The 57671-nt window shown below is 64.7% G+C and carries 51 protein-coding genes (2 of these 51 only partly in view); 41 read left to right on the top strand and 10 right to left on the bottom strand.

Features of this window, described 5'->3' with window-relative positions; genetic code table 11:
• From LSQ66_RS24055 to LSQ66_RS24065, 3 genes are all read left to right on the top strand, one after another.
• On the top strand, positions 1-840 hold the 3' portion of the coding sequence (locus LSQ66_RS24055; protein ID WP_231767675.1) for an MOSC domain-containing protein. Its footprint begins 12 nt before the window's first position; only the last 840 of its 852 coding nucleotides appear in the window; its start codon lies beyond the left edge, outside the window; it ends in the stop codon at positions 838-840.
• A 15-nt stretch (positions 841-855) separates the two neighbouring features.
• Positions 856-1989 (top strand): GGDEF domain-containing protein, encoded by a 1134-nt coding sequence (locus tag LSQ66_RS24060; RefSeq protein ID WP_231767676.1) that lies wholly within the window; start codon positions 856-858, stop codon positions 1987-1989.
• A 78-nt stretch (positions 1990-2067) separates the two neighbouring features.
• Positions 2068-2499, top strand: coding sequence for a hypothetical protein (locus tag LSQ66_RS24065; RefSeq protein WP_231767677.1), 432 nt, complete (start codon positions 2068-2070; stop codon positions 2497-2499).
• 1 nt (position 2500) lies between these two features.
• On the opposite strand, the gene LSQ66_RS24070 is transcribed toward LSQ66_RS24065, so the two are convergent.
• A complete protein-coding gene (locus LSQ66_RS24070; protein ID WP_231767678.1) occupies positions 2501-4480 on the bottom strand; it encodes a monovalent cation:proton antiporter family protein in 1980 nt (659 codons plus the stop codon).
• 96 nt (positions 4481-4576) lie between these two features.
• Between LSQ66_RS24070 and LSQ66_RS24075 the strand changes: the two genes are divergently transcribed.
• Genes LSQ66_RS24075 through hpf form a run of 7 tightly spaced genes read left to right on the top strand, consistent with a single transcriptional unit; the run spans position 4577 to position 9976 of the window.
• Entirely contained in the window at positions 4577-5599 is a 1023-nt protein-coding gene (locus tag LSQ66_RS24075) for a KpsF/GutQ family sugar-phosphate isomerase (RefSeq protein WP_269449118.1), read from the top strand.
• Complete coding sequence (locus tag LSQ66_RS24080) at positions 5599-6138, top strand: KdsC family phosphatase (RefSeq protein WP_231767680.1); 540 nt, start codon at positions 5599-5601, stop codon at positions 6136-6138. Before LSQ66_RS24075 ends, LSQ66_RS24080 begins: the two co-directional genes overlap by 1 nt.
• An 8-nt stretch (positions 6139-6146) precedes the next feature.
• Positions 6147-6740, top strand: coding sequence for an LPS export ABC transporter periplasmic protein LptC (lptC, locus tag LSQ66_RS24085; RefSeq protein ID WP_231767681.1), 594 nt, complete (start codon positions 6147-6149; stop codon positions 6738-6740).
• 18 nt (positions 6741-6758) lie between these two features.
• Positions 6759-7331: a lipopolysaccharide transport periplasmic protein LptA gene (gene lptA, locus LSQ66_RS24090; RefSeq protein WP_231767682.1), complete on the top strand. Its 573-nt coding sequence runs from the start codon at positions 6759-6761 to the stop codon at positions 7329-7331.
• Between the two features lie 2 nt (positions 7332-7333).
• Complete coding sequence (gene lptB, locus LSQ66_RS24095) at positions 7334-8089, top strand: LPS export ABC transporter ATP-binding protein (protein ID WP_231767683.1); 756 nt, start codon at positions 7334-7336, stop codon at positions 8087-8089.
• 4 nt (positions 8090-8093) lie between these two features.
• Positions 8094-9563, top strand: a complete 1470-nt coding sequence (locus tag LSQ66_RS24100) for an RNA polymerase factor sigma-54 (protein WP_231767684.1) — start codon at positions 8094-8096, stop codon at positions 9561-9563.
• Between the two features lie 53 nt (positions 9564-9616).
• Positions 9617-9976, top strand: coding sequence for a ribosome hibernation-promoting factor, HPF/YfiA family (gene hpf, locus LSQ66_RS24105; protein WP_231767685.1), 360 nt, complete (start codon positions 9617-9619; stop codon positions 9974-9976).
• Positions 9977-10027: 51 nt separating this feature from the next.
• Here hpf and LSQ66_RS24110 read toward each other — a convergent pair whose 3' ends face one another.
• Positions 10028-10927, bottom strand: coding sequence for a LysR family transcriptional regulator (locus LSQ66_RS24110; protein WP_231767686.1), 900 nt, complete (start codon positions 10925-10927; stop codon positions 10028-10030).
• An 85-nt stretch (positions 10928-11012) separates the two neighbouring features.
• Between LSQ66_RS24110 and LSQ66_RS24115 the strand changes: the two genes are divergently transcribed.
• The 4 genes from LSQ66_RS24115 (at position 11013) to LSQ66_RS24130 (ending at position 13842) form a co-directional block, all read left to right on the top strand.
• Positions 11013-11789, top strand: coding sequence for an NAD(P)H-dependent oxidoreductase (locus LSQ66_RS24115; protein ID WP_231767687.1), 777 nt, complete (start codon positions 11013-11015; stop codon positions 11787-11789).
• 50 nt (positions 11790-11839) lie between these two features.
• Positions 11840-12925: an enoyl-CoA hydratase/isomerase family protein gene (locus LSQ66_RS24120; RefSeq protein WP_231767688.1), complete on the top strand. Its 1086-nt coding sequence runs from the start codon at positions 11840-11842 to the stop codon at positions 12923-12925.
• A complete protein-coding gene (locus LSQ66_RS24125) occupies positions 12922-13383 on the top strand; it encodes an Lrp/AsnC family transcriptional regulator (protein WP_231767689.1) in 462 nt (153 codons plus the stop codon). Before LSQ66_RS24120 ends, LSQ66_RS24125 begins: the two co-directional genes overlap by 4 nt.
• An 84-nt stretch (positions 13384-13467) precedes the next feature.
• A complete protein-coding gene (locus tag LSQ66_RS24130; RefSeq protein ID WP_231767690.1) occupies positions 13468-13842 on the top strand; it encodes a VOC family protein in 375 nt (124 codons plus the stop codon).
• Here LSQ66_RS24130 and rapZ read toward each other — a convergent pair.
• From rapZ to ilvA, 5 genes are all read right to left on the bottom strand, one after another.
• On the bottom strand, positions 13839-14702 hold the full coding sequence (gene rapZ, locus LSQ66_RS24135) for an RNase adapter RapZ (protein ID WP_231767691.1): 864 nt from the start codon (positions 14700-14702) through the stop codon (positions 13839-13841). The genes LSQ66_RS24130 and rapZ overlap by 4 nt on opposite strands.
• A gap of 347 nt (positions 14703-15049) precedes the next feature.
• Positions 15050-15985 carry an HPr(Ser) kinase/phosphatase gene (gene hprK / locus LSQ66_RS24140; protein WP_231767692.1) on the bottom strand — a complete coding sequence of 312 codons (936 nt, stop codon included), beginning with the start codon at positions 15983-15985 and terminating at the stop codon, positions 15050-15052.
• Between the two features lie 32 nt (positions 15986-16017).
• Complete coding sequence (locus LSQ66_RS24145; RefSeq protein WP_231767693.1) at positions 16018-16500, bottom strand: PTS sugar transporter subunit IIA; 483 nt, start codon at positions 16498-16500, stop codon at positions 16018-16020.
• Between the two features lie 258 nt (positions 16501-16758).
• Positions 16759-17589, bottom strand: coding sequence for an NADPH-dependent 7-cyano-7-deazaguanine reductase QueF (gene queF, locus LSQ66_RS24150; RefSeq protein WP_231767694.1), 831 nt, complete (start codon positions 17587-17589; stop codon positions 16759-16761).
• A gap of 162 nt (positions 17590-17751) precedes the next feature.
• Positions 17752-19377, bottom strand: a complete 1626-nt coding sequence (ilvA, locus tag LSQ66_RS24155) for a threonine ammonia-lyase, biosynthetic (RefSeq protein WP_407659548.1) — start codon at positions 19375-19377, stop codon at positions 17752-17754.
• A gap of 66 nt (positions 19378-19443) precedes the next feature.
• Here ilvA and LSQ66_RS24160 point away from each other — a divergent pair, with 66 nt between their 5' ends.
• From LSQ66_RS24160 to LSQ66_RS24180, 5 genes are all read left to right on the top strand, one after another.
• Positions 19444-19938, top strand: coding sequence for a YqaA family protein (locus tag LSQ66_RS24160; RefSeq protein ID WP_231767696.1), 495 nt, complete (start codon positions 19444-19446; stop codon positions 19936-19938).
• 122 nt (positions 19939-20060) lie between these two features.
• A complete protein-coding gene (locus tag LSQ66_RS24165) occupies positions 20061-24074 on the top strand; it encodes a DUF3683 domain-containing protein (protein WP_231767697.1) in 4014 nt (1337 codons plus the stop codon).
• A complete protein-coding gene (locus LSQ66_RS24170) occupies positions 24071-24499 on the top strand; it encodes an HIT family protein (protein ID WP_231767698.1) in 429 nt (142 codons plus the stop codon). Before LSQ66_RS24165 ends, LSQ66_RS24170 begins: the two co-directional genes overlap by 4 nt.
• On the top strand, positions 24500-24919 hold the full coding sequence (locus tag LSQ66_RS24175) for a gamma-butyrobetaine hydroxylase-like domain-containing protein (protein ID WP_231767699.1): 420 nt from the start codon (positions 24500-24502) through the stop codon (positions 24917-24919).
• Between the two features lie 69 nt (positions 24920-24988).
• On the top strand, positions 24989-25891 hold the full coding sequence (locus LSQ66_RS24180) for a hypothetical protein (protein WP_231767700.1): 903 nt from the start codon (positions 24989-24991) through the stop codon (positions 25889-25891).
• Between the two features lie 80 nt (positions 25892-25971).
• Here the strand turns inward: LSQ66_RS24180 and LSQ66_RS24185 are convergent, their stop codons facing one another.
• Positions 25972-26220 carry a hypothetical protein gene (locus LSQ66_RS24185; RefSeq protein WP_231767701.1) on the bottom strand — a complete coding sequence of 83 codons (249 nt, stop codon included), beginning with the start codon at positions 26218-26220 and terminating at the stop codon, positions 25972-25974.
• A 120-nt stretch (positions 26221-26340) separates the two neighbouring features.
• On the opposite strand from LSQ66_RS24185, the gene ubiE reads away from it, so the two are divergent.
• The 20 genes from ubiE (at position 26341) to LSQ66_RS24285 (ending at position 45132) form a co-directional block, all read left to right on the top strand.
• A complete protein-coding gene (gene ubiE / locus LSQ66_RS24190) occupies positions 26341-27075 on the top strand; it encodes a bifunctional demethylmenaquinone methyltransferase/2-methoxy-6-polyprenyl-1,4-benzoquinol methylase UbiE (protein ID WP_231767702.1) in 735 nt (244 codons plus the stop codon).
• Between the two features lie 8 nt (positions 27076-27083).
• Complete coding sequence (locus LSQ66_RS24195; RefSeq protein ID WP_231767703.1) at positions 27084-28037, top strand: Tim44 domain-containing protein; 954 nt, start codon at positions 27084-27086, stop codon at positions 28035-28037.
• Positions 28038-28137: 100 nt separating this feature from the next.
• Positions 28138-28770: a ubiquinone biosynthesis accessory factor UbiJ gene (locus LSQ66_RS24200; protein WP_231767704.1), complete on the top strand. Its 633-nt coding sequence runs from the start codon at positions 28138-28140 to the stop codon at positions 28768-28770.
• Entirely contained in the window at positions 28767-30335 is a 1569-nt protein-coding gene (ubiB, locus tag LSQ66_RS24205) for a ubiquinone biosynthesis regulatory protein kinase UbiB (RefSeq protein ID WP_231767705.1), read from the top strand. Before LSQ66_RS24200 ends, ubiB begins: the two co-directional genes overlap by 4 nt.
• Positions 30335-30934, top strand: a complete 600-nt coding sequence (locus LSQ66_RS24210) for a methyltransferase (RefSeq protein ID WP_231767706.1) — start codon at positions 30335-30337, stop codon at positions 30932-30934. The genes ubiB and LSQ66_RS24210 overlap by 1 nt, the downstream gene beginning before the upstream one ends.
• A 229-nt stretch (positions 30935-31163) precedes the next feature.
• Complete coding sequence (locus LSQ66_RS24215) at positions 31164-31445, top strand: FmdB family zinc ribbon protein (protein ID WP_231767707.1); 282 nt, start codon at positions 31164-31166, stop codon at positions 31443-31445.
• A 20-nt stretch (positions 31446-31465) separates the two neighbouring features.
• Entirely contained in the window at positions 31466-32053 is a 588-nt protein-coding gene (locus LSQ66_RS24220; RefSeq protein ID WP_231770193.1) for a DUF502 domain-containing protein, read from the top strand.
• Positions 32054-32082: 29 nt separating this feature from the next.
• The gene (aspS, locus tag LSQ66_RS24225; protein ID WP_231767708.1) at positions 32083-33888 is read left to right on the top strand and encodes an aspartate--tRNA ligase; all 1806 of its coding nucleotides are present in this window, start codon (positions 32083-32085) and stop codon (positions 33886-33888) included.
• Between the two features lie 123 nt (positions 33889-34011).
• The gene (nudB, locus tag LSQ66_RS24230; RefSeq protein WP_231767709.1) at positions 34012-34464 is read left to right on the top strand and encodes a dihydroneopterin triphosphate diphosphatase; all 453 of its coding nucleotides are present in this window, start codon (positions 34012-34014) and stop codon (positions 34462-34464) included.
• A 67-nt stretch (positions 34465-34531) separates the two neighbouring features.
• The gene (locus LSQ66_RS24235) at positions 34532-34777 is read left to right on the top strand and encodes a DUF4160 domain-containing protein (RefSeq protein WP_231767710.1); all 246 of its coding nucleotides are present in this window, start codon (positions 34532-34534) and stop codon (positions 34775-34777) included.
• The gene (locus LSQ66_RS24240) at positions 34770-35027 is read left to right on the top strand and encodes a DUF2442 domain-containing protein (RefSeq protein ID WP_231767711.1); all 258 of its coding nucleotides are present in this window, start codon (positions 34770-34772) and stop codon (positions 35025-35027) included. Before LSQ66_RS24235 ends, LSQ66_RS24240 begins: the two co-directional genes overlap by 8 nt.
• Positions 35028-35097: 70 nt before the next feature.
• A complete protein-coding gene (locus tag LSQ66_RS24245) occupies positions 35098-35904 on the top strand; it encodes an endonuclease/exonuclease/phosphatase family protein (protein WP_231767712.1) in 807 nt (268 codons plus the stop codon).
• A gap of 6 nt (positions 35905-35910) precedes the next feature.
• A complete protein-coding gene (gene clsB, locus LSQ66_RS24250; protein ID WP_231767713.1) occupies positions 35911-37074 on the top strand; it encodes a cardiolipin synthase ClsB in 1164 nt (387 codons plus the stop codon).
• A complete protein-coding gene (locus LSQ66_RS24255; protein ID WP_231767714.1) occupies positions 37071-37454 on the top strand; it encodes an RNA-binding S4 domain-containing protein in 384 nt (127 codons plus the stop codon). Before clsB ends, LSQ66_RS24255 begins: the two co-directional genes overlap by 4 nt.
• A 225-nt stretch (positions 37455-37679) precedes the next feature.
• Positions 37680-38267, top strand: coding sequence for a TetR/AcrR family transcriptional regulator (locus tag LSQ66_RS24260; RefSeq protein ID WP_231767715.1), 588 nt, complete (start codon positions 37680-37682; stop codon positions 38265-38267).
• Positions 38268-38316: 49 nt separating this feature from the next.
• Positions 38317-40119, top strand: a complete 1803-nt coding sequence (locus LSQ66_RS24265; protein ID WP_231767716.1) for an acyl-CoA dehydrogenase C-terminal domain-containing protein — start codon at positions 38317-38319, stop codon at positions 40117-40119.
• A 15-nt stretch (positions 40120-40134) separates the two neighbouring features.
• Positions 40135-42534 carry a 3-hydroxyacyl-CoA dehydrogenase/enoyl-CoA hydratase family protein gene (locus LSQ66_RS24270; RefSeq protein WP_231767717.1) on the top strand — a complete coding sequence of 800 codons (2400 nt, stop codon included), beginning with the start codon at positions 40135-40137 and terminating at the stop codon, positions 42532-42534.
• 59 nt (positions 42535-42593) lie between these two features.
• A complete protein-coding gene (locus tag LSQ66_RS24275; RefSeq protein ID WP_231767718.1) occupies positions 42594-43040 on the top strand; it encodes a PaaI family thioesterase in 447 nt (148 codons plus the stop codon).
• A gap of 48 nt (positions 43041-43088) precedes the next feature.
• Entirely contained in the window at positions 43089-44285 is a 1197-nt protein-coding gene (locus tag LSQ66_RS24280; RefSeq protein ID WP_231767719.1) for an acetyl-CoA C-acyltransferase, read from the top strand.
• Positions 44286-44361: 76 nt separating this feature from the next.
• Positions 44362-45132: an enoyl-CoA hydratase gene (locus LSQ66_RS24285; protein ID WP_231767720.1), complete on the top strand. Its 771-nt coding sequence runs from the start codon at positions 44362-44364 to the stop codon at positions 45130-45132.
• A gap of 19 nt (positions 45133-45151) precedes the next feature.
• On the opposite strand, the gene LSQ66_RS24290 is transcribed toward LSQ66_RS24285, so the two are convergent.
• Positions 45152-45772: a DUF3238 domain-containing protein gene (locus tag LSQ66_RS24290; protein ID WP_231767721.1), complete on the bottom strand. Its 621-nt coding sequence runs from the start codon at positions 45770-45772 to the stop codon at positions 45152-45154.
• Positions 45773-46029: 257 nt separating this feature from the next.
• On the opposite strand from LSQ66_RS24290, the gene LSQ66_RS24295 reads away from it, so the two are divergent.
• Together LSQ66_RS24295 and LSQ66_RS24300 are read left to right on the top strand one after the other, a co-directional pair.
• The gene (locus tag LSQ66_RS24295; protein WP_231767722.1) at positions 46030-52875 is read left to right on the top strand and encodes a coiled-coil domain-containing protein; all 6846 of its coding nucleotides are present in this window, start codon (positions 46030-46032) and stop codon (positions 52873-52875) included.
• A 17-nt stretch (positions 52876-52892) separates the two neighbouring features.
• A complete protein-coding gene (locus tag LSQ66_RS24300; protein ID WP_231767723.1) occupies positions 52893-57437 on the top strand; it encodes a hypothetical protein in 4545 nt (1514 codons plus the stop codon).
• On the opposite strand, the gene LSQ66_RS24305 is transcribed toward LSQ66_RS24300, so the two are convergent.
• Positions 57404-57671 carry the end of a Crp/Fnr family transcriptional regulator gene (locus LSQ66_RS24305; protein ID WP_231767724.1) on the bottom strand. Its footprint extends 344 nt past the window's final position, so 268 of the gene's 612 nt are visible here — the last part of the coding sequence; the start codon falls outside the window, past its right edge — the gene reads right to left on this strand; it ends in the stop codon at positions 57404-57406. The genes LSQ66_RS24300 and LSQ66_RS24305 overlap by 34 nt on opposite strands.

The raw sequence follows: 57671 nt of genomic DNA on the forward strand, positions 1-57671 counted from the left end.
TCCGAAATCGTCCTGTATCCGATCAAGTCCTGCGCGGGCATCTCCCTGCGCAAGGCCATGGTCACGCGCGCCGGGCTGATGTCCGAGCACATCTACGACCGCGAATGGATGGTGGTGGACCTGAGCGGCGTCTGCCTGACCCAGCGCGAACATCCGCGCATGGCCCTGATCACCCCGCGCATCAAACTGGACACGCTGGAGCTGCGCGCTCCCGGCATGCTGCAGCTCGAAATTCCTCTCGGCCTGCCCCATCCGGAAGACGCCTCCCTGATCGGCGTCGAGCTGTGGGAGGAGGAGCTCAAGGCCTACGACTGCGACGCCACCACGGCCGCCTGGTTCAGCAGCTTCCTTGGCGTACCGTGCCGCCTGGCCCGCTTCCATCCGGACGTGGTGCGCCTGGCCAATCCCAAATGGACCAAGGGCGTGGATGCGCCCACCCTGTTCTCGGACGGCTACCCCATCCTGGTCACGGGCACGGCCTCCCTGGAGGACCTGAACGACAAGCTGGGCGCGAAGGGCCGCGAGCGCATTCCCATGAACCGCTTCCGCCCGAACCTCGTCATCGACGGCATCGGCGCCTTCGAAGAGGACTATGCCGAGAGCCTGCGCGCGGGCGAGCTGCTGCTCAAACCCGTCAAGCCCTGTCCTCGCTGCCCCATGCCCTCCATCGACCAGGCCACCGGCGAGTTCGGCCCGGACCCGATGGATATCCTGCAGGCCTACCGCGCCAAGGCGGAAGTGGAAGGGGCCATCTGCTTCGGCATGAACAGCATCGTGCTCGAAGGCGACGGCCAGCAGGTGGAAGTGGGGCAGGAGATTGAAGTCGAACTGGCGTTTTGATCTGGGCAGGTGGCTATGACGCAGAAGGAATCCACGCACACCGAGCTGGTGGCGGAAAACCAGGCGCTCCGCGCGCGCATGGCCTATATGCTCGAACAGGCGGAGCGCAACCACGCCATCATGATGAAGCACCAGGCCTTCGACCTGGATATCGTGGGCGCTTCCAGCTTCCCTGAACTGATCGGCACCATCTTCCGCGTACTGCCCGTGATTTCGGAGCTGGACAGCGTCACGCTGTCGCTGATCGACGAGGACTCCGACATCCACTTCGTCATGCAGAAGCTGGGCGTGGATTTCAGCGAATTCCCCGGCCTGATCTTCGTGAACGACGTCGAGCAGCTCGGGTTCGATCTTGGCAGCCGCAACGCGGGCGCCGCCCCGCCCAAGCCCCTGCTGGGCATGTTCAGCCCCTCGCTGCACGCGGGCCAGTTCCCCGATCCCTCCCAGCGCCTGCAAAGCGTGGCCCTCGTGCCCCTGCTGCGCAACAAGCGCATTATCGGAAGCCTGAACCTGGGCAGCCGCGATCCTTCGCGCTTCTCGCCCAGCCTGGGCACGGACTTCATCGAGCACATGGCGTCGATCATCGCCATCTGCCTGGAGAACGTGATCAGCAACGAGATGCTGAAGTACATCGGCCTGACGGATTCGCTCACCGGCGTCTACAACCGCCGCTACATCGACCGCCGCCTGCTGGAAGAGATTGCGCGCGCACGCCGCCAGAACTACCCCATCTCCTTCATGTACATCGACATCGACCACTTCAAGCGGGTCAACGATACGGTGGGCCACCAGGGCGGGGATGAGGTGCTGCGCGAAGTGGCCAACCGCATCAAGGCCGAGCTGCGGTTATCCGACGCGCTGGCCCGTTTCGGCGGCGAGGAGTTCGTGGTGCTGCTGATCGATGCGGATCTGGACAGCGCCATGTTCGTGGCCGAGCGTATCCGCGCGGGCATCGAGGCCAGCCTGATCGAACTCTCGCATGGCCTGAAGGTCTCCATCACCGCCTCGCTGGGCGTAGCCAGCCTGGCCTGCACCGAGGACGGCCCGCCCGAGCAGACGGCCCTGGAGCTGATCGCCCACGCCGACGAGGCGCTCTACCAGGCGAAAGAGGGCGGCCGCAACCGCGTTGTCCGTTACATTCCCGACTAAGCGCGTTACAAATCTACTGAAGTTTTTTGCAGCCGCCTTTCGGATAATCGCCTGCACCGATTATTCGAAGGACGACCCATGAAACTGCACCATATCCTCGCCGCATCCCTGCTCGCCATGAGCCTTGCCGCGGCTCCCGCCCGCGCAGCGGACGACGCCTCCCACTTCCTCCTGACACGCACGCTGGTGAACAAGCTGGTGGCGATGGAAGCCGAGTCGAAGCGGATGAAGGCGGAAAAGGACGACGAGGATTCGGCCGACCCCGAAACGGTGGAAGACCTGGTGCGCGTCCTGGAAAAGGACAAGCGGGCCAAGGCCATGCTGGCCAAGCACGGCATCAGCACCCGCGAATTCGCTTCGGCCACTTTCGCGATGATGCACGCGGGCTTCTTCGTGGCCTTCGAGCCGTCCATGGACAAGAAAAAGGCCGCCCAGACCCTGGCGGGCTACACCAAGGAGCAGCAGGCCAACATCGCGCTGGTACGCTCCATGAACCTGGCGAAAAACTAAGTCAGGCCAGCAGCGCGTTCTCGGCACGCGCGACAGCCGCCGCGCTGCCGCGCAGCACCACCACGTCGCCCGACTCCAGCACCGTGGACGGCTCGACGGGCAGGCGCATCTTGCCGCGCCGGATGGTGGTGACCTCCGCTCCCGCTCCTTCGATATCCACTTCGCTCAGGGCGCGGCCCACGCACCAGGCGCCGCCGCCCAAGGTCACCGAGTGCAGGCGGATCAGCTCCGCCTCGTCGCCAGTGTCGCTGGCCCCGTGGAAGAAGCCGCGCAGCGATGCGTAGCGCTCTTCGCGCGCCGCCTGCACGCGGTGCACCACGCGCCGCAGCGGCACGCCCAGCATCACCAGCGCGTGGGAAGCCAGCATCAGGCTGCCCTCCATCAGTTCCGGCACCACTTCGGCGGCTCCCGCTTCCTTCAGGCGGTCCAGGTCCGAATCGTCGTGGCTGCGCACGATCACCGGCAGCGTGGGCGCCAGCTCATGCACCAGGTGCAGCACCTTGAGCGCCGACGGCGTGCTGGCATAGGTGATCACGACCGCGCTGGCGCGGTAGATGCCCGCTGCGATCAGGCTCTCGCGCCGCGCCGCATCGCCATACGACACATTCGCGCCGGCGGCCTGCGCTTCCTGCACGCGTGTGGGGTCGAGGTCCAGCGCGTGGTATTCGATATGCTCTTCCTGCAGCAGGCGCGCCAGGTTCTGGCCGCTGCGCCCGAAGCCCGCCACGATCACGTGCTTCTGGGTGGACATGGTGCGCGCCGCGATCTTCGTGAGCGTCAGCGACTGCATCATCCACTCGTTGCTGGAGAACTTGAGCACCAGTTTGTCCGACTGTTCGATGAGGAAGGGCGCCAGAAGCATGGACAGCACCATGGAGGCCAGCACCACCTGGATCACAAAGGGATCCACCAGCTCCATGCCGCCCACCACGTTCAGCAGCACGAAGCCGAATTCGCCCGCCTGCGCCAGCGCCAGGCCGGTGCGCATGGCCGTGCCGTCCGATGAGCCGAACAGCTTCGCCAGCCCTGCGATGAGGGCGAACTTCATGAGCACCGGGCCCGCCAGCAGCACCAGCACCAGCCACCAGTTCTGGATCACCACCTGCACATTGAGCAGCATGCCCACGGTGATGAAGAAGAGCCCCAGCAGCACGTCGCGGAAGGGCTTGATGTCCTCTTCCACCTGGTGCTTGTATTCCGTTTCCGAGATCAGCATGCCCGCGACGAAGGCGCCCAGGGCCAGCGAGAGGCCTGCGCGCTCCGTAATCCAGGCCGCGCCCAGGGTCACAAGCAGCAGGTTGAGCATGAAGAGTTCCTGCGAGCGGCGCTTGACGACGATGGTGAACCAGCTGCGCATCAGCTTCTGGCCGATGAAGAGCAGCAGCACCAGCACGATCACGGCCTTGGCGGCGGCCCAGCCCAGGGTTTCCACCAGGTTGTCCGGATTGCGGGCCAGGGCGGGGATCAGGATCAGCAGGGGCACCACCGCCAGATCCTGGAACAGCAGGATGCCGATGATCTTGCGCCCATGCTCGCTTTCCAGCTCCAGCCGCTCGGTGAGCATCTTCACCACAATGGCCGTGGACGACATGGCGAGCGCGCCGCCCAGGGCAAAGGAAGCCTGCCAGCTCAAATGGATGGAGGGCGGCAGCGACCTGGCGATGAACCAGCCGAAGACCATGGTGGCGGCGATGGTGAGTCCCACCTGGGCCATGCCCAGCCCGAACACGATGCTGCGCATGGCCATGAGCTTGGGCAGGGAGAATTCCAGGCCGATCGAGAACATCAGGAAGACGACGCCGAATTCGGCCAGGATATGGGTGGCATGGCTCTCTTCGGCCAGGCCCAGGGCGTGCGGGCCGATCAGGATGCCGACGGCCAGGTAGCCCAGCATGGGAGGCAAATGGAGCATGCGGAAGGCCACCACGCCCAGAACCGCACTGCCCAGCAAAAGAAGGGTCAGTTCAAGAGGGGAGAACATTGATCTGGATCTATCCCGGTCGTCAGTCGATTGGTTTTACGTTGTTTATGACATCTGGCAAGTTTTTTGCTTTACCAATTCGGCTATACTTTCGGCATGAGTGTAACCCATGAAAAAACAATGCTGAAAGATTTTGATGCCAGTACCGCAACACGCGCCCTGGCGCTCGCCCGCGAGGCCCTGCAGATCGAGGCCGACGCCCTGAATGAGCTGCATGCGCGGCTGGCGACGGACGAAAGCGTCGGCAAGGCGGTGTCGTTGTTGCTGAATTGCAAAGGACGTGTCGTCGTCTCCGGCATTGGCAAGTCCGGCCACATCGGCCGCAAGATCGCCGCCACGCTGGCTTCCACCGGCACGCCGGCCCTCTTCGTGCATCCCGCCGAAGCCGCGCATGGCGACCTGGGCATGGTGACCCCGGAAGACGCCTTCATCGCCATCTCCTATTCGGGCGAGAGCTCGGAGCTCATGGCCATCCTGCCCGTGGTCAAACGCATGGGCGGCCTCGTGATCTCCATGACCGGCAAGGACGATTCCAGCCTCGCCCGCCTGGCGGACGTGCACCTGAACGTGGCCGTGGCCAAGGAGGCCTGCCCCATGAACCTGGCGCCCACGGCCAGCACCACTGTCACGCTGGCGCTGGGCGACGCCATCGCCGTCGCGCTGCTGGACCTGCGCGGCTTCAAGGAAGAAGACTTTGCGCGCTCCCATCCGGGCGGCGCCTTGGGCCGCCGCCTGCTGACGCACGTGCGCGACGTGATGCGCAGCGGCGACGCCGTGCCTGCCGTGAGCCCCGAGACCACGCTGCCGGACGCGCTCATGGAAATCACCCAGAAGGGCATGGGCATGACGGCCATCGTGGACGCCGAACGCCGCCCCCTGGGCGTGTTCACGGACGGCGACCTGCGCCGCATGATCGACAAGGTGCAGGACTTCAGCAAAGTGGTGATGCGCGACGTCATGCACGCCAACCCGCGCAGCATCGGGCCGGACAAGCTGGCCGTGGACGCGGTGGCTGTCATGGAGCAGCACCGCATCAACCAGATGCTGGTGGTGGATGCCGAAGGCAAGCTGGTAGGCGCCCTGCATATCCATGACCTGACGCGCGCCAAGGTGATCTGATGAGCGCTGCCTTCAATCTGGACAATGTGGCCCGCGCCGCCAAGGTGCGGCTGATGATCTTCGACGTGGACGGCGTGCTCACCGACGGCAGCCTGCACTACGGCGCCGAAGGCGAGTCGATGAAGACCTTCAACGTGCAGGACGGCCTGGGCATCAAGCTGCTGCAGGAATCGGGCGTGCAGACGGCCATCATCAGCGCGCGCCGCTCGCCGCAGGTGACGGCGCGTGCGCGCGACCTCGGCATCGAACTCGTGCATCAGGGCGGCCACGACAAGCTCACCCCCTTCAAGGCCATGCTGCAGCAGCTGGGCCTCGAGCCGGAGCAGGTGGGCTTCATCGGCGACGACGTGGTGGACCTGCCCATCCTGAGCCGCGTGGGCTTTGCCGTGTCCGTGCCCAACGGCCGCCCGGAAGTGCACAGCCGCGTGCACCACATCACGGAAGCCTTCGGCGGCCGCGGCGCGGTGCGCGAGGTCTGCGAGTTCGTGATGCGTGCGCAGAACAGCTATGACAGAATCCTGAACCAGTTCATGGTCTGAGGAACACAATGCGCAACCAGAGGACTGCCCACCGTTTCAAGGTTTCCATCGGCATGATGCTGGCGCTGTTCTGCGCCATCGGCAGCTTCTGGCTGCTGGAGCTGATGAACCGCAGCGGCGCGGAACTGCAGGCGGACCGCCGCCTCAATGAGCCGGACCATATCATCGAGCGCTTCAGCCTTGTGCGCATGACGAAGGACGGCAAGCCGAGCTACATCATCTCGGGCGACAAGCTCACGCACCGCCCGGTGGACGATTCTTCGGAGATCGACAAGCCCGTCGTGCGCAGCCTGTCCGGCGAGAACGCGCCGATGGATATTCACGCGGCGCGCGCCCGCATCGACGACGACAACAGCCGCGTGGTGCTGTCGGGCGACGTACGGATCGACCGCGCGGCCTCCGCCACGGCCCAGGAATTCCGCCTGCGCACGCCGGAGCTCACCATTTATCCTGACGAGGACCGCATGCAGACCGACAAGCCGGTCAGCATCACTTCGGGCGCCGCCACCATGAGCGGCATTGGCATGGCGGTCAACAACGCCACCAGCCAGGTCGAAGTCAAGCAGCGCTTGCGGATCACCTATCCGCCGCACCCGCGCTAAAAGCCTATTGGAGCAAAGATGAAATACCTGATCAAACCAATCCTCGCCGCGGCAGCCCTGCTGGCTGCGGCCTTGCCTGCGTCGGCCGAGAAAGCCGACTCCAGCAAGCCCACGCAGATCGAAGCGAACCAGGGCACTTCGGACGAAGTGAAGCAGACCCGCACCCTGATCGGCGACGTGGTGCTCACCCGCGGCACCCTGATCATGAAGGCAGGCCGCGCCCTGGTGACCACCGATCCGCAAGGCTACCAGTACGTGACCTTCTGGGGCGCGCCCGGCGCGCTGGCCACCTTCCGCCAGAAGCGCGATGGCGGCGACCTGTGGATCGAAGGCGAGGCCGAACGCATCGAGTACGACAACAAGGCGGAAATCGTGCGCCTCATCTCCAAGGCCAAGGTGCGCCGCCTGGAAGGCGTGAAGCCCACCGAGGACGTGGAAGGCCCCTTCATCTCCTACGACAGCCGCAAGGAATTCTTCACCGTGGAGAACAGCTCCTCCGGCCAGAGCAAGCCTGGCAGCGGCCGCGTGAGGATGGTGATCCAGCCGAACTCCAGGGCGGCTACCGCTCCTGCACCGGCGCCGGGGAAATAAGCATGCAAGGACAAAGCTGCGGCAGTACCCTCATCGTTCGCGGATTGCAGAAGAGCTACGGCAAGCGCCAGGTGGTGCATGACGTGTCGCTGCAGGTGGAATGCGGGGAAGTGGTAGGCCTGCTGGGACCGAACGGCGCGGGCAAGACCACCTCCTTCTACATGATCGTGGGCCTCGTGCCTTCGGACGCGGGCACCATCGACATCAGCGGCACGGACATCTCCAACCTGGCCATCCACCAGCGCGCCACCATGGGGCTTTCCTATCTCCCGCAGGAAGCTTCCGTGTTCCGCAAGCTCACGGTGGAAGAGAATATCCGCGCCGTGCTGGAGATCCAGAAGGTGGACGGCAAGGCCCTGACCAAGGCGCAGATCGACGAGCGCCTGGACACGCTGCTGGCGGACCTGCAGATCGAGAAGCTGCGCGAGAATCCGGCCCTGTCGCTGTCAGGCGGCGAGCGCCGCCGCGTGGAAATTGCGCGCGCCCTCGCCACCAATCCGCGTTTCGTGCTGCTGGACGAGCCTTTCGCTGGCGTGGACCCGATTGCGGTCATAGAGATTCAACGGATTGTGCGCTTCCTCAAGGAGCGCGGCATTGGCGTACTGATTACCGACCACAATGTGCGCGAAACGCTTGGCATCTGCGATCGCGCCTATATCATTAACCAGGGCAGCGTGCTGGCTTCCGGCCGCCCCGATGACATCATCGCCGACGAATCCGTACGCCGAGTCTATCTCGGCGAGCATTTCCGCATGTAAGGCCATGAAACAATCCCTGCAACTGCGAACGTCGCAGCATCTTGCGTTGACGCCGCAATTGCAGCAGTCCATCCGGCTGCTGCAATTGTCCACGCTTGAGCTGCATCAGGAGCTGGAGCAGCTGCTAACCGAAAACCCCCTGCTCGAACGTCTGGACGACCCGCTGGACCGCAGCGTGCGCCTTCTCGCCGACGGCGCCATCGGCCAGAGCGCGCCGGCGGCCACGCCAGCCGAAGGACCGCCCGGCGAGAACGGGCCGCAGGCCGAGGCCGCGCCTGCGGAAGCCGAACCCTACGAAGGCGACAGCGTGGCCGAGGGCGACAGCGACTGGTCGGGTTCGGGCAGCGGCAAGGCCCCGGACGACGAGGACGCGCGCCCGCAGCTGGAAGCGAGCCACCACAGCCTGCGCGACCATCTGCTGGAGCAGATGCGCGTCACCGTGCAGGAGCCGCGCGACCGGGCGCTGATGGAACTCATCATCGATGCGCTGGACGACAACGGCTATCTTGAAGAAAGCCTCGAGGAAATCCACGCGCGCATTCCGGAAGAGGCGGATGTGGAGCTGGAGGAGCTGCAGACGGCGCTCACGCTGCTGCAAAGCTTCGACCCCGTGGGCGTGGGCGCGCGCAACGCGTCCGAATGCCTCGCCATCCAGATCAGGCGCATGCCGCACATTCCACTGGTCACGCGCCGCATGGCCTTGTGCATCGTGGAAAAACACCTCACCTGGTTCGCCCAGCGCGACTTCAACAAGCTGAAGAAAGCGCTCGATTGCGACGAGGAAGATCTGCGCGAAGCCCAGGCCGTGATCCGCCGCTGCAACCCGCATCCGGGCGCCGCCTTCGCGCAGGATGCGTCAGACTATGTCGTGCCGGACGTGATCGTGAAGAAGGGCCGCAACGGCTGGGTCGTCACGCTGAACAACGACGTGATGCCGCGCCTGCGCGTCAATGCGCTGTATGCCAGTTTGCTCAAGCAGGGCAAGGGCGAAACGCAGATGAATGCGCAGCTGCAGGAGGCCAAGTGGCTCATCAAGAACATGCGCCAGCGGTTTGACACAATTTTGCGCGTTGCACAAGCAATCGTGGAGCGGCAGAAGAACTTTTTCTCGCACGGCGCCGTCGCCATGAGACCCCTTGTGTTGCGCGAAATTGCTGATACACTGGGTTTACACGAGAGTACTATTTCTCGCGTAACAACTCAGAAATACATGCTCACCCCACATGGGATGTTTGAGTTGAAATATTTCTTTGGTAGCCACGTCGCGACTGAAGCTGGGGGTGAAGCTTCCTCGACCGCGATCCGTGCGCTGATTGTGCAATTCACAGGAGCAGAAGACCCGAAAAATCCCTTATCCGACAGTAAGATTGCGGACATGCTAGGAGAACAGGGCATGGTGATTGCGCGACGTACTGTTGCCAAGTATCGCGAAGCCTTGAAGATCCCTCCCGTCAGCCTCCGCAAGTCCTTGTAGTGCATGGGCTCCCCGTGAGCCTTGTAGAGCGACATCATCTTTTAGGAGTGTGTATGAATCTCACCATCAGTGGACATCATCTCGAAGTGACCCCCGCGATTCGCGAATACGTCCAAAACAAGCTGGAGCGCGTGAGACGCCATTTCGATCAAGTGATCGACATTGCTGTCATCCTGAGTGTAGATAACCTCACCGAGAAAGAAAAACGCCAGAAAGCCGAAATCAACCTGCGCATGTCGGGCAAGACCGTGTATGTGGAGAGTTTGGCGCAAGACCTGTATGCCGCGATCGACACCCTGATCGACAAACTGGACCGGCAGGTCATGAAATACAAAGACAAAGTCCAGAACCACAACCATGATGCGATAAAGCATCGCGCCGAGACCTTGGAATCTCCGGCCAGCGCCGCATAAAACAGCGGCATCACCAAACAAGGGCGCACAGGCGCCCTTTTTTGTGCCCCTTCATTCCGCCACTGCCGCAGCAATCGTTTCGCGCAGCCACTTGTGCGCCGGGTCGCGGTGCACGCGCTCGTGCCACAGCATGGCCATTTCGTAGCCGCGAATCGGCACTGGCGCCTCCAGCTGCTGCAGTTCCGGCGCGTCGCGCAGCAGGCGCGAGGGCAGCATCGCCACCAGGTCGGTGGAGGCAAGCACCGAACGCAGGAAGAGAAAATGCGGCACCGACAGCACCACGCGGCGCGTGGCGCCAGCCGCCGCCAGCGCCTCGTCGCTCACGCCCGAGAAACTGCCGCCGCCGGGGGACACGATGGCGTGTTCCAGCGCGCAGAACTGCGCCAGCGTCGGCGCCTTCTTCAGTTTCGGATGCCCCTTGCGCGCCACCAGCACATAGCGCTCCGTGAACAGGGCCCTCCTGCGCAGTCCGGGCGGCGCCTCCTCGCTCGTGTGCAGGGCCAGGTCGATGTCGCCCTGTTCCGCCTGCCTGGCGATGCGGCTGGTCACCACGGGAAGGACCGCCAGCCGCGTGCCGGGCGCCTGCTGCCTCAGGCGGGGCAGGGCGGGCAGCAGAACCGCCGATTCGCCATAGTCCGCCGCCGCCACGCGCCAGGTATTGGCCGCTTCGGCGGGGGCGAAGTCTCCGGCCGGGCCCAGGGCCTGCTCCAGCCCCTGCAGGGCCAGGCGCAGCGGCTCGCGCAGCTCCTCCGCGCGCGCCGTGGGCTGCATGCCGCGCGGACCGGGCAGGAGCAGCGGGTCGCCGAAAATGTCGCGCAGCTTGGCGAGGTGCACGCTCACGGAGGGCTGGGACAGGTGCAGGCGCTGCGCCGCCCTCGTCACGTTGTGCTCGCTCAGCAGCACGTCCAGTGTCACAAGCAGGTTCAGATCGATGCCGCGCAGATTAATCACAGTAATACCTGGAATTCTATTAATTCATTTCCACTATACCTGAGAAATTCGTAAGCTGCCTTCTCCTTATTGTGAAAGCTCAGCCATGAATATCCTGCTCATCTACGCTCATCCCGAACCAACTTCGCTCAACGCCGCGCTTCGCGACTTCACCGTCGGCCGCCTTCAGGCCGCGGGCCATACCGTGGTGGTGTCCGACCTGTATGCCATGGAATGGAAAGCCCGGCTGGACGCGGCCGACACGCTGGCCCACGAGCCCGGCCAGCCGTTCAAGCCCACCACCGCCTCGAAGCATGCCTTCGAAAACGGCCTGCAAAGCGCAGACATCGCCGCCGAACAGGCGAAGCTGCTCGCGGCGGACGTGGTGCTCTTCCAGTTTCCGCTGTGGTGGTTCTCCATGCCCGCCATCATGAAAGGCTGGTTCGAGCGCGTGTACGCCTATGGACTGGCCTACGGCGTGGGGGAGCATTCCGACCGCCACTGGGGCGACCGCTACGGCGAGGGCAGCTTTGCGGGCAAGCGCGCCATGCTGATCGTGACCACCGGCGGCTGGGAATCCCATTACGGACCGCGCGGCATCAATGGCCCCATCGAAGACATCCTCTTCCCCATCCACCATGGCATGCTCCACTACCCGGGCTTCGACGTGCTGCCGCCCTTCGTGCAATACCGCGTGGAACGCATGGGCGAGGAACGCTTTGCCGCCATCTGCGAACAGCTGGGCCAACGGCTCGATACGCTCGCAGATACGCCGCCCATTCCCTTCCGCAAGCAGAACTTCGGCGACTACCTCATCCCCTCCCTGGAGCTGCACCCCGACCTCGCGCCAGGCGCCGCAGGCTTCGCCGTCCACGTCGCATAGTCGCCGCAGCAACGTTACAATGGGCGATCTTAACTATTCGGCATTAGGCGATGAGCGAATTCGTCCAGACTCATGTAACGAACGGCGCGGGCATCATTACGCTGGACCGCCCCAAGGCCCTGAATTCCCTGTCGCTGGACATGGTCAGGGCCATCACTGCTGCGTTGCAGCAGTGGCGCGATGACACAAATATCGCTGCCGTCATCATCCGCTCCACGAGCGAAAAGGCGCTGTGCGCGGGCGGCGATATCCGCTTCTTCTACGAAGTGGGCCAGGCCACGCCGCGCGGCGGCAGCGCCTTGCTGGAAGACTTCTTCACCGAGGAGTACGCCCTCAACCACCTGATCCATTTCTACCCCAAGCCTTACATCGCGCTGATGGACGGCGTGGTGATGGGCGGCGGCATGGGTATCGCCCAGGGAGGACCGGACTGCGGCGTGCGCATCGTGACCAGCCGCACGAAGATGGCCATGCCCGAAGTGAATATCGGTCTCTTCCCGGATGTGGGCGGCAGCCACTTCCTGTCGCACGCGCCGGGCAAACTCGGCATGTATCTCGGCCTGACCGGCGCCACGGTCGGCGCCGCGGACGCGCTCTACCTCGATCTTGCCGACCACTTCGTGCCGGAGCGTGAACTGGACGCCCTGTCCTCGCTGCTGGCCGCCACGCCGGGCCGCGAGCTGCGCACCGCCATCGCATCCTTCTGCCAGCCCTTGCGCGAAGGCGCGGGCGCCAGCGAGCTGGAAGCCCAGCGCGCACTGATCGACCGCCATTTCGCGCATTCCACTGTGGCCGCCATCATGGACTCCCTGCGCAGCGACGCCGCACCCTTCGCGCAGAAGGCGCTGAAGATGATGGAACTGCGTTCGCCGCTCATGATGTGCGTGACCCAGGAGCTGCTCAGGCGCGGCGCATCCATGAGCGTGGCGGACTGCCTGCGCATGGAGCGCAACCTCGTGCGCCGCAATTTCGAGCACGGCGAAGTGATCGAAGGCGTGCGCGCGCTGGTGATCGACAAGGACAACCAGCCGAAGTGGAACCCGCCCTCGCTGGCCGAAGTCAGCGACGCCATGGTGTCGCGCTTCTTCGAGCCCGTGTGGCCGGCTGCCGCCCATCCCCTGCGCCATCTCGCATGAAGGAACTGGACCGCATCGACCGCGAAATCCTGAACATCCTGCAGGAGAATGCGGCCACGCCGCTGCGCGAGATTGCGGAGAAGGTGCACTCCTCGGTTGCCACCTGCCAGCGCCGCATCGCCCAGCTGCGCGCCAGCGGCGTGCTGCTGAAGGACGTGTCCCTCGTGGACCGCGTGCTGGCGGGCATGGCGCTGACGGTCTTCGTATCGGTGGAGCTGGAACACCAGAACAGCGCCATCCTCAAGCAGTTCGAGGCGCGCATGCGCGAGGAGCCGCTGGTAATGTCCTGCTACGAGGTGGCGGGAGAGTTCGACTTCATGCTGATCGTGACGGCGCCTTCGATGGACGCCTATCACGAGTTCACGCGCCGCGTCTTCACTTCCAATAACAACGTCATCAACGTCAAGAGCCTGTTCGCCATGAACTGTTCGAAGTTCGAGACCAAGCTGACACTGTGAGAAATCTTCCCGCGGCGCCCGGCCATTTCGGGATTTCGTACCGCCGCCGGTGACTAAGATGTTCCTTCCATTGAAAGGAGCATCATGATCGACCACGTATCCCTCGGTTCCAGCGACCTGCAGCGCGCGCTGGACTTCTACAAAGCCTGCCTTGAGCCTCTCGGCTATACGGTGCAGCATCAGGACGCGGGCCAGGCCATCTTCGGCGCCAACGGCAAATGGCAGTTCGCGCTTTATCCGGCGCAGAACGGCGACCCGCTGAACGGCCACCGCACCCATGTCGCTTTCTCTTCACCCTCGGAGGATGCCACGCGCGCCTTTCACGACGCAGCGCTCGCGCGCGGTGCGAAAACCCTGCGCCTGCCTGGCCTGCGGCCGGACATCAATGACCAGTATTTCGGAACGATGGTCACGGACCCCGACCAGCACGTGATCGAGGTCGTGCACTGGCGCGATTAGGACTGTTCGCGGTGGCGCAGTACGACGCGCTCGTTGGCGTGGAAGTACTTCGCCAGGCGCTCGGCCATGTACACCGAGCGGTGCTGGCCGCCGGTGCAGCCGATGGCCACCGTCAGGTAGCTGCGGTTATCGGTCTTGAATGAAGGCAGCCACTTCTCGATGAAGGCGCGGATATCGCGGAACATCTCTTCCGCTGTCGGCTGGGCGTCGAGGAAGGCGATCACGGGCGCGTCCCGTCCCGTCAATGGGCGCAGGTCCAGATCGTAGTAGGGATTCGGGATGGCGCGCACGTCGAACACGAAGTCGGCGTCCAGCGGCACGCCCAGCTTGAAGGCAAAGGACTCGAAGAAGAGCGTCAGCGGCGCGTTCTCGCTCTGCACCAGGTCCTTCACCCATCCGCGCAGCTTGTTCGCGCTCAGTTCCGAAGTATCGATCACGTGGCCAAGCTGCTCGATGGCCGAGAGGCGTTCGCGCTCTTCCTGGATGCACTCGATCAGGGTGCGGCGCCCGGCCGGGTTCTGGCCGGGACGCAGTTCATGCGAAAGCGGGTGGCTGCGGCGTGTTTCGGAAAAGCGCGCGACGAGGGAATGCGTGTTCGCGGTCAGGAACATGACCTTGACGTCATGCCCCAGCTCCTTGAGCTTCTGGATATCGGCAGGCAGGCTGGTCAGCGAAGCCGCGCTGCGCGCGTCCACCGCCACGGCAAGCATCTGCGTGCCTTCTTCGCACAAGGTGGAAACAAGATTGGCCAGCAATGCGGGCGGCAGATTGTCCACGCAGTAGAAGCCCGTATCTTCGAGGACGTTCAGTGCGACGGACTTGCCGGAGCCGGAAATGCCAGTAATGAGAACGATGCGCATGCGCGCATGATACCGTAATTCGCCGCTCAGTCGCCGCTCATGGCTTGACGCTGGTGTAGCAGGGGTTTCGCGGAGCACTGCTCCGCGCCTGCGGAACGGTGCGCGCTTGCAAGCGCGCACTCCTTAGCAGCACTCAATCTCCGCTCATGGCTTGACGCTGGTGTAGCAGGGGTTTCGCGGAGCACTGCTCCGCGCCTGCGGAACGGTGCGCGCTTGCAAGCGCGCACTCCTTAGCAGCACTCAATCTCCGCTCATGGCTTGACGCTGGTGTAGCAGGGGTTTCGCGGAGCACTGCTCCGCGCCTGCGGAACGGTGCGCGCTTGCAAGCGCGCACTCCTTAGCAGCACTCAATCTCCGCTCATGGCTTGACGCTGCCGCTCCATGAATTCCTGCAGGGTGTCGATGCCGCGCAGCTGGAGGATGGTGTTGCGCACGGCCGCTTCCAGCAGCACCGCGATGTTGCGGCCGGCCGCCACGGGGATCACGACCTTGCGGATCGGCAGGCCCAGCACGTCTTCCGTGGGGAACTGGAAGGGCAGGCGTTCCACTTCCTCTTCCAGCGCCGAGCGGCGCACGAGGTGCACGATCAGCTTGAGGCGCATCTTGCGGCGCACGGCGGTCTCGCCGAAGATGGCCTTGATGTCCAGCAGGCCCAGACCACGCACTTCGAGCAGGTTCTGCAGCAGCGGCGGGCAGCGGCCTTCGATCATGTTCGGCGCGATGCGCGAGAACTCCACGGCATCGTCCGCCACCAGGCCGTGGCTCCGGGAGATCAGTTCCAGGCCCAGCTCGCTCTTGCCGAGGCCCGAGTCGCCCGTAATGAGCACGCCCACGCCCAGCACGTCCATGAACACGCCATGCATGATGATGCGCTGGGCCAGCTTCTTGGACAGGTAGACGCGCAGGAAGTCGATCACCTGGGCCGCGGGCAGCGGCGTGGAGAACAGGGGAATATTCTTCTCGTCGCAAATGGCGAGAATGTCCGGCGGCGTTTCCAGGCCCTGGGCGATGATGAGGGCGGGCGGTCCGCCCGCAATCAGCTCGCCGATCACATGGGCGCGCGTGAGCGATTTGAGGCGCTGGTAGTAGTTGATTTCCTGATGGCCGAAGACCTGGATGCGGCCGGGGTGGATGGTGTTGAGGTGGCCGACCTGGTCGGCGGCCGAGGCCACGTCCCCGGAGATGAGGCGCTCGCCGCCGGGGAAACCGGCAAACCAGCCCAGCTGCAAAGTCTCGCGATTGTCGTCGTAGAGGCGTTGTATCGTCAGCGGGGTTTGCAGCATGGGTTTGCCTAAGGGAATAATGACGCCTTAGTTTAACCCGCCGCCTGCAAGCTGGGTTGCCAATTCACGATGCGGCTGTGCACGGATTTGGGGTCGGGGTCGGTGGTGAGCGCCGCGCGGAAGGCGTCGTCCGAGAACATCTCCGCAATCTCGGACAGGATCTCCAGGTGCTGCTGGGTCACATGGTCCGGAATCAGGAGGAAGAACAGCAGGTTGACGGGCTTGCCGTCCGGCGATTCAAAGGGAATCGGCTCGGCCAGGCGCACGAAGGCGGCCAGCGGCGACTTCAGGCTCTTGGAACCCTTGATGCGGCCGTGCGGAACGGCCACACCATGCCCCAGGCCGGTGGAACCAAGCCGCTCTCGCGCGAACAGGTTGTCGGAAACGGTGGAGCGGGCGATACCGCAGTTATTCTCGAAAATCAGGCCGGCTTGCTCGAAAGCGCGCTTCTTGCTGGAGACTTCCAGATCCAGCTGGACGTTTTCGAGCGAGAGAATTTTGCTCAGGTTGTTCATAACGCGACGTGGAATGGTGCGACGCACAAAGATGGCATGCGTGCGGAATTATAGGCCTGTTTGAGGCCGCTGGCATCCGTTTTCGCTTGCCGCCAAGCCACGCGGGACCGGCGTGGCACCACCAGGAACTGTCCTTTTTTCCGAAACAGCTATTTCCACACAAAAAACGCCTGCGATACGAATTTTTCGCCAGCGCAAGCGCCTTTCCACCGATTTTTGCGCGCTTTGCCGGGCTTGGCTTGATCCAGGGCAAAAAAACTACTGGCGCGCGTTGCGCAGGTTGGATGGGCGCTGCGCACCACTAAAGTTGGTACGCCAGGGATTAATATCAAGGCCGCCCCGTCGGGTATATCGCGCATAAACGGTCAGGTGCTGCGGTTTGCACTGGCGCAAGATGTCCGTGAAGATGCGCTCCACGCACTGCTCGTGGAACTCGTTGTGTTCCCGGAAACCGATCAGGTATTTGAGCAGGCTTTCCTGGTCGATCTGCGGGCCCGCGTAGCTGATCTGCACGCTGCCCCAGTCCGGCTGGCCCGTCACCAGGCAGTTCGACTTGAGCAGGTGGGAAACGAGCGTTTCCTCGACCGGCAGCTCCTCGAAGTTGGCGCGCAGCACTTGCGGCTGGGGTGCGTAATTGTCCACCTCGATATCCAGGCGGTCGAGCAGCAGGCCTTCCAGCTCGCCCATCTGCAGCTTGCCGAAATCTTCCTGCATGGTCAGCTGCACGTGCACGTTGCTGCCTGCGGCGGCGGAGAGGTCCTGCTGCAACAGGGTGCGCAGGGCTTCCGGTCCGCCCAGGCGGGTCTGGTTGAAGGAATTCAGGTAGAGCTTGAAGGACTTCGATTCGATGATGTTGGGCGAATCGGCCGGCACGGTGATCCGCGCGACCGCCACCTGCGGCTTGCCGCGCATGTTCAGCCAGGAAAGCTCATACGCATTCCACACGTCCACCCCGAAGAAGGGCAGGGTGCCCTGCAGGCCCAGCTCCTCGCGCTTGGTCTGGCGGGGAATGGGGAAGAGCAGTTCGGGCGCGTAGTCCGTGCGGTAGGCGGAAGTCTTGCCGAGGGGGGATTGGTCGGGAGAGTTCATGGTTTGCGTTCAGTGATGCAGGGGACAGAGGGGACAGACCCCGGACGGGGTCTGTCCCCGGTGCCTCAGTCGATCACCGAACACAGTTGGCCGACTGTGTTCGGTGGCGGACTGGGATTTCGGGGACAGACCCTGTTCAGGGTCTGTCCCCTCCACTATTTTCTACAGGAAGAGTTTATACACCGGATTCTGGGTTTCGTCCCAGTAGCGGTAGCCAAGCGTGGCGAGGAACTGTGCGAATTCGTCCATTTCGCCCGGCGGCACCTGCAGGCCGATCAGGATGCGGCCCACGTCGCCGCCTTGCGAGCGGTAGTGGCAGAGCGAGATATTCCAGTTGGGGGCCATGCTGTTCAGGAAGCGCATCAGGGCGCCCGGGCGTTCGGGGAATTCGAAGCGGTAGAGCAGCTCGTCCTTTGCCAGCGCGCTCTTGCCACCTACCAGGTGCCGCAGGTGGGTCTTCGCCAGCTCGTCGTGCGTCATGTCCAGGGTCTGGAAGCCGTCCTCCTCGAAGCGGCGCGCCACGGCGGCCGTTTCCGAACGCTCCGCGATCTGGATGCCGACGAAGACGTGGGCCTGGTCGCGGTCGCTGATGCGGTAGTTGAACTCCGTCACGTTGCGCGGGCCCACCAGTTCGCAGAAGCGCTTGAAGCTGCCGCGCTGCTCGGGCATGGTCACCGCATACAGGGCCTCGCGCGCTTCGCCCAGCTCCGCGCGTTCGGCCACGAAGCGCAGGCGGTCGAAGTTCATGTTGGCGCCGCTGCACACGGTGATAAGGGTCTGGTTCTGCACCGGGTCCTTGCTCAGCTCCGCGCGCTCCACATAGGCCTTGGCGCCCGCCACGGCCAGCGCGCCGGAGGGTTCGAGGATGGAGCGGGTGTCGGTGAACACGTCCTTGATGGCGGCGCTGATCGCGTCGGTATCGACCACGATCACTTCGTCCACGAACTGCTGCGCGAGGCGGAAGGTTTCCTGGCCTACGAGGCGCACGGCCGTGCCGTCCGCGAACAGGCCCACGTCCGCCAGCGTGAGGCGTTCCCTCGCCTTCAGGCTGCGCGCCATGGCGTCCGAATCCATGGTCTGCACGCCGATCACCTTGATGTCCGGGCGCACCTGCTTCACGTAGGCGCCGATGCCGGCGATCAGGCCGCCGCCGCCGATGGGTACGAAAATGGCATGGATCGGGCCTGAATGCTGGCGCAGGATCTCCATGCCCACCGTGCCCTGGCCCGCGATCACGTCCGGGTCGTCGAATGGGTGCACGAAGGTGAGCTTCTGTTCCTGTTCCAGGGTAATGGCGTGGTTGTAGGCGTCCGTATAGGATTCGCCGTGCAGCACCACTTCGGCGCCGCGCGCCTTCACCGCATCGATCTTCACGGTCGGCGTGGTGGTGGGCATCACGATCACGGCGCGGCAGCCGAGCCGCGCCGCGGACAAGGCCACGCCCTGCGCATGGTTGCCTGCGGAGGCGCAAATGACGCCGCGCTTCAATTGCGCGTCGCTCAGATGGGCCATCTTGTTGTAAGCGCCGCGCAGCTTGAAGCTAAAGACGTCCTGCATATCCTCGCGCTTGAAATAAATTCGGTTCCGGAAGCGCTGCGACAGGGTCGGCGCCAGTTCCAGCGGCGTTTCGGAAGCCACGTCGTAGACGCGTGCGGTCAGGATCTTCTTCAGGTAGTCGATAGTCATAGTCTGCAAAGCTGTGTGAATCGGAGGGACTTGCTTATCAACGGCGGGTAACCGAGGGGAGGTGCGCCGGCGCCGCGGGTCTGCGGGCGACGGACTGTTCATTCGTGCGGTATGTGCTTGAATCGCTTCATTATAATGGACGGCACAAGCCACCTGCATAATCACTGAATGATCGAATCTGCCATCAGCTGGCTGCTGGGCGTTCTGGCGGCGCCGGAAGTGGGGCTGACTTCGGTGTTCATCATCAGTTTCGTTTCCGCCACCCTCGTACCCCTCGGCTCCGAACCTGCCGTGTTTGCCGTCGTGAAGGCGAACGAAGCCCTGTTCTGGCCCGCCATCGCCGTCGCCACCTGCGGCAACACCCTGGGCGGGGTGGTCGACTACTGGATCGGCTACTACGCCAAGGCCGCCTTCGCCAAGGAGCGCCAGAGCCGCTGGTTCGGCTGGCTGGCGCATTACGGCGCCAAGACCATGCTCCTGTCCTGGGTTCCGGCCATCGGCGACCCGCTGTGCACGCTGGGAGGCTGGCTCAAGCTGCCGTTCTGGCCTTCCGTGGTCTACATGGCCATTGGCAAAATGGCGCGTTATCTCACCATGACCGCGCTATTGCTGTATGTTCCGGACGGCTTCTGGCGTTCTTTGGCGCACTTTTTGGGCGGTTAGCCGAATAATATTTCGTTGCTTGACGTTTACGTTACCCAAGCTTGCCATAAGGCCTTGACGCATGGTGCGCCGCAATACGATAGAATGGTTCCCCCGAAGCGTCACCCATTGTCTTTCGTATAATGAACGCCCCAGCCCAAATCCAGGCCCTCCTGGCCGATTCGCCAGACGGCCACGCTCCCACGCGCTTGCGCGAAATCCCCTACAACTACACCTCGTTCTCCGACCGCGAGATCGTGATCCGTCTGCTGGGTGAAGAGTCCTGGTCCCTGCTGGATGAGCTGCGCGGCGCGCGCCAGACCGGCCGGTCCGCGCGCATGCTGTACGAGGTGCTGGGCGATATCTGGGTGGTGCGCCGCAACCCCTATCTGCAGGACGACCTGCTGGATAACCCGAAGCGCCGCCAGGAACTGATCGACGCGCTGCAGCACCGCCTGACGGAAGTGGACAAGCGCCGCCTCACCGTGGATGCGGCGGACGACGACGCCTTCGCCGTGAAGCGCCGCGAGAATGTGGAAAAGCTGATCAAGGCGGCGCGCCAGGCGGTTGCCGACTTCGGCGAGGAATTCCGCCAGACGTACGACCTGCGCAAGCGCGCGGTGAAGGTGCTGGGCCGCTATACGGACAAGCACAATATCTGCTTCGACGGCATGAAGCGCATCACGCACGTCACCGACGCCACCGACTGGCGCGTTGAGTACCCCTTCGTCGTGCTCACGCCGGACACCGAAGAGGAAATGGCGGGCCTGGTGAAGGGCTGCATCGAGCTTGGCCTCACCATCATTCCGCGCGGCGGCGGCACCGGCTACACGGGCGGCGCCATTCCGCTCACGCCCATGTCCGCCGTCATCAACACGGAAAAGCTGCTGACCCTGGGCGCGGTGGAAATGAAGGTGCTGCCGGGCGTGGACCGCGAATACGCCACCATCTTCTCGGAAGCGGGCGTCATCACCAACAAGGTCTCCGAGGCGGCCGAGAAGGCGGGCTTCGTGTTCGCCGTCGATCCGACCTCGGCGCATGCTTCCTGCATCGGCGGGAATATCGCCATGAACGCGGGCGGCAAGAAGGCCGTGCTGTGGGGCACCGCGCTGGACAACCTGGCTTCCTGGCGCATGGTCGACCCGAACGGCGACTGGCTGGAAGTCACGCGCCTGGACCACAACCTCTCGAAGATCCACGACACGCCGCTGGCCCGCTTCAAGCTGGAGTGGACGCATCCCACTGCGCGCGGCGAAGCGAAAGGCGCGCCGTTCAAGACCGAGATCCTTGAAATCGAAGGCCGCCGCTTCCGCAAGGAGGGCCTGGGCAAGGACGTGACGGACAAGTTCCTCGCTGGCCTGCCCGGTATCCAGAAGGAGGGCTGCGATGGCCTGATCACCTCCGCGCGCTGGATCCTGCACAAGATGCCCAAGCACACGCGCACCGTCTGCCTGGAATTCTTCGGCCAGGCGCGCGACGCGATTCCATCGATCGTGGAGATCAAGGACTATCTCGATGGCCTCCCTGCGCAAGGCGAGCAGTTCTCCACCCTGCGCCTGGCGGGCCTGGAGCACCTGGACGAGCGCTACCTGCGCGCCGTGGGCTACGCCACCAAATCCAAGCGCGGCGTGCTGCCGAAGATGGCGCTGTTCGGCGACATCGTGGGCGACGACGAGAACGCCGTGGCGCTGGCCGCATCGGAAGTGGTGCGCCTGGCGAACACCCGCGTGGGCGAAGGCTTCGTGGCCGTGAGCCCGGAAGCGCGCAAGAAGTTCTGGCTGGACCGCGCCCGCACCGCCGCCATCGCCAAGCACACCAACGCCTTCAAGATCAACGAGGACGTGGTGATTCCGCTGAACCGCATGGGCGAGTACACGGACGGCATCGAGCGCATCAACATCGAGCTCTCGGTGAAGAACAAGCTGCAGCTGGCCGAGGCCCTGCGTGGCTTTATTGCGGCCGGAAACCTCCCCGTCGGCAAGAGCGACGACGCCACCGACGACAAGGTGGGCGACGCCGAGATGCTGGGCGACCGCCCGGCCCAGGCCCTTGCCCTCATCGAGGAAGTGCAGGCCCGCTGGACCTACCTGCTGGAGCACCTGGACCAGCCGCTGGCCGAAGCGCGCGATGCGCTGTATGCGTACGGCCTGGGCGAACTGCGAACGGTGTTCGACGCGCGCCTGCAGACCCAGCCCGGCGCGACCCTTTTCGACGTGGTGCAGGATCGCACCATCCGCATCAGCTGGAAGCAGGAGCTGCGCGCGCCGCTGCGCCAGATCTTCAACGGCGCGGCCTTCAAGCTGATCCTGGACGAGGCCACGGCCCTGCACAAGCAGATCCTGCGCGGCCGCGTGTTCGTGGCCCTGCACATGCACGCGGGCGACGGCAACGTGCACACCAACCTGCCCGTGAATTCGGACCACTACGAAATGCTGCAGGACGCGCACAAGGCCGTAGCGCGCATCATGAAGCTGGCCCGTTCGCTGAACGGCGTGATCTCGGGCGAGCACGGCATCGGCATCACCAAGCTGGAATTCCTCACTGAGGAGGAGATCGGCGACTTCCGCGACTACAAGCTGCGCGTCGATCCGGAAGGGCGCTTCAACAAGGGCAAGCTGCTCAACCTGCCCGGCATGGAAGCCGACCTGCGCAATGCCTACACGCCGTCCTTCGGCCTGATGGGCCATGAGTCGCTCATCATGCAGCAGAGCGACATCGGCGAAATCGCCAACAGCGTGAAGGACTGCCTGCGCTGCGGCAAATGCAAACCCGTTTGCACCACGCACGTGCCGCGCGCAAACCTGCTGTATTCGCCACGCGACAAGATCCTGGCGACTTCCTCGCTGATCGAAGCCTTCCTGTACGAGGAGCAGACCCGCCGCGGCATCTCCATCCGCCACTGGGAAGAGTTCGAGGACGTGGCCGACCACTGCACCGTGTGCCACAAGTGCGTGTCCCCGTGCCCGGTCAATATCGACTTCGGAGACGTGTCCATGAACATGCGCAACCTGCTGCGCAAGATGGACAAGCGCAGCTTCAACCCGGCCAAATTGGCGACGATGTTCTTCCTGAACGCGACCGATCCGGGCACCATCAACGCGGCGCGCCAGACCATGATCGGTTGGGGCTACAAGGCCCAGCGCCTTGGCAACGAGGTATTCAAGAAGGTGGGGCGCAAGCAGACCAAGGCGCCGCCGCCAACGACGGGCAAGCCGCCGGTGCGCGAACAGGTGATCCACTTCATCAACAAGAAGATGCCGGGGAACCTGCCGAAGAAATCCGCGCGCGCGCTGCTGGATATCGAAGACAACAAGATGATTCCGATCATCCGCGACCCGAAGAAGACCAACGCCAACACTGAGGCGGTGTTCTACTTCCCGGGCTGCGGTTCCGAGCGCCTGTTCTCCCAGGTGGGCCTGGCCACGCAGGCCATGCTGTGGGAAGTGGGCGTGCAGACCGTGCTGCCGCCGGGCTACCTGTGCTGCGGCTATCCCCAGCGCGGCGCGGGCGACTACGACAAGGCCGAGAAGATGATGACGGATAACCGCGTCCTCTTCCACCGCATGGCCAATACGCTGAACTACCTGGACATCAAGACGGTGCTGGTGTCCTGCGGCACCTGCTACGACCAGCTGGCGACCTACGAGTTCGAGAAGATCTTCCCCGGCTGCCGCATCATGGACATCCATGAATACCTGCTGGAGAAGGGCGTGAAGCTGGAAGGCGTGACGGGCACGCGCTACATGTACCACGACCCCTGCCACTCGCCGATGAAGCTGCAGGAAGGCGCGAAGACCGTCAATGCCCTGATCCAGACCGTGGACAACGTGAAGATCGAGAAGAACGACCGCTGCTGCGGCGAATCGGGCTCCTTCGCCCTGGCCCGTCCCGACATCTCCACCCAGGTCCGCTTCCGCAAGGAAGAGGAAATGGTGAAAGGTTCCAGCAAGCTGCGCGCGGACGGCTTCGGCGGCGACGTGAAGATCCTCACCAGCTGCCCGTCCTGCCTGCAGGGCCTGTCGCGCTACAACGAAGACTCCGGCACCACCGCCGACTACATCGTGGTCGAAATCGCCAGGCACCTGCTGGGCGAGAACTGGATGCCGGAGTACGTGCAGCGTGCCAACGACGGCGGCATCGAGCGCGTGCTGGTATGAGCTGCGACCTGTGCAAGCTGCTGTCCGCGCCCACCGAAGCAGTGGTGTGGCGCGACGACAGGCTGGCCGTGGTGCTGGTGGACGAACCGGGCTATCCCGGATTCACCCGCGTCGTGTGGAACGAACACGTGAAGGAAATGACCGACCTGGCGCCGCAGGACCGCGACCACGTGATGCACGCGGTGTGGAAGGTCGAGCAGGCCATTCGCGACACGATGGCGCCGCACAAGGTCAACGTGGCCAGCTTCGGCAACATGACACCCCACGTGCACTGGCACGTCATCCCGCGCTACACTGACGACGCGCACTTCCCCAACCCCACCTGGGGCGCGAAGCAGCGCGAGGCCTCGCCCGAATCGCTGGCCGCGCGCAGCGCCATGCTGCCGCGGCTGCGTGCGGCGCTCATCAAACAGCTGGAGTCCTGAATGCCTACGCCAACCGGCCTTACTGTCCACAGCAAATCGCGCTACCTCGAAGTGAGCTTCGACGACGGCAAGACCTTCTCCCTGCCGTTCGAACTGCTGCGCGTGTACTCGCCATCGGCCGAGGTGAAGGGCCACGGTCCCGGACAGGAGGTGCTGCAGGTCGGCAAACGCGATGTCGGCATGAGCGACCTGGAACCCGTGGGCAACTACGCCGTGAAACCCATCTTCACGGACGGCCACAGCTCCGGCCTTTACACCTGGGACTATCTCTACGATCTGGGCGCGCGCCAGGAACAGCACTGGGCCAACTACCTGGACCGCCTGCATGCGGCGGGCTTCGAAGGCGACAGCGGCCGCGAGCCGGGCGCCGAGCTGCCGGGCGGTGCGAAGAAGCCGCACGCCTGCGGCCACCACCATTAAACGACAATTTCAGTACAGACCGCGACAGTGAGGGCGTGCTAACTTCGGGCTTTTTCGTCCGAGGACATCATGACCCTTGCCCGCTTCCCGCTCGCCGTGCTGGCCTTTGCCGCCGCGGCTTCCGTATCCGCCGCCGACCATTACGGCCGCCTGACTGTCGACGTCAAAATCGAGGGCAAGGGCCAGACCCAGCGCGGCAAAGACTATTCCCGATCCACCACTGCCCAGAATGTGCACATGGCTTTCAATGTCATGCGCTCCGGCGACGGCGACGACAGGAACATGCTGGACGACGCGGGCAATGCAGCCGAAATGGAGAAGTACGCCGCAGCCTCGCGCGCCCGCGCGCCGTCCCCGGAGAAGCAGAAAGAGGTGATGATGCGGATGCAGAAGGAGGCCGAGGCCTGCCGCAACGACGTCAACTGCATGCAGGCGGTCGCCCTGAAGATGGCCAAGGAAACCGCTTCCTGGGCCGCCCCGGCGCCCGACCACTCCGCGGACGAAGGCCGCTACTTCAACTACATCCCCGTCGGCGCCGCCCAGTGCAAGGGCGAGTTCACCGCGAAGATCGCCGACAGCGAAGAAGGCGCCTACTCGGACGTGGCAGGCATGCGTCCCTTCACGACCAAGGTCGCCGCCGATTTCAAGGCCGGGGAACTGGAAAAGGCGACGGTATGCATTGGCAGCGTGACGGTGGACAGCCGCACGGGCAAGCTCTACTCCCGCCTCGCGGTGCCGGTCATCAAGGGCCGCCACCGCAGCACGGACGCGGGCCACGTCACCCATGACTCGGCCGATTCCCAGCTGCTGCTCAATGCCGACGCCATGAAATGGGCCTTCGCCCAGCTGAACGGCGGCGCCCGCAGCGGCGTCCAGCGCACCACGCTGAAGGCGCCCCTGTCCTCGTCCATGGCAGGCCAGGGCGAGCAGACCCTCAACGTCGAAGTCCGCTGGACCTTCGACGGCAAATAAAACAGCCGAGCCCGTGTCCACCTTGGGGTCAGACCCCAAAAGTGGACACGGGCTCGGCTGGAACCTGCTGCGGGCGAAACTTAGTTGGTGACGCGCTTGCGGCGCATGAATTCTTCGTAGCTGCGCTGCTCGCGTTCCCAGATGTAGCGGAACACGGCGCGGGCGGGAGGCGACAGCTTGCGCACTGCTTCGGGGTTGAATTCCATGGGGTGCGGCTCTTCGTTCAGCGCGTGGCGCGACTGGGCGTGAGTTGCATCAATGAAATGTTTCGTGGCTTCATCAATATCAGGGAAGTAAATATCCGCTGGCAGTTTGTGCTGAAGATCCATTCCTTGCTCCGTGTGTTGACTAATCTCAGCCAATAACGCGGACGTGATCGATCCGGTTGACAGGGTTTTTCGGGGCGCGCTTGTATAATGCTGTCAATCTTTACAGGGGCTGCCTAAACAATGAGCAATACCACCCATTTCGGCTACAAGACCGTGGCCGAGGACGACAAAGTCAAGGAAGTCGCCAAGGTTTTCCACTCTGTTGCCGCCAAGTACGACATCATGAACGACGTGATGTCGGCCGGCCTGCACCGCCTCTGGAAGACTTTCACTATTGCTAACGCCGCCGTGCGTCCGGGCTTCAAGGTGCTGGATATTGCGGGCGGCACGGGCGACCTGGCCAAGGTCTTCGCCAAGCAGGCGGGGCCCACCGGCGAGGTCTGGCTCACGGATATCAACGAGTCCATGCTGCGCGTCGGACGCGATCGCCTCTTGAACCGCGGCCTGGTGACCCCCACCTTGCTGTGCGATGCGGAAAAACTGCCTTTCCCGGACAACTACTTCGACCGCGTGAGCGTGGCCTTCGGCCTGCGCAACATGACGCACAAGGATGTGGCCCTGTCCGAAATGCGGCGGGTGCTGAAGCCGGGCGGCAAGCTGCTGGTGCTGGAGTTCTCGAAAGTGGCGGCGCCCCTGCAGAAGCCTTACGACCTCTATTCCTTCTCGGTGCTGCCGTGGATGGGCCAGAAGATCGCGGGCGATGCGGAGAGCTACCGCTACCTGGCCGAGTCCATCCGCATGCACCCGGACCAGGAAACGCTCAAGACCATGATGCAGGCAGCCGGTCTGGAGCGCGTGGAGTATTTCAACCTGACGGCAGGTGTGGCCGCTTTACACACCGGTATCAAACTCTAGGAATTGCCATGAACATCAAGAAGTTTCTGATTACCGCCACCGTCGCCCTTGCGGCGCTGAGCATGACGGCCGAGCTGATGGCGCGTCCCATGGGCGGCGGTCGTTCCTTCGGCCGCCAGTCCTCGAACGTGAGCCGCATGGCGCCGCGTCCGGCGCCGGTGCAGTCGCCGACCCAGGGCGCCCAGCGTCCGGCCGCCGCGCCTGCGCCCACCCCGGCCGCCCCGCCTGCCGCCCGCCCCAGCCCCTGGAAGGGCATCCTGGGCGGCGCGCTGCTGGGCCTGGGCCTGGGCGCCCTGTTCTCGCACTTCGGCATGGGCGCGGGACTGGCCAGCGCCCTGGGCTCGATCCTGACCGTGCTGCTGGTGGTGGGCGTGATCTTCTTCCTGATCAACATGTTCCGCCGCCGTTCCCAGCCCGCCGTGGCGGCGCCGAGCGGTTTCAGCGGCAATTTCGGTGACAAGTTCAGCGCGCCCCAGCCTGTGCAGGGCGGCAGCAGCACGCCGGAAATCGGATCGCGCCTGCAGCCTTCGGCCTTCGATCCCGTGCAGCCTGCCCAGCCTGCTGCGATCCCGCACCAGCAATGGGGCGTGCCTGCCGACTTCGACCAGGCTTCCTTCCTGCGCCATGCGAAGAGCAACTTCATCCGCCTGCAGGCGGCCTGGGACAAGGCCGACGTGAACGATATCCGCGAATTCACCACCCCGGAAGTGTTCGCCGAGCTGAAGATGCAGATCCAGGAACGCGGCGGCAAGGCCGACTACACGGACGTGGTGCAGATCGACGCCGAGCTGCTGGGCATCGAGAACAACGGCACGGACTACCTGGCTTCCGTCCAGTTCACGGGCCAGATCAAGCCCGCGCCGGACGCCCTGGCCGAGCCCTTCAACGAGGTCTGGAACCTGGTCAAGCCCGTCAACGGCGCGGGCGGCTGGCTGCTGGGAGGCATTCAGCAGCTCGCCTGATACCCGGCGTGCAGGGCTTTTGCCCAGCAAACTGGTAAGATCGAAGCCGCCCAGGAATTTCCGGGCGGCTTTGTTTTGTGCGTCCTCCACGGTTAAGACCATGTTCCCATTTCCATCCGCGCTGCCCACGCTGAGCGCTCCGGCGGCGGCCACCATCAATCACCTGCTGGCGCAGGAGCCCTGGGCGCGCCAGGAGCTCAAGCAGTACGCGGGCAAGACGGCCGCCATCGAGGCCCCGCCCGTTTCCCTGCGCCTGCGCGTGGCGGCGGACGGCATGGTGGAAGGGGCGCCGGCGGACGCGGAACCGTCGGTGACCATCCGCCTCAAGCTCTCGGACCTGCCGCTCATCGCGCAGAACCGCGAGCGCGCCTTCTCCTATGTGCAGATCGAAGGCGATGCGGAATTCGCCAATGCCATTTCGCGCCTGAGCCAGTCCCTGCGCTGGGAGGCCGAGCACGACCTGGAAAAGCTGTTCGGGCCGATTGCCGCCGTGCGCTTGGTGGCCGGGGCCAAGGCCGCCGTGGCCTCCCTGAAGACGGGCCAGCGCAAGCTGAGCGAAAACATGGCCGAGTACTTCCTGGAGGAGAAGCAGGTGCTGATACGCCCCATGGTGGCGGAAGAATTCGCGGGTGACGTGACCCGCCTGCGCGACGACGTGGAGCGCTTTGCCAAGCGACTGGAAAAACTGGAACGCAAGCTGGCCGCTGCGCCCCACCATACGGACAATCGATGATTCTGAAATTCCTGCGGCTCGTACGTATCCTCCGCGTTCTCGTCAAATACGGCCTGGACGAGATTGCCATCTCCGGCTTCGACAAGCCGCGCATCAGCCGTTTCCTCGACTTTGCCTTCTTCTGGCGCGACCTTTCCACCCCGCGCGGCGTGCGCCTGCGCCTGGCGCTGGAAGAGCTGGGCCCCATCTTCGTGAAGCTGGGCCAGGTGCTCTCCACCCGCAGCGACCTGGTGCCGCCCGATATCGTCTTCGAGCTCTCCAAGCTGCAGGACCGCGTGCCGCCTTTCGATTCCGACCTGGCCGTGGCCCAGATCGAGCGTTCCCTCGGCGCCCATCCGGACCAGCTGTTCGCGCGCTTCGAGCGCATTCCCGTGGCCTCCGCCTCCATCGCCCAGGTGCACTTCGCCGCGCTGCCGGACGGCACCCAGGTGGCCGTGAAGGTGCTGCGCCCCGGCATGAAGAAGCTGATCGATGAAGACGTGGCACTGATGCACATGGCCGCCAACTTCATCAACCACGTCTGGGCCGACAGCAAGCGCCTGAAGATGAAGGAAGTGGTGCACGAGTTCGACAAGTACCTGCACGATGAACTGGACCTGATGCGCGAGGCGGCCAACGCCGCCCAGCTGCGCCGCAACTTCGCCGACTCGAAGCTGCTCATGGTGCCCGAGATGTTCTGGGACTACTGCTCCAGCAGCGTCATCACCATGGAGCGCATGAACGGCATTCCCGTGTCGCAGACTGAGCGCCTGGTCGAGGCGGGCGTGGACCTGAAGAAGCTCTCCAGCGACGGCGTGGAAATCTTCTTCACCCAGGTGTTCCGCGACGGCTTCTTCCACGCCGATATGCACCCCGGGAACATCCTCGTGTCCATCGACCCGGCCAGCTTTGGCCGCTATATCGCGCTGGACTTCGGCATCGTGGGCACCCTGAACGACTACGACAAGGACTACCTGTCGCAGAACTTCCTCGCCTTCTTCCGCCGCGATTACAAGCGTGTGGCCGAGGCCCACATCGAATCCGGCTGGGCGCCCAAGAACACGCGGGTGGACGAGCTGGAGGCCGCCGTGCGCGCCTGCTGCGAACCCATTTTCGACCGTCCGCTGAAGGACATCTCCTTCGGCCAGATTCTCCTGCGCCTGTTCCAGACCTCGCGCCGCTTCAACGTGGAAGTGCAGCCCCAGCTCGTACTGCTGCAAAAGACGCTGCTCAATATCGAAGGGCTCGGCCGCGCGCTGGACCCCGACCTCGACCTGTGGAAGACCGCCAAGCCCTATCTGGAGCGCTGGATGGCCGAGCAGGTGGGCTGGCGCGGCCTGATCGAACGCCTGAAGGCGGAGGCGCCGCGCTACTCCCACATCCTGCCTGCGCTGCCGCGCCTGACGCAGCAGGCCCTGACGGCCATCGCCGACCGCGACACCTCCAACCGCGACCTCCTGCGCGAGCTGGCGGAAGAGCAGCGCCGCACCAACCGCCTGCTGGGCTTCTTCGTCTTCTTCGTGGGCGCCTTCATCGTCGGCACGGTGGGCTTCCAGGCCTGGATGCACTGGCACGGCGGCTCCTGATGCCCGACTTCCAGAGCCGCGATCCCCTGTCCCCGGCGTTCTGGGACGAGCGCTTCGACAAGGACTTCACGCCCTGGGACCGGGGCGGCGCCCCCGAGCGCGTGGCGCGCTACGTGGCGGAGTGGCCGGGCAGGGCGCCCGTGGCGCTGATTCCCGGCTGCGGCAGCGCCTACGAGCTGGCGCTGATGTGCGAGGCGGGCTGGGACGCCACCGCCATCGATTTCTCTCCTTCCGCCGTCGCCCAGGGCAAGGCGGCAGTCGGCCGCTGGGCAGGCCGGGTGGTGGAAGCCGATTTCTTCGCCTACGCGCCGCCGCGCGCCCTGGACCTGATCTACGAACGCGCCTTCCTGTGCGCCATGCCGCCTGCGATGTGGCCGTCCGTGGCCAAACGCTGGGCAGCGTTGCTGCCGCCGGGCGGTATCCTGGCAGGCTATTTCTTCTGCACGGACACCGTGAAGGGCCCGCCCTTCGGCATCCGCCGCGAAGCCCTTGACCGGCTGATGGCCCCCGCCTTCACGTTGGCGGCCGAAGAGCCGGTGACGGACTCCCTCCCGGTCTTCGCCGGCCGAGAACTCTGGCTCGAATGGCGCCGGCAATAAGGCAGGGGGCAGACCCTGCTTAGCTCCGCTAACCAGGGTCTGACCCCGGTAACCCAGTCCGCCACCGACCACAGTCCGCCAACCATGTTCGGTGGCGGACCAAGCTCTCGGGGACAGACCCCCTGCGGGGTCTGTCCCCTCTGCCATCGGTTCCCTCGCCCAAAATCGCCAATCACCGCCAAAAAAGCTTTATAATTCAGGGTTTTTGTAGATTTTTGCGGAGAGACAGATGCCAATCTATGCTTACCGCTGCGAGGATTGTGGCTTTACCAAGGACGTGCTGCAAAAGATCTCCGATCCGCAGCTCACTGATTGCCCATCCTGCGGCAAATCCACCTTCAAGAAACAATTGACCGCAGCCGGTTTCCAGCTGAAGGGAACGGGCTGGTATGTGACCGACTTCCGCGGCGGCGGCAATGCGCCGGCCACCGGCGTGTCCGGCGGCGCGAAGGCTGACGCCCCGGCAGCGGCGCCGGCCCCAGCGCCCGCCCCATCCGGCAGCACCGATTAAAGCGAGAGCCCTTGAACACGATGCGCAAATACTTCATCACCGGTCTGCTGATCCTGGTTCCCCTGGCGATTACCGCCTGGGTGCTGAACCTCGTCATCAGCACGATGGACCAGTCGCTGCTCTTCGTTCCCGAACGCTGGCAGCCGCGCACCCTGATCGGATTCGACATCCCTGGTCTGGGCACCATCCTGACCATCCTCATCGTGTTCCTGGTCGGCCTGCTGGCCAATAACCTGATCGGCAACTACGTCGTGCGCCTGTGGGAAAAGCTGCTGAACCGCATTCCCGTGGTGAGCTCCCTGTATGGCAGCGTCAAGCAGGTGTCGGACACGCTGTTCTCCTCGTCCGGCAACGCCTTCCGCAAGGCCGTGCTGGTGCCTTACCCGCACGAGAACAGCTGGACCATCGGCTTCCTCACCGGTACGCCGGGCGGGGACGTGAAGAACCACCTGGTGGGCGACTACGTGAGCGTCTACGTGCCGACGACGCCCAACCCCACCTCCGGCTTCTTCCTCATGCTGGCGAAGGACAAGGTCGTGGAACTCGACATGAGCGTCGATGCCGCCCTGAAGTACATCGTTTCGATGGGCGTGGTTGCGCCCGAATGAACCAATTTAACCTGAACTGAGAATTAACCATGTCAATGCGTACTCAATACTGCGGCCTCACCACCGAAGCACTGCTGGGCCAAACCGTCAGCCTGTGCGGCTGGGTGCACCGTCGCCGCGATCACGGCGGCGTGATCTTCATCGACCTGCGCGACCGCGAAGGCCTGGTGCAGGTGGTCTGCAATCCGGACCAGGCGGAAGTGTTCAAGGTGGCAGAATCCGTGCGTAACGAGTACTGCCTGCGCGTGACCGGCCTGGTGAAGGACCGTCTGGCCGGCACCGTGAACGCCAACCTCAAGTCGGGCAAGATCGAAGTGGTGTGCACCCAGCTCGAAGTGCTGAATCCTTCGGTGGCCGTGCCCTTCCAGCTGGACGACGACAACCTGTCCGAAACCACCCGCCTGACCCACCGCGTGCTGGACCTGCGCCGTCCGCAGATGCAGAACAACCTGCGCCTGCGCTACAAGGTCACCATGGAAGTGCGCAAGTACCTGGACTCCCTGGGCTTCATCGACATCGAGACCCCGACCCTGACCAAGTCCACGCCGGAAGGCGCGCGCGACTACCTGGTGCCGTCGCGCGTGAACGCGGGCCAGTTCTTCGCGCTGCCGCAGTCGCCACAGCTGTTCAAGCAGCTGCTGATGGTGGCGAACTTCGACCGCTACTACCAGATCACCAAGTGCTTCCGCGACGAAGACCTGCGCGCCGACCGCCAGCCCGAGTTCACCCAGATCGACTGCGAGACCTCCTTCCTGAACGAGCAGGAGATCCGCGACCTGTTCGAAGACATGATCCGCAAGGTCTTCAAGAACACCCTGGAAATCGACCTGCCGAACCCCTTCCCGGTGATGAACTTCTCCGAAGCGATGGGCAAGTACGGTTCGGACAAGCCGGACATGCGCGTCAAGCTGGAATTCACCGAACTGACCGACGTGATGAAGGACGTGGAGTTCAAGGTCTTCTCCGGCGCCGCCAACATGCCTAACGGCCGTGTGGTGGGCATGCGCGTGCCGAAGGGCGCGGACATGCCGCGTTCCGAAATCGACGCCTACACCCAGTTCGTGGCCATCTACGGCGCCAAGGGCCTGGCCTACATCAAGGTCAACGAGAAGGCCAAGGGCCGCGACGGCCTGCAGTCGCCGATCGTGAAGAACATCCACGACGAAGCCCTGAACAAGATCCTGGAACTGACGGGCGCCCAGGACGGCGACCTGATCTTCTTCGGCGCCGACAAGGCGAAGATCGTCAACGACGCCATTGGCGCGCTGCGCGTGAAGATCGGCCACTCCGAATTCGGCAAGGCCAACGGCCTGTTCGACGACGTGTGGGCCCCGCTGTGGGTGATCGACTTCCCGATGTTCGAGTACGACGAGGAAGACGACCGCTGGACCGCGACCCACCACCCCTTCACCGCGCCGAAGGACGGCCACGAAGACATGCTGGAGACCAATCCGGGCGCCTGCATTGCCAAGGCCTACGACATGGTGCTGAACGGCTGGGAACTGGGTGGCGGCTCGATCCGTATCCACCGCGAAGAAGTGCAGTCCAAGGTATTCCGCGCGCTGAAGATCGGCGCCGAAGAAGCGCGCCTGAAGTTCGGCTTCCTGCTGGACGCGCTGCAGTACGGCGCGCCTCCGCACGGCGGCCTGGCTTTCGGCCTGGACCGCATCGTGACCTTGATGACCAAGTCCGATTCGATCCGCGACGTGATCGCCTTCCCGAAGACCCAGCGCGCCCAGGACCTGCTGACGCACGCTCCGTCGGAAGTCGACGAGAAGCAGCTGCGCGAGCTCCACATCCGCCTGCGCGCCGCCGAACCGAAAGTCGCCGGCTAAAAACAAAAGGGCGCCCACAGGCGCCCTTTTTTGTTGGCAGAGGGGACAGACCCTGCTTAGCTCCGCTAACCAGGGTCTGTCCCCGAAATCCCAGTCGACAACCGAACACAGTCCGTCCGGCAGATGACGTACAAAATCCCCGAATCCGTCCTAGTAGTCATCCACACCGCCGACCTGGAAGTGCTGCTCATCGAGCGCACCGCCAACCCCGGCTACTGGCAATCCGTCACCGGCTCCCTCGACGCCATCGACGAGCCGCTGCTCACCACCGCCACCCGCGAGCTCTTCGAAGAAACCGGCATCGTCGCGGACGGCGAGCGCATCAAGCTGCGCGACTGGGGCATGAGCAACGTCTACGAAATCTACCCCGTCTGGCGCCACCGCTACGCGCCGGGGGTGACGCAGAACACGGAGCACATCTTCAGCGTCGAAGTCCCGCGCGACATCCCCATCCTGCTCAGCCCGCGCGAGCACACGGCCCACATCTGGCTCCCCTACCTGGAAGCCGCCGACAAATGCTTCAGCCCCTCCAACGCCGAAGCCATCCTCCAGCTCCCCCGCCAGTTATCCCGCTGACCCAGCGCAAATCAAGCGGGCGAACGCGCACTAGCATGACGAGGTCTGCTGTGCGTCGGAGCTTGCCATGCCCGTTTTGCTGCGCTACAAAGGTAACGTATTCTTCTTTTTCTCAAACGAGGGATTGCCCAGGGAACCGCCGCACGTCCACGTACGGCACGGGAGCGCGGTGGCCAAGCTCTGGTTGTACCCCAGCGTCTCGGTCGCGGCGGCGCGAGGATTCAATGCAACGGAATTGCGAGAACTTGTGCGCATAGCGCGCGCCAACCGGCAGCTCTTCATAAAAGCGTGGGAGGATTTTTTCGATGAGTAATTCATTTGCCAGACGAGTGGCCTTCGATGCGGAAAACATGTGGGTACATATGACCGATGGACGTGTTCTGGGGGTGCCGCTATCCTTCTTCCCCAGGCTTCAGCAGGCGTCCACGGCCGAGCGAGAACAATGGATCATCAGCGGTGGCGGAACTGGCCTGCACTGGGACGCATTGGATGAGGACATCAGCGTCGAGCACCTGATGCTGGGATATGGAGACCGGACCAGACAGAGTGCGGCATCCAAGTAGGCGCCTTCAACCGTGCCGCCGCCGCACAATTGAATCGGAGTAAGAGTCTTCTTGGCGCTACAATAATTCCATGAAGATTCGCGTCGCCACCTACAACATCCACAAGGGCATGTCCTACCGCAGCCATCCGCGGGTGCACGCCCTCAAGCAGGCGATCGCGGCCTTCGAGGCGGACCTGATCTTCCTGCAGGAAGTCCAGGGCCAGCACGACCGCATTGCGGCGCGCTACGGCGAGGAGCGGCATGGCCACCGCCACTGGCCCCAGGGCAGCCAGCACGAGTTCTTCGCGGGCGAGTCGCACCAGTCCGTCTACGGCCTGAACGCGCAGTACGACCACGGCCACCACGGCAATGCCCTGCTGACCCGCTGGCCCATCCAGAAGTGGACCAATACGGATATCTCCGACCACGCCTACGAGGCGCGCGGCATCCTGCACTCCATCGTGGAGACGCCCAAGGGCATCGTGCACTGCTACGTGATCCACCTGGGCCTGTTCGAGCGAAGCCGGGTGCGCCAGGTGGATGCCCTGATCGATGCGGTCAACCTGTCCGCCCCGAATAACGAGCCGGTGATCATCGCCGGCGATTTCAACGACTGGCGCAATACCTTAAGCGCCAAACTGCGCAAGGCGCTGGGAGTGGTTGAGGTGTTTGACGAGATCGGCTCCGGCTCCAGCCTGGGCGACCTGGTCCGTACCCTGGCCCGGAAAAAGGCGGCGATCCGTCCGGCCCGCACCTTCCCCGCTGCCTTGCCCTTCTTTCGCCTGGATCGCATCTACGTGCGCGGCTTCAAGGTAGAATCGGCTGAGGTCCTGCACGGCCAGTTGTGGGCCAAGCTGTCCGACCATGCGCCGATCGTGGCTACCTTAAAACTCTAGCGACACATGCGTCCTGTCGATTTCATCGCCGATAACGAAGTCACCCTCCTGCACTGCGGCACCGATTACTTCCCCGCCCTGGTCGAAGCCATCGATGCCGCGCAGTACGATATCTACTTCGAGACCTATATCTTCGCGGACGATGAAACCGGGCAGCGCGTGCTGGCGGCACTGATGGCGGCGGCAAAGAGGGGCGTTGCGGTGCGCATGATCACCGACTGGTTCGGCACCGGCCACAGCCAGGTGAGCCGCATGCATGCGCAACTGCTCGAAGCCGGGGTCGAGCACCGCATTTTCAATCCCTGGTTTCTGCGCGGCGTCACGCGCACCCATCGCAAAGTGTGCGTGGTGGATCGCTCCCTGGCCTTCGTCGGCGGCATCAATATCAACGACGACATGTTCTGCGACTACGACCACAGCATCCCCCTGAGCGCGCCGCGCTGGGACTTCGCCGTGGCCGTGCGCGGCCCACTGGTGGCGGCCATCCACCAGGAAGCGGCGGCGCAATGGCAGCGGTTGGGGAAGATGTCGGTTGTCAGGCGTATCGGGCTTTACCGCGACATGCGCAAGGTCGATAAGATCAGCCGCGAAGCCTTGGTGCAGGCCGGCTTCGTGGTGCGCGACAACCTGCGCAACCGCATGACCATCCAGCGCGCCTACCTGAAGGCCCTGGGCCGGGCCCGCAAGAGCGTGCTCATCGCCAATCCCTATTTCGCGCCCGGCCGCAAATTCCGCCGCGCCCTCTCGCAGGCCGCGCAGCGCGGCGTGGAGGTGGTGCTGCTCATCGGCGTGGGCGAGATCTGGCTGCAGGACGCCGTGGCCCATTCCTTCTACCCCAAGCTCCTTGCCTCCGGCGTTAAAGTGGTGGAATATCACAAGACCCAGTTGCATGCGAAGGTCGCGGTGATCGACGACGACTGGGCCACGGTAGGTTCCAGCAATGTCGACGGCCTGAGCCTGTTCCTGAACCAGGAAGCGAACGTCGTCATCAAGGACGCCGCCTTCGCCCGCAGCCTGCGCGAGCATATCGAGCGGGCGGTGGCGGAGGGCGTGGTCATCCATGCGCACGACTTCGCCCACGTGGGCCGCTTCCGCCGCATCGGCTACGAGGTGGCGTACGTGTTCTACCGTACGCTGATGCGCATCTTTGCAGTAGGAAAATACGCTTGAAAGACAATGTACGCATCGACAAATGGCTGTGGGCCGCGCGCTTCTTCAAGACCCGCCAGCTGGCCATCGACGCCATCGACAACGGCCGCGTGAAGATCGGCGGCGACCGCATCAAGCCCGCCCGCACCATCAGGCTGGGCGAGCGCCTCCACATCGACAACGGCTCGGACGAATGGGAGGTGCTGGTGGTGGGCATCAGCGACCAGCGCCAGTCCGCGCCCATCGCCCGCACCCTGTACGAAGAAAGCGAAGCCTCCATCGCGCGGCGCCAGAAAGAACAGGACCGCCGCCGCCTCTTCCACGAGCCGGGCGCCGACATCAAGGGCCGCCCCACCAAGCGCGACCGCCGCCTCCTCGACCGCGCCGCCAGCGACGAATAAAAATTTCTTAAAGGGGTCTGTCCCCTTTAAGAAAATGTTGCCATTCAACAATAGAACGGCGGCTCTAAATATCCCGTTTGACTTTTGTGCCGTACTGGATAATAGTACGAGCGTTCGTAATTTTTTTTCACACGAAGCCAACTCATGGAGCGAGAATAAGTTTCTTGTTTCGCTTTATGGGTTCTTACCGTGAGTGCCATTCTTATTAATACTTCGACAAAATTTATGCGCAAGGGTGAGATGACCCGCGCCGCCATCCTGGACGTGGCCCTGGAGCTCGCCAGCCGTGACGGCCTGGAGGGTCTGACCATTGGCTTGTTGGCGGATAAGATGAACATGAGCAAGTCCGGCGTGTTCGCTCACTTCGGCTCGCGTGAAGACTTGCAACTGGAAGTGTTGAAGCTGTACCACCGCCGTTTCGAGCAGGAAGTGTTTTACCCCAGCATCAAGGAGCCCCGCGGCCTGCCGCGCCTGCGCGCCATGTTTGCCCACTGGGTCAAGCGCGTGAGCGTGGAGATCGCCTCGGGCTGCATCTATATCAGCGGCGCGGTGGAGTACGACGACCGCCCCGGTCCCATCCGCGAGGCCCTGGTGGCCATGGTGGGCGCCTGGCAGCAGGCCCTCCTGCGCGCCGCCAACCAGGCCAAGGACTGCGGCCACCTGAAGCCGGATACCGATACGCAGCAGCTGGTGTATGAGATGTATGGCCTCATCCTCGCCGTCCACCACGATGCGCGCTTCCTGCGCATTCCGGGCGCCGTGGAGCGGGCCAGCGTTGGCTTCAACCGTCTGATCGAGAATTACCAATCCTAGCGCCGCGCTTCCGCGCTGCCTTCAATAATCGTTTCGTCAGGAGATAAACATGGGTCAATACGTCGCGCCAATCCGGGATATGCAGTTCGTGCTGCATGAGTTCCTGAAGGTGGAAGAGCAGCTCAAGGAACTGCCGGCTCACGCTGAGACCGATGCGGACATCATCAACCAGGTGCTGGAAGAGGGCGCGAAGTTCACCTCGGAAGTGCTGTTCCCCCTGAACCACTCCGGCGACCGCGAAGGCTGCCACCACGACGCGGCCGCCAAGACCGTCACCACGCCCAAGGGCTACAAGGAAGCGTACAAGCAGTACGTGGAAGGCGGCTGGGCCGCGCTGGCCTGCGATCCCGAATACGGCGGCCAGGGCCTGCCCGTCGTGCTGAACAACTCCTTCTACGAGATGCTGAACTCCTCCAACCAGGCCTGGACCATGTATCCCGGCCTGTCGCACGGCGCCTACGAGTGCCTGAAGGAGCACGGCACCGACGACCAGAAAAAGATCTACCTGCCGAAGCTCGTCTCCGGCGAGTGGACCGGCACCATGTGCCTGACCGAACCGCACTGCGGCACCGACCTGGGCCTGCTGCGCACCAAGGCCGTGCCGAACAGCGACGGTTCCTGGACCATCACCGGCAACAAAATCTTCATCTCGGCCGGTGAGCACGACATGTCCGAGAACATCCTGCATCTGGTGCTGGCCCGCGTGCCGGACGCGCCGGAAGGCTCGAAAGGCATCTCGCTCTTCCTTGTGCCGAAGTTCCTGCCGAACGCCGACGGTTCCGTGGGCGAGCGCAATCCTATCTTCTGCGGCGCCATCGAAGAGAAGATGGGCATCCACGGCAACTCCACCTGCCAGATGAACCTGGACGGCGCGAAGGGCTGGATCATCGGCCAGCCGAACAAGGGCCTGAACGCCATGTTCGTGTTCATGAATGCCGCCCGTCTTGGCGTGGGCATGCAGTCCCTGGGCCTGACCGAAGTGGCCTACCAGAACGCGCTGGTGTACGCCAAGGACCGCCTGCAGATGCGCTCCCTCTCCGGCGTGAAGGCTCCGGACAAGCCAGCCGACCCGATCATCGTGCACCCTGACGTGCGTCGCATGCTGCTCACCGCCAAGGCCTACGCCGAAGGCGGCCGCGCCTTTACGTCCTATGTGGCGCTGCAGATCGACCGCGAACTGAACCACCCCGACGAAGAAGTGCGCAAGGACGCCGCCGACGAAGTCGCGCTGCTCACGCCTATCGTCAAGGCCTTCATCACCGACAACGGCTGGATCGCCACCTCGGAAGCCATGCAGGTGTACGGCGGCCACGGCTACATCAGCGAGTGGGGCATGGAGCAGTATGTGCGCGACGCGCGCATCAACCTGATTTACGAAGGCACGAACACCGTGCAGTCGCTGGACCTCCTGGGCCGCAAGATCCTCATGGACAACGGCGCCAAGCTGCGCAAGTTCGGCGAGAAGATCAAGGCCTTCGTGGAAGAACACGGTACGGATGAAGCCATGTCCGAGTTCATCACCCCACTGGGCGACCTGGGCGACAAGGTTGGCAAGCTGACCATGGAAATCGGCATGAAGGCCTTCCAGAACCAGGATGAGGTAGGCGCTGCCGCAGTGCCTTACCTGCGCGTGGTGGGCCATCTGGTGTACAGCTACTTCTTCGCGCAGATGGCGAAGATCGCACTGGAAAAGCAGGGGGCCGCCGAGGCACAGGGCGACAACTTCTACAAAGCCAAGCTGGCAACCGCGCGCTTCTACTTTGCACGCCTGCAGCCGGAAACCGCAATGCTGATTCGCCAGGCCCGCTCGGGCGCCGCTTCGCTGATGGCGCTGGATGCTGACCTGTTCTAAGAGATAGAGGAAAACATGAGCAATTTCACCGTGAAGAAAGTCGCCGTGCTGGGTGCCGGCGTGATGGGCGCGCAGATCGCCGCCCATTGCGTGAACGCCAAGGTGCCGGTCGTGCTGTTCGATTTGCCCGGCAAGGAGGGAACTCCGAAGAACGGCATCGTCCTGAAAGCCATCGAGAACCTGAAGAAGCTGTCCCCCGCGCCGCTGGGCGACAAGGAAGACGCTGCGCTGATCCAGGTCGCGAACTACGAGGACAACCTGGACCTGCTGGCAGGCTGCGACCTGATCATCGAGGCCATCGCCGAGCGCATGGACTGGAAGCACGACCTGTACAAGAAGGTCGCGCCGCACATTGGCCAGAACGCCATCTTCGCTTCCAACACCTCGGGCCTGCCGATCAACAAGCTGGCGGAAGGCTTCGACGCCGACCTGAAATCGCGCTTCTGCGGCGTGCACTTCTTCAACCCGCCGCGCTACATGCACCTGGTGGAACTGATCCCGACCCCGGCCACCAAGCCGGAGATCCTGGACCAGCTCGAAACCTTCCTCACCTCCACCCTGGGCAAGGGCGTGGTGCGCGCCAAGGATACGCCGAACTTCATCGCCAACCGCGTGGGCATCTTCGGCATGCTGGCCACCATCCACGAAGCCGCGCAGTACGGCCTGTCCGTGGACGTGGTGGACGACCTCACCGGCGCAAAGCTTGGCCGCGCCAAGTCCGGCACCTTCCGCACGGCGGACGTGGTGGGCCTGGACACGATGGGCCACGTGATCAAGACCATGCAGGACAACCTGGCGGACGATCCTTTCTTCAGCATCTACAAGACGCCTGAAGTGCTGGCGAAGCTGATCGAGAAGGGCGCGCTGGGCCAGAAGACCGGCGCGGGTTTCTACAAGAAGGTGGGCAAGGAGATCCAGCGCCTGGACTTCGCCACCGGCGAATACGTACCGGGCGGCGCCAAGGCGGCGGACATTATCGGCCGCATCCTGAAGGAAAAGGACCCGGTCAAGAAATTCAAGGCGCTGCGCGAATCGACCAACCCGCAAGGCCAGTTCCTGTGGGCGATCTTCCGCGACGCCTTCCACTACATTGCCTACCACCTGGACACCATCGCCGACAACGCGCGCGACGTGGACTTCGCCATGCGCTGGGGCTTCGGCTGGAGCGTCGGCCCCTTCGAGACCTGGCAGGCCGCAGGCTGGACCCAGATCGCCCAGTGGGTGAAGGAAGACATCGACGCAGGCAAGGCTCTGACCAATGCGCCGCTGCCCGCATGGGTGTTCGAAGGCCCGGTGGCCGAGAAGGGCGTGCATACGCCTGAGGGCTCCTGGTCCGCCGCAGGCAAGAGCTATGTGCCGCGTTCGAACCTGGACGTGTACAAGCGCCAGGAATTCCGCGCGCCGGTCGTCGGCAGCGGTGGCGCCGATGCGAAAACCGCAGGCACCACCGTCTTCGAAGACGACTCCGTGCGCCTGTGGCACTCCGGCGACGACGTGCTGGTGATCTCGCTGAAGACCAAGATGCATGTGATCGGCGACGGCGTGATCAAGGGCCTGCAGCGCGGCCTGGCCGAAGCGGAGAAGGGCTTCAAGGGCCTGGTGATCTGGAACACCGATGCAGCCGAAGGCGGCGCCTTCTCGGCGGGCGCAGACCTGCAGTCCGCTCTCCCTGCCTTCATGGCTGGCGGCGCGAAGGCGGTCGATCCTATCGTGCGCGAACTGCAGAATACCTTCATGGCCATGAAGTATTCGAACGTGCCGGTGGTGGCTGCCGTGGCAGGCCTGGCCCTTGGCGGCGGCTGCGAAATGGCGCTGCACGCATCGAAGCGCGTGGCTGCACTGGAATCGTATATCGGCCTGGTGGAAGTGGGCGTGGGCCTGATTCCAGCGGGCGGCGGCCTGAAAGAAGCGGCCGTGCGCGCCGCGAAGGAAGCCAAGGGCAACGATATCCTGCAGTTCCTGAAGGTCGGCTTCACCAACGCCGCCACCGCGAACGTTTCGAAGTCCGCGCTGGAAGCGAAGGCCATGGGCTACCTGAAGGAAGACGACGTAATCGTGTTCAATCCGTATGAGCTGCTGCATGTGGCCAAGGTCCAGGCCCGCGCCATGTTCGACGCAGGCTACCGCGCGCCGATCCAGCGCCTGGTGCCGGTGACGGGCCGCTACGGCTGGGGCACCATCCGCGGCCAGCTGGTCAACATGCGCGACGGCGGCTTCATCTCCGCCCACGACTACAAGCTGGGCGACATGATCGCCGAGATTGTGAGCGGCGGCGATATCGACCAGGGCAGCATGGTGAGCGAACAGTGGCTGCTGGACATGGAGCGCAAGGCCTTCCTGGAGCTGCTGAACAATCCGAAATCGCAGGAGCGGATTATGGGCATGCTGCAAACCGGTAAGCCGGTGCGCAACTAAGACGGCCCATGTCTGTCCTGGCGCTGGCCTTCAAAGTACTACTACGAGTGAGACCGAGCATGGTGTATGAGCGGATCAAGCAGCAGATGATGGATACCCTGCCGTTCGTGCGGCTGCTGGGCATCCGTATCGACAGCATCGGCGCGGGCACGGCCGAAGTGTCGCTGCCGGACGATGCCAAGCTGCACAACCATCTCGGCACCCAGCACGCCGGCGCGCTGTTCACGCTGGCGGAAACGGCCTCCGGCGCCGCCATGGCGGGCGGCTTCGCCGACATGATCGTGGACCTGCGCCCCGTGGCGAAGGAGTCGCGCATCCAGTACCAGAAGGTCGCCAAGGGCGCCACCCGCGCCAGCGGCCGCGTTCCGGGCGACCTGGACTCGCTGAAGGCGCAACTGAAGGCGGAAGGCAAGATCGCTTTCCCTGTCGAAGTCGATGTGTTCGACGCGCAGGGAACGCTGGCGGCGCAGGTGCAGGTGGACTGGTATCTCTCTCCACGGCGCTAAGACAGGACAGGCATTTCGAACGATATCGACCCAATACGAGAGCACAAAATGAGCAAACAACTTCAAGACGCATACATCGTCGCCGCAACCCGCACCCCGATCGGCAAGGCGCCACGCGGCTTCTTCAACAAGACCCGTCCGGACGACCTGCTGGTGGCGGCTATCCGCGGCGCCATGGCCGCCGTGCCGAACCTGGACCCGAAACTGATCGTCGACGCCATCGTCGGCTGCTCCTTCCCTGAAGCGGAGCAGGGCTTCAACGTGGCGCGCAATTCCGTGGTGCTGGCAGGCCTGCCGAGCACCGTGGGCGGCGTTACCGTGAACCGCTACTGCGCGTCGGGCATTACCGCCCTGGCCATGGCGGCGGACCGCATCCGCGTCGGCGAAGCGGATGTGATGATCGCAGGCGGCGTGGAATCCATGTCCATGGTGCCGATGATGGGCCATCATCCCTCGATCAACATGGAAGTGTTCAAGGACGAATCCGTGGGCCTGGCCTACGGCATGGGCCTGACCGCCGAGAAGGTGGCGCAGCAGTGGAAAGTGTCGCGCGAAGACCAGGATGCCTTCGGCCTGGAGTCGCACCGCCGCGCCATCGCCGCGCAGCAGGCAGGCCAGTTCAAGGACGAGATCACCCCGGTCGAAATCGTGACCCGCACGCCTGATCTCTCCACCGGCGAGATCAAGATCGGCAAGCGCACCGTGGACCTGGACGAAGGCCCGCGCGCCGATGCCTCGATGGAATCGATGGCCAAGCTGAAGCCGGTCTTCGCCGCCAAAGGTTCCGTGACTGCCGCCACCTCCTCGCAGATGTCGGACGGCGCGGGCGCGCTGATCGTTGTCAGCGAGAAGATCCTGAAGGAGCACAACCTGACCCCGCTGGCCAAGTTCTCCTCCTTCGCCGTGCGCGGCGTGCCGCCGGAAATCATGGGCATCGGTCCCAAGTTCGCGATTCCGGCAGCGCTGGCCGCCGCAGGCATCACGCAGGACAAGCTGGACTGGATCGAGCTGAACGAGGCCTTCGCCGCGCAGGCGCTGGCCGTGATCCGCGACCTGGAGCTGGACACCAGCAAGGTCAATCCGATGGGCGGCGCCATTGCGCTGGGCCACCCGCTGGGCGCCACCGGCGCGATCCGCGCCGCGACCGTGGTGCACGCCCTGCGCCGCAACAACCTGAAATACGGCATGGTCACGATGTGCGTGGGCGCCGGCATGGGCGCAGCGGGCATCATCGAGCGCGTGTAAACTGCGCGCTGAAGCGACAACAAAGGGCGCCGCGGATTCGCATCCCGGCGCCCTTCACCTATTTGGAGACAGAAGCATGGACATCCTGAGCAGCAAGGCCAACGGCATCCTCACCCTGGAATTCAACCGCCCAGAGCGCAAGAACTCGATCACCACCGTCATGTACCAGACCATGGCGGATGCGATCCTCGCTGCGGAAAGCGACCATGAAGTGCGCGTGATCCTCATCCAGGGCAAGGCCGAGCTGTTCACTGCGGGCAACGACCTCGAGGACTTCCTGAAGAATTCCGGCACCGCCGACGGCGGCGAGCGCCCGGTGTTCAAGTTCATGCGCGCGCTGAGCGGCGCCGCCAAGCCCGTGGTGGCGGCCGTGGGCGGCTACGCCATCGGCATCGGCACCACGCTGCTGATGCACTGCGACCTGGTCTACGCCTCCGACAGCGCCAAATTCTCCGTGCCCTTCACCCAGCTGGGCCTCTGCCCCGAATTCGGCTCCAGCATGCTGCTGCCGCTGAACGCGGGCCATGCGCGCGCCGCCGAGAAGCTGCTGCTGGGCGAAGCCTTCAGCGCCCAGGAGGCTTACGACATGGGCATCATCTCGAAGATTCTGCCACCGGCGGAGCTCATCGGCCACGCCCACGCCCAGGCAGCGAAGCTGGCGGCGCTGCCGCCCGCCTCCATCCGGGTCACCAAGCGCCTCATGAAATCCGGGCGCAGCGAGGCCCTGAACAACGCCATCGTCACCGAGAGCAAGCTGTTTTCGGACATGCTGCAGGCGCCCGAGGCGAAGGAAGCTTTCACCGCCTTCTTCGAGAAGCGCAAGCCGGATTTCAGCAAGTTCGCCTGAGAAGCGGCAATCGCGGACGCTAGAAGGCCACGGTTCCGGAGACCGGGCGGTTGGGGGGACCGACCAGGTCCCAGGGCGTCGTTCCGGGCTGTGGTCCCACTTTGAATACTTCGCGTACGGCGCCGTTGAGGCTTGCGTACATTTCAAATGCCGGGAAAGGCTCGACCTTGCTGCCCGATAAAGCCGCGACCTGAATCTTCCCGCCCGCCAGACGTTTCACTTCCACCTGAACGGACCAGTTGATTTGCGGCGCGCCCGTGGCGCAGGGATTACCTGCGCCGCCTTCGAAGGCGAATTTGCACAGCGCGGCCGATGTCTGCAAATTCTTTATTACCAGATCCGCCGTTGCGGGAGCACGGCGGCATTCCTCGTCCCCATCCTCGCAATCGCACTCGACCGTGAAATCGCAATGGTGATTCTGCGTAATCAGGGCGAAATCCTGCTGCGACAGCTCGACAAGGGAACGCATCCTGGCGCTGGCATTCGGATCGGCGGCGAATCCCCGTTGATCCGTGTGATAGCAGTCGCTGGCCGGGGTGGGGCCAGGAATCATCGATTTCCCGGCCTGGCCGGGCACGTCCAGGGTATAGCCCGAGATGGTGGCGGGAATAAAGCTGCTGATCCAGATTTTCAGGCTCATGCCATGCTCTCCTATTTGGTTTCCAAGCTAAAGCCACTTCACTATCGTAAAAGAAAATATTTCAGTCAAGATATTTTATATTCCTCAAATGGGTAATTAAGCGCCGAAAATATTTCGTTGCTAAATTAACTCGCCCATATTCAAGGGAGGGTATTTGTGATTTGAAACAATTGGCGAGAATTTAAATCAAAATGCCGCGCTAGAATAGCTCAGCTGTTTTCCTGTTGGCCAATCCCAATCAGAGGGGAAGTGATGGCATGAACCGCACCGACGATCTCAGCTTTGGCATTTTCCCTCAAGCGCGCAGCCTCCACGCCCATTACGAGCGCTTCCTTCTCCACCTTCCCGAATTCCGTGCCAGCCGCCGCTCCGTCCTGATGGGCATGGGCGCCGTGACGGCCGGGATGCCGCTGGCCGGCGCGCTGGCGCGCAGCGCCTCGCAATTCGTCGTGGACGCCCGCAGCAACCGGCTGGCGGTGCTGGTGGGCGGTATCGAGGCCTGGGCCGTCGATACGCGCTGGTTCGACGGTATGCCGCATTTGACAAGCAGGCAGAGCGACGGCTTCCTCCATGTCCGCCTGGCCCACGCGCTGTTCCCCGGTACAAATCTCGCTGCCGATTTCCAGCTGACGGCCAAACGCACCGGCGCAGCCTGGATTGCGCGCATGCAGATTCCCAGCCTGGGATTTGCCGCGGAGTTTCCCTTCGAGTCCTGGCTGTTGGGCCATGAGCGGGCGTCCTCCGCCTCGCGCCGTCAGCAGCTGGGCTTTCGCCAGGCCCAGGACCTGCGCCTGGACTGGAACGGCGGCACCGTCAGCGTGGGCGCGGACTGGATGATCGATGTCGCCGGCATGGACGCCGGCGTCCTGCGCATCGGCGTGCGCAAGGCGCTGCTTCGCGGCCTGCGCCTCCAGCTGCTGTGCGCTGGCGAGCGCGCCGATGCCCAGGATCTGCCGCGCCGGACGGATCTGTGGCCGGAGCTGCGGGAGGGGGCGCCGCTCTGCTTCACCGACGGCGACAGGACGATGTCCCTGGCGCCCGCCACGCTGTCCAGTTTTATCGGGGCCTCGCGCGAGGAGGCCCGGCTGATGCTGCACGGCGAAGCCGGATCGTCCCTGTGCTGGAAGATGGCGCCGGCACGCGAGATCGCCATGCCTGCCGTCCAGGCCCGGCTCAATATCCGCTATACGGAGGGGCAGAGCCTGGTATCGGGCCGGGCGGCCCTGGCAGGGGAACACTGGCACCACGACCGCCTGTTCTCGGCGGAATTCGCCGGAGGCGGCAGCGACCTCGAGCTCTTCGCGGGGGAAGGCGACGCAGCCGCGCCCACCGGACGGCGCTTTGTCGTGAGCCTGCCCGGCTGCGATGCCGCCATGTTCGTGCAGCGTCCGGGACCCGGTAGCGGAATGGCCGAAGCCATCGGCCGCAGCCTCCTGGACTTCGCCAGGCACAAGATCCGGCTCGACGAGTACGACCTGGTCCTGAAGCGCGCGGCCGATGCACTGGCGCTCACCATACGTTTCCGCAAGGTGCGGCTGGAGCATGGCTGGCGCGGCTGGCAGCTCTTCAGCGAGGGGCCGGGCAGCCTGATCGAATTCGATTTCGGCCCCCAGCACGTGCTCGAGGAAGCCGTCTATATCTCCGAATGGTGCAAGGACATGCCGAAGAGCGCCTGTCCAGCGCCCAGCGGCGAAGTCGCCCTGCCGGAAGAACTGGCTGCGCTCGCCATACTCATGCACGGGCTGCATGGCGGCGTCTTCTCCGGCAGTCCTGTCACCCAGGCCGAGCTGGCCGCCTACGACGTGAGCAGGCTGCACGCCTTCGTCGCCTTCCTGGGCACGCGGCGCGCCGCCTTCAACCAGTTCCGCGCCTCGCCCAAGCTGCGCCAGCTGCTCGCGGCTTCCAAGCCCTTCGATCCCTCGCTGGCGGTGCGCGCCGAATATGCCCGTCCCAGCCATCTGACCTTCTGCTTTACGGCGCCGGAGGGCATTCTCTTCAGCGTGCAGAATCTTCTGGCCTGGGCTGTTCCCGTGCCGAAAGCCGGCGCCCACCAGGCCCATGCCGGGACTTATACCGCAGAGCTGAGCCCGCGCGCCCAGGGCGTCGGCGCCAGCGGCTTCGTCCCGCTGGCCCAGGACGACACGGCGGATGCGCCATGGATCGTCCGTCCCGCCAGCCTGGCCCAGTCCGGAAGGGACGACGCCGATTACGCGACGGCCATCGAAGTGCCCGCCCGCCTCGTCATGAGCCAGATCGCGAACGACGGGCCCGTCTGGAAGGCCGGCCATGCGCTCGTCCGCAGCCGCACGGGACCTGGCGAGGTATGGAGTGTGCGGCTGGCAGGAGCCAGGCTGCGCGCCGTGTTCGCGGCGGACGCACGCTGCACGCCGGCGCCATCCTGTTCCTCTTCGGCCGAGCGCTACCGGATCAAGCCCTTCATGCCTCCGGCGCCGTACGACGGCAAGGATACGGACTACATCTATCGCAGCACGCTGGATTCGCGGGACCGCCATGAAATCGTGGTGCTCAGCTCGATCAGCGGCTTCGCGGCCCTGTGCGGATCGAACCAGGTCGTGTGCGAGAACGGAAAGGGCCGCTATGTGGCCGCGCCGATCAATGCCGAACATCTCCAGTTGAGCAGCCTGGGCGCGAACTTCCGCTATGGCGGGCGCTGGCATCCTCCCGCCTCGGACAACGGTGGCGGCGCCCTGAGCGTCATGCGCTACGACCACCACGGGCAGCAGGGCCGGGACCTGGACTGCCGGGTCGAATACAAGGGCTTCCTGCTCCCGCTGGGCCATCCCGCCATTCTCGTCAAGCTCACCGAGCGCCGCTTCTGCTTCGAGAGGAACAAGGCGGGGCGCTACCAGCTGGTGGCGCGGCCGGTGCAGCGCTTCTTCATCCGCGTTCCGGCATTCACCCGCGCCTTTCCGGCTACCGGTCAGCCCAACGACTTGCGGCTGTGGGGGCACGCCGCCATCACGATGGAAGAGTTTCAGACGCCGGACCTGGCCGATCCCGCCGGGCTCCTGTCGGACTTCAACCATCTCGGCCAGAGCGGTTTCTGGCCGCATGACCTGTGCGGCAACCCCATCGAATTTTCGTTCGGCGAACCGGGCAGCAAGACGCGCTATGCAGCGCCGCTGGTCTTCATCGACAACAACGTCGCCCACAGTGCGCCTGCCATGAAATGCGCGCTGGAGGCTTGGCGCCAGCAGACGCACGAGCTGCTAAAGCTGGCGGCGCCGCAATGGCCAGCCGGCCCGCAGCGTGGCATGGCCACCGTACTCTCCGGCCGCCTGCCCTATATACCGGGCCGCAGCGGCGACCATACCGACATCGAGACCGACCGCATCATTCTCGACGTCCAGAACCGGCTGGACGAGCAGGCGGCGCTCGAGCTCCCCGCCGGCCAGCCCGCGCCGGCCACGCACGCCTACCGCTACGGCCAGTACGACGAACGAGCCCAGGCCGGCTATGGGTCCTGTCCGGACAACTACGGCAAGTTCGGCTGGCCGGCCTGGGGCGTGACCGCACAGATGGAAGGGCAGCGGCAGCCGCCTTTCTATCCCGTGCGGCGGCGCTGCCGGATCAGCCTGGGCAAGGTCTCTGCGCTGAACGGCAAGGCGGGACGCCAATACCTGCTCGAATTCGACCCCGTGTATGCGGCGGCGGGCCTGGACCCGCAGCACAACCCTGGCGAGATCTTTGCCCGCTTCGTCGGCGAGGCGCCCAGGCTCGATTTCAGCGGCGACACCTCGCGCTCCGGAGGCTTCGCCAGCCCCAGCACCGCTTTTGTCTACCTCTCCGCCAAGCGCGGCCCCCTGGGCGGCCCGCTCGGCGACCTGGTCGGGCTGCAGGCCGCCACGGCCTACAGCCCGGTCGCCGACAGCGACCCCTCCGCCTGCCTCACGGCGCTGACGGCCAGCACCACGACACGGTCCACGCTCGTCGTGCGCAACGCGCATGCCGCCAACATGGTTCCGGCAGAGTTCTTCAGCGCCTTCCTGGGCGATGCCAAGCTGCTCGGCGTGGTGCGCCTGGCCGACGTGGTCCAGTCCGCGCTGGCGGCGGCAGGTTCGCGCATCCCCACCATCAACACCGAGTCCCTCTTCGATTTCGCGGCGGATGCGCTGCGGCCTCTCGCGGCGCGGCTCCGGGAGGGCCTGGCTGAAGTGGCGTCGCGGCTGTCGGATGCGAACCAGGTTCCCGCCGCCGTGGCAGCCAGGCTGAAACCGGGGCTCGATGCGGCCATGGGAGACCTGTCCAGGCTCGAAGCGGCGCTCGGGGGCAATGCCGCCGCCGCAGGCGAGGCCCTGGCCGCAGCCAACCAGCTCGCCAACAGCCTGGGCGCGCTTGCCCGTGCGGCGGAAGGCATCGCCAGGGAACCGGAGCTGCTGCTGCCGCCGGACGTGGCCAAGGCCATCGCGGACATGAAGCTGCTGTTCGAAGCGCTGCGCGACAGGGACCTGCAGGAAATCGTCCTGCGCTGGCTGACCCGGGTCCTGGAAGACCTCGTGTCGGCCGAGCTGGAAGACCGGCTGGCCAAGCTGAGGAAGGCCATCGACGAGAGGCCTGAACTGGCGGCCATCCGCAGCCAGGTGATCGAGCTCCAGCGCCGTGCCGAGGAGCTGCGCACCATGGCGGAGCAGCTGCGCGCCGACGCCCTGGGAAAGGTGGACGAAGCCCTGGATGCCGTGTACCGCCTGGCCGGAGAGCTGGCCGCCATCGAAGCCATCGTCAGCCGGCAGGTGGAGCAGCAGCTGCAGCAGGCGATCGACAAGCTCGTGGGCGAGCTGACCGCCGCCTATGCCGGCATCAAGAGGGAAGTGATCGATGCCCTCATGCGGGCCGCCGGAACCTTGCGCGCGGAGGTGTCCAAAGGCTTGCTGGGGCTGGAACGGGAAGCCGATGTCCTGAACCTGCGGACCGAAGCGGCGCCCTATCTGGCCGAGGCCAGCCGCGCGGCGGCGGCGCTGACGGCGGCGATCGACGACCAGATCACGCAGCTCTCGGCATTCGCCGTGCCGTCCGCCTTCCTGGCGGCCGCCCGCGACTGGCGGCAGGAAGCCCGGCAGATCGAATACGTGATGTCGCTGCCCGAGCGGCTGGCACGCCAGATGAGCCGTGTTGCCGAGATGCTCGATGCGCTGAGCGCACTGGGCCGGCGTCTGTATGCAGGCAACGATGGCCAGGTCAACGCCTGGTGCCAGAGCAAGCTGAAGCCTTTCGGCGACGCCTTCTCGGCCTACGTCCAGACGGCGACCGCCGAGGCCGTGTTCAGCGTGAAGACGGCGGCAGCCAGGCTCCAGGCTTGCGCTGCGTCGCTGGAAGCGCTGGCCTCGCAGCATGCGCTGGCCGCCGCCTATCTGCTGGACCTGGGCAGGAAGCTGCGCCTGGCCTCGGCGGACCTGGACATCACAGCCCGCCTGCTGCCCGGTGGGGCGCGGCCTCTCTTCGATTTCAGCAAGCCCTGCGCCAAGGTGGACGGCGCCATCAGTGCCGAGGCGAGGCGCCTGCATGCGGAACTGGCCGGCGCGCTGGAAACGGTACGCCACGTCAGCCAGGCCATCCGCTTCCTGCGTTCCGAACTCCTGGCCGGGGACCAGGCGCTCAGACAGCAGTGGCAGGCCCTGGTTGGCGAGCTGCTGCGCTTGCGCTCCGAAGTGGAGGGCCGCATCCGGATTGCCTTGACGGGTTTCTCCACCTCGGTCGCCCAGCCGCTGCGGACCGCGATAGCGAAGGTGCTGAGCCAGCCGGTGGGCGCCGATCCGCTCAAGGCCTATCTCAGCAAGGAGGTGCTCGCGGCGGTCCAGGAACTTGATGCGGCGCTGGGCGATATCCGGGCACTGGAAACGGGGGCTGGGCGCAGCGCGCTGCTGGAGAAGGCCAGGCGTGTGCTGGCGATGCTGGCGCAGGCGCTATCCCTGGACGGCATCGGGCGCCTGGCGGATGTCGAGCGGCTCCTCGCGGACATGGTGGGCATGCTGGGCATTCCCAACCGGGTTCGCATTTCCTATGACTGGGACTGCGACCTCAGGGCTTTCCCGGAAGGGGAGGGAGCGATCTTCGAGCCCCAGCTCGAGAAGCACATGAGCATCCATGCGATTGCCGAAACGGGGCTGGACGGCAAGCCCGTGTCCAGCCTGCGGGCGACGCTTTCTCCGTTCAAGATCAACCTGTTCGGCAAGGGAGCGGCGAACTTCCTCACCCTGCACATGGACGAGCTGACCCTGACCGTCCCGCCGGGCGGGAAGCTCGATTGCCAGACGCGGGTGCTGATGGCCGAGCCGGGCAAGGCGCTGGGTTTCGTGCAGAACCTCGCAACCCTGCTTGGCCTGGATCCCGGCTTCCTGATTCTTCCCACCGCCAGGGGCATCAGCGTGAGCTATGAGTTCCACGCCGACCACAAGGAATTGGGAGGCTTCCACGTGCAGAATATCGCCTTTGCCATCAGCGCCGACCTGCCGTTCGACAATTCACCGGTGCGGGTGGCGGTGCGGCTGTCGGAGAAGCTGCGGCCTTTCCTGATCTCGGCGGGCATCTATGGCGGCGGCGGCTTCTTCAAGCTGCAGACAAGGGCGGACACCATCGAAGTACTGGAAGCCTCCTTCGAGTATGGCTTCGTCGGCGGCTTCGGCTACGGCGTGCTGGAAGGCTCGGGCCGCGTCACGGCCGGCATCTACATCCGCCTCGGCGGAACGGCGCCGACGATCGAAGGCTTCTTCTGCGCCATGGGCGAAGTCACGCTGGCAGGGCTGTTCAATGCCGGCGCTTCGCTGCGCGTCACGCTCGCATATCAGATCCGCAGCAGAGAGATGGCGGGCAATGCGGAATATGAGTTCCACTTTTCGATCGGCTGGGTTGAATACAGCTACAGCGTCAATGTCGACTATGTGAAGCCTGGCGACAAAGAGAACGGCGGCGGGAACCAGCGGCTCGCGGCCGCAGGCGCGGCGCCGCTGCTGCCCGCTTCGGCCGGCAGCGCGGAGGCACGGCGGCCATCGAACAATGCCTTCTCGCGCGGCGCCTGGGAGTCGCTCTGGGCCAGCCATGCCGATGCTGCCTGCGGCGCCGCGCCACGTTCCACCTGCACTCCCTGACGGACACCGAGGATCGTATGCCAAGAGAAAAAAACGGATGTACCGCCGACGCGCTGCTCGACTGGTATGTGGTGCCCTGGGGACCGAATCCCGCATCGGGCGCGCTGCGTTTCAGCATCCGTATCATGCCCAAGGAGCGTCCCTGGGGAGCCAGCGTGCTGCTGGCCGACTGGCCCGCCGCCCTGGCAAAGGCGGGGGACGTGCAGCTTGAATTCCGCACCAGCCCCACGGTGGCGGCGGCGCCGGTAGCGGCGGATCTGGGACAGGCTTACCGCCGGTATCTCGCGGAGTGCCGGATCAGCGTGGAGCAGGCGTCGCAGCTGTGGGAAGCGGTATTCGGCGACCTCTTCGCCGCCATGCGGGCTGAGCCGCTGGATGTGGCGGCCGCAAGCCAGGGCATTGCGAGGCGCAGTTTTGTCTGGTCGCATTCACCGGTGGGCATGGTGCGCTCCGCGATCACGCGTTTCGGCGCCCTGTATGCCAACGCCCTGGAAAATGCCAGCCGGAGCGCGGCCTTCGTCGGCCAGCCTTCGCTCTACGTTGCAGCCGGCGCTCCCACCGGCGAGAGCGTGGAGCATCTCTATCGCGCCGCATCGATGTTCAGCAGGGCCGGCTCGCCCCGGCGTGCCTTGCAGGAGCAGCTTCAGTCCATCGCCAGCCGCCAGGGCAAGAGCGGCACGGCTGGCGAAGCAGTCCAGGCCTTGTCCGGGCAGAACTGGTGGGGCTGGCGGCTGCTGTCGCAGGCTGTCGCGGCGGAAGGCGGCAACAGCCAGGATCTCCTCGACAGCGGCAAGCAGTCCGGCACGCCGCTGACCGTTCCCTATACCGAAACCTATCTGGACTTCCTGCTGACGCGCGGCTCGGACCCGCTGGGCAAGCCGCACGGCATTGGCGCCGGCGATGAGGATGCGATGGACGACTTCGCCGTCCACCTGGCCTCACGCAAATACATGTATGGCTCGCCGGGCCCGGACGAGGGCCTGGCGTTGCTCGCCAAGGCGCGGCCAGGGGCGGAGAAAGAGTTCTGCACGCGCGTGGCGGCGCTGGCCGCCCATCCCTGGCTGGTCAAGGTCCTCGGCCTGGTGGTGGGCATGGAAGCAGCGCCCGGCCTGCCGCTCGCCAGCGTGAAAGCCTTCGGCGTCAGCGGCGTGAGCTGGGAAGCCGGCGCGCTGCCCGACTGTGTCGCGGAGCCGCACCTGACCGCCCTGCGCAATGGCTTTCCCCAAGCGCGGACTGCATCCTCCGGCAAGGAGTATTACCACGGGGGGCTGCTGAACGTGGCGCCACGGGCGGGGGACAAGCTGCTCACCCAGTTCGACCTCGACCGCAGTCCGGACCGCTACGTCCAGGCGGCGATCAGCTACCGCACGCAGCGCGATGCCGGTGGCGCGCCGGACGATGCAGCGGTGGAGCTCCAGGGAGAGGAGTCCGTCGGTTACGCCCTGATCGAGGAGGGCAAGGAACGGAAGGACCTGCTGTTCGACCGCACGAAGATGCCCATGCTCTACCTCGAACACCTGCTGGCCGGCTACCGGCCGGACGTCAGGGACATGAGTGCGGGCACGGGCTGGCAGCCCCTCACCGCGCGCCGTATCCGCCGCGTGCTGATCGGCAAGCACAGGAAGGACATTACGCACTGGTTCGAACGGCTGGGACGCTGCGAAGCGTTCATTACCGAGAAAACGCGCACGGCCCGCCAGCCGGACGGTGTCCAATCCCACATCGAGAGCGAGATGTTCCGCTGGGGAACTCAGGGCCTGGCGGGAAGCGTCGGGCAGGAGAAATCGGAGGATTTTGTTGTGAACCCTGCCGATGGCCATGGCCAGGCCGGTGAGCTCAGTATCGAATATGCTCCCGCCGATGTGCCGCCGCAGCGCTTCGGCCATGCCTACCGCTTCGGCGTGCGCCTTGCCATGGTCGACGGGAATTCGCTGGCCATGGAGGAGGCTGCCGCCCTGTACGAGCGCGCCAACGGCATGGCGCTGACCATCGGCGAGCAGACGACCGATGTGCCGGCCAGCCAGCAGGCCGGGCAGGTCTGCCATCGCTATGAACGGCTGGCGCCGCCCGCGGTACTGCTGACCAAGCCGCTGGAGCCGGAACGCTTCCCGAACGAGAACGCGCGCCGCCTGCTGGTCGCCAGCAGCGCCGACCATGCGCGCGTGCGGCACAAGACATCCCGCATTCTGGTTCCCCCGCGCAGCAGCAGCATCGATCTTTGCCTGCGCCACGGCGCCCTCGACCCCTTCCGCAACCAGGCCTCCTGGCCATCGAGCGCCTTTCCCGGCGTCGCCCTGACGGAGGAGGGGGACTTCCCGAGCAGGAAAACACACTGGACGGACAAGGACGGCAAGGCTGTGACGTCGACCGACCAGTACTTCGAGGAGAAGCCTTTCGCCGGCGACGGCCCCGACGTGCCGTATTACCCCGATCCCTGGGCCAGGGTCGCGGTGTGCGGCCTCTATCGCAAGGGCGACGACCGCCTGCTCGACCTGCAGACCTTCGACTATTACCACGGCGGCAGGCGCTGGCCGGATTGCAGGCCCATGCGTCTGGTGCTGCGTGCCGTGGACAGTGTGGAGGATGAGGACGCAGGTTTCGATGCGCGCATGGACGCCGAGGGTCTCACCATTTCAGCCCTGCCCGGTGTGCAGGTAGTGCTGCGCGTCTGGCACGCCATTGGCCTGACGGAGTTCCGGCATTTCGCGCTCACGGAGCAGCTTGCCGACATCGCCACGAAGAACCCTGCCCAGGCAGGCTTCCTGCCTGCGCTCACGGAGAGCGCCGAGGCCTCGCCGCGCGAGCAGGTCGCCCGCATGCTGGCCGGCTGGGGGCGGGGACAGATGGGCGCGACGAGCAATGGCATGGCTTCCGCGTCCTTCTGGATGGCCAATCCCTTCCTCGAACTGAGCCTGCTGCACGCCGTGGACTTGCCGGTGGCGTCCGTGCAGCAGCTGCCCGGCTACGGAATCGGGATACTGCGCACTACTGGCGAAACGAAGGCCCGTTTCCAGGGCCGCCTGGCCCTGCACCGTCCTTCCACGAGCCGCATCTTCGCCCAGGCTACCTGGGCCGACCTGCCGAACAGGGCCCAGCCCGACGGCGGGCGCGGCTACCGCTGGCCGGGCGTCTGGCGCAACGGGGAACTGTTCTCCGTGGCCAGGCTGCCCATCGTCGCCGCCGATGAAAGCGGTATCGCCGCCACCATCCCGATGGACCGCCAGCCGGAGGCCTTCCAACGCTATCAGGATCTCGCGGCCGAGTGGCCGGACAAGGCTGCGGACCCGGCCAGCCGGCGCAGGGTCAGTGGGGAATTCGACTTCGGCGACACGCGCGCGCGCGCGCTCCGCGTGGTCACGGGCGGCGCGGCCCGCCACGCAGAAGAGTTTGCGGGACTGAACGGCGAACAGAGCCGGCGGCTGGCGGCGCCGTTCCGCCTGGTGGTGGAGGCGACCGAGCGGCCGCCCCGGCCAGTGATCGACTACATCATGCCCATGCTGTCCTGGGAGGACCAGCTGGCGCCGCCGGACCAGAGCCGCCGTGCCAGGCAGGGCGGCTGGTTCCGCATATGGCTGGGCGAGCAATGGTACAACTCCGGCAACGGCGAACTGCTGGCCCTCCTATGCTGGACCGGCAAGGCCACGCCGCCCCCGCCCCAGCCCATCCGTTCGATGCTGGGCCTTGGCCCCGCCGACCTGGCGACGCCGCCGGCAGCCCTGGAGCCCCTGGTTTCCCGCTGGGGACTGGACCCGCTCGCGGGGCAGGAGATCGAATTCGGCAACATGCCCGCGGCGGCGCTGCTGAACCGCCTGAAGAGCCAGGCGGAGCTCCGGGCCAGCGGCGGTCCGGCGGACATGCTGGATATCGACCTGCATCACCTCAAGGAGCTGAGCGACTTCTCTCCGAAGCTCCGCCTGTCCACGCTCAGCGAATACAAGAACGTCAATTTCGGAACGGGACAGGATGCCTCCGAAGTCATGCTTGCGCTCTACCGGCCGGTGATGGACCGGGCGAGCGGGCGCATGCATGTGGACATCCGCATCGACCCCGCGCTCGCCTACCAGCCCTTCGTGCGGCTGTCCATGGCGCGCTACCAGCTCCATGCGCCCAGCGGGGCGGAGAACCTGCAGCTCTCGCCCATCGTCGCCACGGAATTCGTGCAGCTCCTGCCGGGACGGGTAGCCACGCTTGCCAGCCAGCGCGACCGGCATGGCGTCGTGGAGAGCGTGCGCGTGACAGTGAGCGGAACCACGCTTCCGGCCGGAGGGCGCGCGACGCTGAAGACCATGCTGTTCGCCTCCATCGAGCAGCGCGAGGTCGGCTTCAGCCAGGCCAGCGACGAGGAAGGGGACGGCGCCTGGACGCCGGTTTCCGCCCAGGCGGATTCCTGCGCCCTGCAACCCGGGCAGGAGGACAACAGCTGGTGGACCCTTATTCCGTTCCGCTCCCGCGTGTCGCACGAATACTCGGTCAGGATCGAAGAGTACGAAACGATCGCCGGTGCCGCGACGCAGAGCCGGCGCCTCGTCTACTTCGACCGTATTCCGCTCAGGCATTTCTGAGCGGTGCGGCGCGCAATGCGGTTGAGGCCAACGGGGGTGACGCCGATATAGGCTGCAAGGTCTTTTTGCGGAACACGCGCCGCCAGCTCCGTCCCGGTGTCCAGCAGCCTGAGATAAAGCTGTTCGGGCGTGAACATCAGCAGGTCGCGCTCGCGCTGCATCTTGATGCGCGTGAGCGCCCGGAAGGCCTGGCATACGGTGGCCTGCCAGGCCTTGTCCGTTCGCGCCAGTTCG

The sequence above is a fragment of the Massilia endophytica genome (assembly GCF_021165955.1).
Lineage (GTDB): Bacteria > Pseudomonadota > Gammaproteobacteria > Burkholderiales > Burkholderiaceae_D > Rugamonas > Rugamonas endophytica.

Bases quoted from the DNA above. Each gene is read 5' to 3' on its own strand.
- LSQ66_RS24195 (WP_231767703.1), top strand. From the start codon at position 27,084: ATGAACATCAAGAAGTTTCTGATTACCGCCACCGTCGCCCTTGCGGCG.
- hpf (WP_231767685.1), top strand. From the start codon at position 9,617: ATGAATCTCACCATCAGTGGACATCATCTCGAAGTGACCCCCGCGATT.
- ubiE (WP_231767702.1), top strand. From the start codon at position 26,341: ATGAGCAATACCACCCATTTCGGCTACAAGACCGTGGCCGAGGACGAC.
- LSQ66_RS24080 (WP_231767680.1), top strand. From the start codon at position 5,599: ATGAGCGCTGCCTTCAATCTGGACAATGTGGCCCGCGCCGCCAAGGTG.
- lptA (WP_231767682.1), top strand. From the start codon at position 6,759: ATGAAATACCTGATCAAACCAATCCTCGCCGCGGCAGCCCTGCTGGCT.
- LSQ66_RS24120 (WP_231767688.1), top strand. From the start codon at position 11,840: ATGAGCGAATTCGTCCAGACTCATGTAACGAACGGCGCGGGCATCATT.
- queF (WP_231767694.1), bottom strand. From the start codon at position 17,589: ATGAACTCTCCCGACCAATCCCCCCTCGGCAAGACTTCCGCCTACCGC.
- LSQ66_RS24185 (WP_231767701.1), bottom strand. From the start codon at position 26,220: ATGGATCTTCAGCACAAACTGCCAGCGGATATTTACTTCCCTGATATT.
- LSQ66_RS24210 (WP_231767706.1), top strand. From the start codon at position 30,335: ATGCCCGACTTCCAGAGCCGCGATCCCCTGTCCCCGGCGTTCTGGGAC.
- LSQ66_RS24160 (WP_231767696.1), top strand. From the start codon at position 19,444: ATGATCGAATCTGCCATCAGCTGGCTGCTGGGCGTTCTGGCGGCGCCG.
- LSQ66_RS24145 (WP_231767693.1), bottom strand. From the start codon at position 16,500: ATGAACAACCTGAGCAAAATTCTCTCGCTCGAAAACGTCCAGCTGGAT.
- ilvA (WP_407659548.1), bottom strand. From the start codon at position 19,377: ATGAACAGTCCGTCGCCCGCAGACCCGCGGCGCCGGCGCACCTCCCCT.
- LSQ66_RS24130 (WP_231767690.1), top strand. From the start codon at position 13,468: ATGATCGACCACGTATCCCTCGGTTCCAGCGACCTGCAGCGCGCGCTG.
- LSQ66_RS24245 (WP_231767712.1), top strand. From the start codon at position 35,098: ATGAAGATTCGCGTCGCCACCTACAACATCCACAAGGGCATGTCCTAC.
- LSQ66_RS24290 (WP_231767721.1), bottom strand. From the start codon at position 45,772: ATGAGCCTGAAAATCTGGATCAGCAGCTTTATTCCCGCCACCATCTCG.
- LSQ66_RS24265 (WP_231767716.1), top strand. From the start codon at position 38,317: ATGGGTCAATACGTCGCGCCAATCCGGGATATGCAGTTCGTGCTGCAT.
- nudB (WP_231767709.1), top strand. From the start codon at position 34,012: ATGACGTACAAAATCCCCGAATCCGTCCTAGTAGTCATCCACACCGCC.
- LSQ66_RS24280 (WP_231767719.1), top strand. From the start codon at position 43,089: ATGAGCAAACAACTTCAAGACGCATACATCGTCGCCGCAACCCGCACC.
- LSQ66_RS24075 (WP_269449118.1), top strand. From the start codon at position 4,577: ATGAGTGTAACCCATGAAAAAACAATGCTGAAAGATTTTGATGCCAGT.
- ubiB (WP_231767705.1), top strand. From the start codon at position 28,767: ATGATTCTGAAATTCCTGCGGCTCGTACGTATCCTCCGCGTTCTCGTC.
- LSQ66_RS24125 (WP_231767689.1), top strand. From the start codon at position 12,922: ATGAAGGAACTGGACCGCATCGACCGCGAAATCCTGAACATCCTGCAG.
- LSQ66_RS24215 (WP_231767707.1), top strand. From the start codon at position 31,164: ATGCCAATCTATGCTTACCGCTGCGAGGATTGTGGCTTTACCAAGGAC.
- hprK (WP_231767692.1), bottom strand. From the start codon at position 15,985: ATGCTGCAAACCCCGCTGACGATACAACGCCTCTACGACGACAATCGC.
- LSQ66_RS24275 (WP_231767718.1), top strand. From the start codon at position 42,594: ATGGTGTATGAGCGGATCAAGCAGCAGATGATGGATACCCTGCCGTTC.
- LSQ66_RS24285 (WP_231767720.1), top strand. From the start codon at position 44,362: ATGGACATCCTGAGCAGCAAGGCCAACGGCATCCTCACCCTGGAATTC.
- LSQ66_RS24180 (WP_231767700.1), top strand. From the start codon at position 24,989: ATGACCCTTGCCCGCTTCCCGCTCGCCGTGCTGGCCTTTGCCGCCGCG.
- LSQ66_RS24235 (WP_231767710.1), top strand. From the start codon at position 34,532: ATGCCCGTTTTGCTGCGCTACAAAGGTAACGTATTCTTCTTTTTCTCA.
- clsB (WP_231767713.1), top strand. From the start codon at position 35,911: ATGCGTCCTGTCGATTTCATCGCCGATAACGAAGTCACCCTCCTGCAC.
- rapZ (WP_231767691.1), bottom strand. From the start codon at position 14,702: ATGCGCATCGTTCTCATTACTGGCATTTCCGGCTCCGGCAAGTCCGTC.
- LSQ66_RS24070 (WP_231767678.1), bottom strand. From the start codon at position 4,480: ATGTTCTCCCCTCTTGAACTGACCCTTCTTTTGCTGGGCAGTGCGGTT.
- LSQ66_RS24200 (WP_231767704.1), top strand. From the start codon at position 28,138: ATGTTCCCATTTCCATCCGCGCTGCCCACGCTGAGCGCTCCGGCGGCG.
- aspS (WP_231767708.1), top strand. From the start codon at position 32,083: ATGTCAATGCGTACTCAATACTGCGGCCTCACCACCGAAGCACTGCTG.
- lptC (WP_231767681.1), top strand. From the start codon at position 6,147: ATGCGCAACCAGAGGACTGCCCACCGTTTCAAGGTTTCCATCGGCATG.
- LSQ66_RS24260 (WP_231767715.1), top strand. From the start codon at position 37,680: ATGCGCAAGGGTGAGATGACCCGCGCCGCCATCCTGGACGTGGCCCTG.
- LSQ66_RS24300 (WP_231767723.1), top strand. From the start codon at position 52,893: ATGCCAAGAGAAAAAAACGGATGTACCGCCGACGCGCTGCTCGACTGG.
- lptB (WP_231767683.1), top strand. From the start codon at position 7,334: ATGCAAGGACAAAGCTGCGGCAGTACCCTCATCGTTCGCGGATTGCAG.
- LSQ66_RS24175 (WP_231767699.1), top strand. From the start codon at position 24,500: ATGCCTACGCCAACCGGCCTTACTGTCCACAGCAAATCGCGCTACCTC.
- LSQ66_RS24170 (WP_231767698.1), top strand. From the start codon at position 24,071: ATGAGCTGCGACCTGTGCAAGCTGCTGTCCGCGCCCACCGAAGCAGTG.
- LSQ66_RS24060 (WP_231767676.1), top strand. From the start codon at position 856: ATGACGCAGAAGGAATCCACGCACACCGAGCTGGTGGCGGAAAACCAG.
- LSQ66_RS24065 (WP_231767677.1), top strand. From the start codon at position 2,068: ATGAAACTGCACCATATCCTCGCCGCATCCCTGCTCGCCATGAGCCTT.
- LSQ66_RS24240 (WP_231767711.1), top strand. From the start codon at position 34,770: ATGAGTAATTCATTTGCCAGACGAGTGGCCTTCGATGCGGAAAACATG.
- LSQ66_RS24165 (WP_231767697.1), top strand. From the start codon at position 20,061: ATGAACGCCCCAGCCCAAATCCAGGCCCTCCTGGCCGATTCGCCAGAC.
- LSQ66_RS24295 (WP_231767722.1), top strand. From the start codon at position 46,030: ATGAACCGCACCGACGATCTCAGCTTTGGCATTTTCCCTCAAGCGCGC.
- LSQ66_RS24270 (WP_231767717.1), top strand. From the start codon at position 40,135: ATGAGCAATTTCACCGTGAAGAAAGTCGCCGTGCTGGGTGCCGGCGTG.
- LSQ66_RS24220 (WP_231770193.1), top strand. From the start codon at position 31,466: ATGCGCAAATACTTCATCACCGGTCTGCTGATCCTGGTTCCCCTGGCG.
- LSQ66_RS24115 (WP_231767687.1), top strand. From the start codon at position 11,013: ATGAATATCCTGCTCATCTACGCTCATCCCGAACCAACTTCGCTCAAC.
- LSQ66_RS24100 (WP_231767684.1), top strand. From the start codon at position 8,094: ATGAAACAATCCCTGCAACTGCGAACGTCGCAGCATCTTGCGTTGACG.